The sequence below is a fragment of the Negativicutes bacterium genome (assembly GCA_021372785.1).
Taxonomy (GTDB): Bacteria; Bacillota; JAAYKD01; order JAAYKD01; family JAAYKD01; genus JAJFTT01.
Genome location: JAJFTT010000048.1, coordinates 1 through 54,822 on the forward strand (window position 1 = coordinate 1; position 54,822 = coordinate 54,822).

Consider the following 54,822-nt stretch of genomic DNA (forward strand, 5'->3'; position numbering starts at 1 on the left):
AATGCCGGGTGACAACGTGGTGATGGGAGTGGAACTGATCACTCCGATTGCCATCGAAAAAGAATTGCGTTTCGCAATTCGCGAAGGCGGCCGCACGGTTGGCGCCGGTGTCGTCACCGAAATCAAAGAAGCCTAGAAGAAGGTAAGCCGTTTCGGTGCGATAATTAGGGTTGCAACTTTATCGCACCAAAACGGGACCGATAATTTGCGATGAAGCAGAAGGTTGCCTGGTGAAATATCCTTTGGCATCAGGGGAATTTTTGCGGAGTTGTCAGTCCGCATAGATCGGACGAAGGAGGAAACAAGAGTGGCACAACAAAAAATTCGTATTCGCCTGAAAGCTTTTGACCACAATCTCTTGGATGCCTGCGCTGAAAAAATTGTGGAAACAGCAAAACGTACCGGTGCACAAGTATCGGGACCAATTCCGTTGCCGACCGAGAAAAACTTGTATACCATTCTCCGTGCTGTGCACAAATACAAAGATTCGCGGGAACAATTCGAGATGCGTACACACAAACGTTTAATCGATATCCTGGAACCGACGCAGAAAACAGTGAATGATTTAATGAAACTGGATCTACCTGCCGGCGTCGATATTGAGATTAAACTTTAACGCCATCAGGGAGGTGAAAGTGGATGAAAAAAGCAATCATTGGTAAGAAATTAGGCATGACTCAGATTTTCTTGGATAATGGTCAAGTCGTTCCTGTTACCGTTGTAGAAGCCGGCCCCTGTGTGGTTGTGCAGAAAAAAACGGTGGAGAACGACGGCTATTCCGCTATTCAAATCGGTTTTGGTGAGATCGCCGAACGGAAAGTGAACAAGCCGGAAACAGGCCATTTCAAAAAAAGTAATCTTGCTCCGAAACGTGTTTTGAAAGAACTGCGTTTGGAGAATGCACAGGATTATGAAGTGGGTCAGTCTCTCACCTGCGATCTTTTCGCAGTAAATGAGTTTATTGATGTCAGCGGGATCAGCAAAGGTCATGGTTTTACAGGCAGTATCAAGCGCTGGAATCATCATCGCGGCAAAATGACTCATGGTTCCAAATTTCACAGGGCTCCCGGTACTTTGGCAGCTCGTGCAGCGGCACGTGTGCCAAAAGGCCGTAAGATGCCCGGACATTACGGCGTTGACAATACGACGATTCTCAATTTGAGAGTTGTCCGCGTGATTGCCGATCGTAATTTGTTGTTAGTCAGAGGCTCCGTACCCGGTCAGGTAGGCAGCCTTTTGACCATCAAGAACGCTGCTAAAAAGTAGCGGGATGATGACAGGAAAGGAGGATAGGCTATGCCTCAAGTAGCTGTATACAATACCCTGGGAGAAAAAGTTGGCGAAATGAGCTTGTGTGAATCGCTTTTCGCAACTGAAGTCAGCGAGCCGAGCCTGCATCAAGCCGTTGTTGCTTATTTAGCTGCACAAAGACAGGGTACCCATTCGACGCTGCTCCGTTCGGAGGTCCGCGGCGGCGGAAAAAAACCTTGGCGTCAAAAAGGAACCGGTCATGCCAGAGCCGGCTCCAGCCGTTCGCCGATTTGGCGAAAAGGCGGTATCACTTTCGGACCGAAACCGAGAGATTACCGCATCAAAATGCACAAAAACGTAAAACGGATTGCCATGCGATCTGCTTTTACCAGTAAAGTCAATGATCAGGATCTGATCATCTTAGAGAGTCTGGATATGACTTCGCCGAAAACCAAAGAAATGGTCACCTTATTAAAAAACCTGAAGATTGATCGCAAAGCTTTGTTCATCACGGCGGGTCCCGAAAAAAATGTTTACCTCTCCGCAAGAAACCTTCCCGGTATCAGCGTAACTTTCTCCGGCAGCGTGAATGTTTATGACATTCTGCTCCATGATAAGCTGATCATCGTGAAAGATGCGGTCGGTAAATTAGAGGAGGTATTTGCGTAATGCGTGAACCTCATGAAGTTCTGGTAAAACCGATTATCACTGAAAAAACCAGTGCCATGATGGCAAACAAGAAGTATGTATTCAAGGTGCATCCGGATGCCAACAAAATCGAAATCAAATATGCGGTGGAAAAAGTTTTCGAAGTTCAGGTAGCCGATGTCAATACCCTGCATGTAAAAGGTAAAAAGAAACGGGTCGGAGCACATTACGGTTACACTTCCGATTGGAAAAAAGCGATTGTTACTTTGACCAAAGATTCCAAGACTATCGGCTTCTTCGATGGGCTATAAGGAGGAGGATGACAAATGGCTGTAAAAACATACAAACCAACCTCTCCGGCCCGCCGTGCCATGACAGGTTACTCGTTTGACGAGATCACGCGCCAAACCCCGGAGAAGTCTTTGCTGGCTCCTTTGATCAGCCGCGGCGGCCGCAATAATCATGGCCACTTAACGGTTCGTCATCAGGGCGGCGGCGCCAAACGGATGTATCGCCTGATTGACTTTAAACGTAGCAAAGACGACATCCCTGCAAAAGTATTCAGTATTGAATATGATCCCAATCGTACTGCCCGGATCGCCCTGATCTGCTATGCGGATGGTGAGAAGAGCTATATTCTGGCTCCTGTTGGTTTGAAGGTTGGCGACACCGTTATTTCCGGTGAAAGCGTTGATATCAAACCCGGCAATGCATTACCTTTAAGAAAAATCCCGGTTGGCACGTTGATTCACAATATCGAATTGAAAATCGGTAAAGGCGGTCAATTAGTGCGCTCCGCCGGTGTATCTGCTCAGTTGATGGCGAAGGAATCGGAATATGTTCACGTTCGCCTTCCCTCCAACGAAATGCGCCTTATCCATGGCAACTGCAAAGCTTCTATTGGTGAGGTAGGTAACCTGGAGCATGAAAATGTAAAAATCGGTAAAGCCGGTCGCTCACGTCATATGGGAATCCGTCCTACCGTCCGCGGCGTGGTCATGAATCCTGTGGATCATCCGCATGGTGGCGGCGAAGGTCGTTCTCCGGTTGGCCATAAGAGCCCTCTGAGCCCGTGGGGTCAGAAAACGAACGGTTTCAAGACTCGCAAGAAGAAAGCATCCGATAAGTACATTGTTACACGACGGAGCAAGTAATAGACAAGGGAGGCTAGACAATGTCCAGATCCATTAAGAAGGGTCCTTATATTGCCGACCACTTGCTCAAGAAGATCCAGGCAATGAATGCGAACCGTGAGAAAAAAGTTGTGAAAACTTGGTCTCGCGCTTCGACGATTTTCCCGGATATGGTTGGCCATACCATCGCAGTGCATGACGGAAGAAAACATGTACCTGTATATATTTCGGAAGATATGATCGGTCATAAACTTGGCGAATTCGCTCCCACCCGCACATTCCGCGGACACAGCGGCGGCGCCGAGAAGACAACCGGTACGAAAAAGGTAGGGGTGTAAGCATATGGAGAGTAAAGAGAGTAAAGCAATTGCTCGTTATATCCGGATAGCCCCCCTGAAAGTCCGTATTGTTATGAACAATATTCGTGGCAAGAATGTTGACGAAGCATTAACGATTTTGCGTTATACGCCGAAAGCCGCTTCGCCAATCATCGCGAAAGTTGTGAAATCCGCTGTCGCGAATGCGGAAAACAATTACGATATGGACAGTTCCCGTCTTTATATCGCTGCTGCATTTGTAGATCAGGGTCCAACGATGAAGCGGGCGCAGCCTCATCAGCGTGGTCGTGCGTTTCCCATTTTGAAACGCAGCAGTCACATCACGATCGTAGTAAAAGAGCGTGCATAGCGACGGAGCGCAAGTAAGCAAGGAGGGAAAATAGAGTGGGTCAAAAAATTCATCCTTACGGTCTGCGTCTTGGCATCATTAAGGACTGGGAATCTCGCTGGTTTGCAACTAAGAATTTCTCAGATCTTTTGGTCGAAGACTACAAGCTTCGTAAGTTTCTGAAAGATAAGCTCTATCAAGCCGGTCTCTCGAAAATTGAAATCGAGCGGACTGCAAACCGGGTCAGCGTGATCCTGTTTACTGCTAAACCTGGTATTGTCATCGGCAGAGGCGGTGCGGGGATTGAAGATCTGCGCAAACAACTCGAGGCGATGGTCAAGAAACCGGTCAATATCAAAGTAAACGAAATCCGTTTTGCCGAAGGGGATGCCCAATTGGTAGCGGAGAATATCGCTGCGCAATTGGAAAAAAGAATCGGATTCCGCCGCGCCATGAAACAATCCATCATGCGTGCGATGCGGTCACCCGGAGTCAAAGGCTGCAAGGTCCAATGTTCCGGCCGGTTGGGCGGCGCCGAAATTGCCCGGGATGAGAAGTTCCATGAAGGCACCATTCCGCTGCATACCCTGAGAGCAGATATCCAATATGGAATTACCGAAGCCAAGACCACTTATGGTCGCATCGGTGTAAAAGTATGGATTTACAAAGGTCAAGTATTACCGAAGCCGAAAGTGAAAACGGAAGCTAAGGAAGGGGGCAAATAAAATGTTACTCCCCAAACGTGTCAAGTACCGCAAACAACATCGCGGTAAAATGCGCGGTCTGACCAAGGGCGGTGCAGAATTAAGCGGCGGCGAATTCGGATTGCAGGCTTTAGAAGCCTCATGGATCAGCGCCCGTCAGATCGAGGCAGCCCGTGTCGCCATGACTCGTTTTATCAAACGTGGCGGTAAAGTCTGGATCAAAATATTTCCGGATAAACCGGTTACGCAAAAACCGGCTGAAACCCGTATGGGTTCCGGCAAAGGTGCTCCTGAATATTGGGTAGCGGTTGTGAAACCCGGCCGTATCATGTTTGAAATCGCCGGTGTGACGGAAGAAACTGCCCGTGAAGCTTTCCGGTTAGCTGCCCATAAGTTGCCGATCAGAACGAAATTTATTAAACGTGAAGAAGTGGGTGGTGAAATCAATGAAGGTTAAGGAATTGCGCAAGCAGATCAGCGATATGAACGCTACCGAGCTTGAGCAAAAGCTCGCGAGTTTAAAGGCTGAGCTATTTAACCTCCGTTTCCAAATGGCTATGGGGCAGTTGGATAATCCAATGCGCATCCGTGAAGTCAGAAAAGCCATTGCCCGCGTCAAAACCCGCATTCGTCAGCGGGAACTCAATATCGGTTAATGGCAGGAAACAAAAAGGAGGAGCCAAATATGATAGATCGCGCTCGTCGTAAAATGAAGACCGGTGTGGTTGTCAGTGATAAGATGGATAAAACCATTGTTGTTTCTGTAGAAAGAATGGTACAACATCCTCTGTATGGCAAACGCATTCGTCTTACTACGAAATTCAAAGCCCATGATGAAAACAACGAATGCCAGGAAGGCGATACCGTGACCATAATGGAAACAAGACCGCTTTCCAAAGACAAACGCTGGCGGTTGGTTGAAATCGTCGAACGGGCAAAATAGTCTTGAAGCCCATTGCAGACGAAAGGGGGATGAAACCACATGATTCAACAGCAGACTGTTTTGAATGTTGCTGATAATTCCGGTGCGAAAACAATTATGTGTATTCGCGTCAAAGGCGGTCATTACCGTCGCTATGGTAATGTCGGCGATACGATTGTTGCTGCCGTCAAAACCGCCACACCCGGCGGCGTTGTTAAAAAAGGCGAAGTTGTCAAGGCTGTCATCGTCAGAACCCGTAAGGGGATGGGACGGGACGACGGTTCTTACATTCGCTTCGACGATAATGCGGCCGTTATTATCAAGGAAGATAAGAGCCCGCGTGGCACTCGTATCTTTGGGCCTGTTGCTCGGGAATTACGCGAAAGAGATTATATGAAAATCATTTCGCTAGCTCCCGAAGTTCTGTAGTCAGGAGGTGTACTAGTTTGACAGCACCTAAAATGCATGTTAGAAAAGACGATACCGTCGTTATTTTACAGGGAAAAGATGCAGGCAAGCAGGGTAAGATCTTAGTAGCGATGCCAAACGACCGTAAAGTCATTGTGGAAGGCATCAATATTATTAAGCGTCATACGCGTCCTTCCAATACAAATCCCAAAGGCGGAATTGTGGAAAAGGAAGCGCCGGTTTTCGCTGCCAGAGTGCAAGTCGTCTGCAAAAGCTGCAAAAAACCGACCAGAGTCGGCCGCAAAATTGCCGAAGACGGCAGTCACGTTCGTTATTGTAAAAAATGCGGACAGTCCCTTGATAAATAGAGGAAGGGAGGTAAACTATCTTGTCCCGATTGAAAGAAAAATATCAAAATGAAGTGACACCAGCTTTGATGGAGCGCTTCAAATACAGCAGCGTGATGAGTGTTCCCCGTCTATCGAAGATTGTGATTAATATCGGCGTGGGAGATGCATTGCAAAACTCAAAATTGCTGGACGCATCGGTCAGTGATCTGACAACAATTGCCGGACAAAAACCGGTGATTACGAAAGCGAAGAAATCAATCGCAAACTTTAAACTGCGTGAAGGCGTTTCAATTGGCACCATGGTGACTTTGCGCGGCGAGCGTATGTGGTCTTTCCTGGATAAGCTAATGAATATCAACCTTCCCCGCGTTCGTGACTTTCGCGGAGTTTCTCCGAAAGCTTTTGATGGTCGTGGTAACTATTCCCTCGGCGTGAAAGAGCAATTGATCTTCCCTGAAATTGAATATGATAAGGTCGACAAAATTCGGGGTATGAATATTTCTATTGTCACCACGGCAAGAACAGACGAAGAGGCCTTCGAGTTGCTGAAAGCACTCGGTATGCCTTTCCGTTCCTAACTGAGGAGGAAGCTTTATGGCTAAGACTTCACTAAAAATCAAACAGAGCCGTCCGCAGAAATTTAAGGTACAGGAATACAACCGCTGCAAAATTTGCGGCCGTCCTCATGCCTATATGCGGAAATTTGGCATCTGCCGCATCTGCTTCCGCAATCTGGCGCATCAGGGACACATTCCCGGTGTCACGAAAGCCAGCTGGTAATATCGAAACAGGGAGGAGGTCGTTTACATGGCTATGACCGATCCGATTGCTGATATGTTAACTCGCATTCGCAATGGTAATGTGGTTTACCATGAAAAGGTAGACATTCCGGCGTCAAAGATGAAAGTGGCGCTGGCGGAGATCCTGAAAAATGAAGGATATATCCGTGATTTTCAACAAATCAGCGACAATAAACAAGGCGTTATCCGGATTTTTATGAAATACGGTGCGGAACGCGAACGCGTAATCACCGGTATCAAACGCATTTCGAAACCTGGTTTACGTGTGTATGTTCACAGAGATGAAATTCCTCGTGTCCTTGGCGGGTTGGGTGTTGCAATTATTTCCACAACATCTGGTCTAATGAGCGACAAACAAGCTCGCGCAGCAGGTCTGGGCGGCGAAGTGATTTGTTATATCTGGTAAAGGAGGTGCCGTAAGTGTCTCGTATAGGTAGAATGCCGATTGTAATTCCGCAGGGCGTTAACGTTACTGTGGAAGGTAACTTGGTAAGCGTAAAGGGACCCAAGGGCACCCTGACACGTGCTTTACATCCGGAGATGAAAATTACTTTGGAAGACGGAGCCCTGCATGTCAGCCGTCCCAGTGACGCTCCGAAGCACCGTGCGCTTCATGGCTTGACCCGCGCCTTGCTGAATAACATGGTTGTCGGTGTCACTAAGGGTTTTGAGAAAAATTTAAACATTGTTGGTGTTGGGTACCGTGCTTCAAAACAAGGCAGGACCCTGGTACTCAATATGGGATATTCCCATCCGGTCGAGATTACTCCTGAGGAAGGCGTCGAAGTTGAAGTTCCCGCTCAGGCCAGAATGATCGTTAAGGGAATCGACAAAGAAAAAGTCGGTGCTCTTGCCGCTGAAATTCGTAAGGTCCGCGAACCGGAACCCTACCTCGGTAAAGGAATCATGTATGAGGGCGAAGTCATTCGTCGTAAAGTCGGTAAGACCGGTAAATAAAGGGATTTGATCAAGAAAGGAGTGACTCCGCTTTGATCCAAAAGCCGGATGCGAATCAAGCTCGTCTGGTTCGTCATTTTCGTGTGCGTAAACAGATCAGCGGGACGGCAGAACGTCCTCGTCTCTGCGTTTACCGCAGCAACAAGCATATTGTCGCACAAGTCATTGATGATAACAGCGGTCACACCCTGGTTGCTGCTTCTTCTCTAGAAAAGGCAGTCCGGGAAGAATTAAAATACGGCGGTAATATCAGCGCCGCTAAAGTGGTTGGCAGTATCGTTGCCAAACGTGCTCTTGAAAAAGGGATCAATCAAGTAGTCTTCGATCGCGGTGGATATCTCTACCACGGCCGTATCGCCGCGCTGGCTGATGCCGCCCGTGAAGGCGGTCTGAAATTCTAGGACGATTGGGAGGGAGTTTTCAATGCAAAAGATTGATTTAACCAATCTGGAACTGACAGAAAAAGTGGTCTCCATCGGTCCTGTATCCAAGACCGTAAAGGGCGGACGTATTCGTCGGTTCAGAACTCTGGTTGTAGTCGGTGACCAAAAAGGTCACGTCGGGATCGGCGTCGGAAAGGCCAGAGAAGTACAGGAAGCCATCAAAAAAGGTACGGACGACGCCAAGAAAAATGTTGTAACGATTCCTATGGTAGGGACTACGGTCCCTCATGTTAATATCGGCCGCTATGGCTCCGCGGAAGTTTTATTGAAACCGGCGGCAGTCGGGACCGGGGTGATTGCCGGCGGTCCGGTGCGTGCGATTTTGGAAGCAGCAGGCATACACGATATTTTAACAAAATCCAATGGATCTTCTAACCCTATCAATCAGGTACAAGCAACTCTCAAGGCCTTAATGACCATGAAGACAGTTGAACAGGTAGCCAAATTGCGGGGTAAAACCGTGGAAGAAATCCTCGGTTAGGGAGGAAAAAATCATGGCAAAACAGATTAAAGTGACTCTATTCCGTGGTTTTGCCGGACGTACCGAAAAGCAGCGCAAAATTGCCCGGGCTTTGGGATTAACCAAACGCGAGCATGTTGTAGTGCATGACGATAACCCGGTAATCCGCGGTATGATCAACAAAATCCCCCACATGTTGATTGTGGAAGAAATTGAAGAATAGGAGGTGCCCTTCGTGAAACTTCATGAACTAAAACCGGCTGCCGGTTCGCATAAACCCCGTCGCCGCGTTGGACGCGGTCTGGGTTCCGGGATGGGCAAAACCTCTACCCGCGGACATAAAGGCCAATGGAGCCGGACCGGCGGCGGTGTGCGTATTGGTTTTGAAGGCGGTCAGATGCCGATTACCAGACGGATGCCGAAGGTCGGTTTCACCAATATTTTCAAAAAAGAATACGCGTTGGTTAACGTAAAATTCCTCGATTGCTTTGAAGCTGGTACCGAAGTGACGCCTGAACTGATGTATCAGGAAGGTCTGATCAATAAACTCCAGTTGCCGGTAAAAGTGCTCGGCCATGGTGATTTAACAAAAGCGCTCACCGTGAAAGCTCACAAATTCTCGGCAGCAGCCCTGGAGAAGATTGAAAAGGCCGGCGGCAAAGCAGAGGTGATTTAATGTTTAGCACCTTTGTAAACGCATGGAAAATACCGGAGCAACGGAAGAAAATCCTGAATACCGGCTTGCTGATCCTTCTGTTTCGCTTAGGTTGTCACATCCCGGTGCCATTGATTGATGCAACCGCAATCCGCAGCATCTTCAGTGAAAGTAACTTCTTTGGTTTCTTGAACGTCATGTCCGGCGGTGCGCTTAAACAAATGAGTCTCTTTGCGCTTGCCGTCAGCCCTTATATTACATCCTCCATTGTGGTGCAACTATTGAGCGTCGTCATCCCGAAATGGGAAGAGATGTCCAAAGAAGGCGAACAAGGCCGTAAGAAATTACAGGAGTATACCCGCTATATCACGCTGCTGCTTGCCTTGATACAAGGTTATGCTACTGCTAATTATATCGGCAGCTTAGGGGCAGTGAGAGATCCTGGCTTCTATTCCTATTGTGTGATCGCTCTGACCTTTACCGCCGGCACCATTCTATTGATGTGGATGGCGGAAACGATCGGTGAAAAAGGCGTTGGCAATGGTGTTTCTCTCCTGATATTTGCAGGCATCATCTCGCAAATGCCGGATTCTGTGATCTCGATGGGCAAGGGTGTTATTGCCGGTACTACCCCCTGGTGGGGAGTGATAATTCTCGTCGTGATTGTTGCCGTCAGCGTAGTTGGTATTGTTTTTGTTACGCAAGGCACCCGGAAAATTCCGGTGCAATATGCCAAACGTGTGGTTGGCCGTAAGGTCTATGGCGGACAAAACACACATATTCCTTTCAAAATTAACCAGGCCGGTGTCCTGCCTGTTATTTTCGCTTCCAGTTTGCTGATGTTTCCGGAAACCATTCTGCAATTCGTCAATGCCGGCTGGGCAGAGAAAGTCAGTTCTTTTATGGGCGCAGGTACGTGGTTCCATACGATCTTGTATGTGCTGCTTATTTTCTTTTTCTCTTTCTTCTATACCATGATCCAATTCAATCCGATTGATACCGCAAAGAATATGCAAAAGAATGGCGGATTTATTCCCGGCATTCGTCCCGGTAAATCGACTTCTGATTTTCTCAGCCGTATCATGAGCCGCCTTACGGTTGTAGGCGCTGCTTTCCTTTGTGCTTTGGTTCTATTGCCTATGTTGCTGTCTGCTGTCACGACCATGAAAACCGGTTTCGGCGGCACAACCATTTTAATTGCAATCAGTGTGGCTTTGGAAACGATTAAAGCGATTGAAGCTCAAGTAATGCAGCGTCATTACAAAGGTTTCTTGCAATAGGAGGCATGGGGTTACTATGCGGGTTGTTTTATTAGGACCCCCGGGAGCGGGGAAAGGCACTCAAGCGGAAGTGATTGTCAAAGCATATGAAATTCCTCACATTTCCACCGGAGATATGTTTCGTTCCGCTGTCAAAGAAGGAACGAAATTAGGAATCGAAGCGAAAGCTTATATGGATATCGGTGCGCTGGTACCCGATGCACTGACAATTGGCATTGTGAAAGAACGCTTGCAGAAGCCGGATTGTCAAAAAGGTTTTTTGCTGGACGGCTTTCCCAGAACATTCGCACAAGCAGATGCTTTGGATAAACTCCTGCAAGAATTAGGCGGCGGTCTGGATGCAGTCCTGAACATTGAAGTTCCTTTTGAAGATCTGATTATACGTTTAACGGGCCGGTTTATTTGCCGGCAGTGCCAGGCTCCCTACCATAAAGTTTTCAATCCTCCCAAGCAAGCAGGCGTCTGTGACCTTTGCGGCGGAGAACTTTATCAAAGAGCTGATGACAGTGAAGCCACTGTTACGGCGCGGCTTGAAGTATACAACCGTCAGACTGCACCGCTCATTGCTTATTATGCGAACTCGAACCGTCTGATCACAATCAATGGTCAGGGATCCGTTGAAGAAGTCGGCAAGCTCATACTTGCTGCTCTTGGGAGTTTGTGATGATTATTCTGAAATCTGAAAACGAAATCAATGCAATGCGGCATGCGGGCACAATCTTAGCCAGGGTTCTCAAAGCGGTGACGGAAGCTGTACGCCCCGGCATCACGACGCAGGAACTGGATGAAATTGCTGCCGAAGTCATTCGCAAAGCGGGATGCAAACCTAGTTTTCTGGGTTATAACGGATTTCCGTCAACATTATGCATTTCTGTGAATGAAGAAGTAGTACATGGCTTCCCCGGTGCAAGAAAGCTGCAGGAAGGTGATATCGTCAGCATTGATGGCGGTGTCATCTACGAAGGAATGCATTCTGATTCGGCTGTCACACTTCCGGTTGGCGAAATCAGCGCTGAGAAAGCACGATTGCTGCAAGTCACAAAAGAAAGTCTTTATTTGGGAATTGCCCAGGCCCTGGAAGGGAACCGCCTCAGCGATATTTCACATGCCGTTCAGGTTCATGCCGAAGCAGCCGGTTATTCGGTTGTGCGTGATCTGGTTGGTCATGGTGTTGGATGTGATTTGCATGAGGATCCCGAGATCCCTAATTACGGATCCCCGCATCGCGGTCCTCGTCTGAAAAGCGGTATGACTTTAGCGATCGAACCCATGATCAACATGGGAAGATACGAAGTTGAAGTGGAAGAGAACCAATGGACTATTGTGACGCAAGACCGACAGCCTTCCGCTCATTTTGAGCATTCCATCTTGATTACGCCAACAGGGCCGCTGATCTTGAGTGTGGATGATGAGGAACCGGTTGAATGATGGAAGCAGAAGATTTTAGAGGAGGATTGAGCTGTAAAACATGTCCAAAGAGGATGTAATCGAAGTAGAAGGCAAAGTTGTGGAACCATTGCCCAATGCAATGTTCCGGGTTCAGTTGGAGAACGGTCATATCGTATTAGCGCATGTGTCCGGGAAGTTGAAACTGAACTTTATCCGCATCCTCACGGGAGATAAGGTGAAGCTAGAGATTTCGCCTTACGATCTCAGTCGAGGCCGCATTACCTATCGGTTGAAGTAACCTAAAACCTAAGGAGGTAAAAATCCATGAAGGTTCGGCCGTCTGTTAAAAAGATGTGTGAAAAATGCAAGATCATTAAGCGCCATGGTCGTGTGATGGTGATCTGTGAAAATCCCAAACATAAACAAACACAAGGTTAACCAAGCACAAAGAGCAAAGGGCTTCTGTAAAACATCATGGCTCTTGACTGCTTAATGCAAGTCAGTGGAGGTGTACGACAAGTATGGCACGTATTGCCGGTGTAGATCTGCCCAGAGAGAAACGTGTGGAAATCGGATTAACGTATATCTTTGGCATTGGTCTTTCAACATCAAGAAAGGTTCTGGGACAAACCGGAATCAGCCCCGATACCCGTGTTCGCGACTTAACGGAAGGTGACGTAGCGAAATTGCGTGAGGTTCTCGACCATGATTATAAGGTCGAAGGGGATTTACGGCGTGAAGTGACCGCCAATATCAAACGCCTGGTAGACATAGGTTGCTACCGTGGCATCCGACATCGCCGCGGCCTGCCGGTTAGAGGGCAGCGCACGAAAACCAATGCGAGAACGCGCAAAGGTCCACGTCGCTCCATGTCCGGTAAAAGGAAATAAGCGGTAAAACCCCAAAGGAGGGATTAGCGATAAATGGCTAAGGCAAAAGCTGTTCGCACCAAACGTCGTGAACGTAAAAACATTGAGTTCGGCGTTGCGCACATTCAATCTACCTTCAACAATACCATTGTTACCATTACCGATCGAACCGGTAATGCAATTTCCTGGGCTACCGCCGGGGGAATGGGTTTTAAAGGTTCCAAAAAGAGTACTCCCTTTGCTGCTCAACAAGCCGCAGAGAAAGCTGCTGCAGCTGCGATGGAACATGGTATGAAAGAAGTAGAAGTATTGGTCAAAGGACCAGGTTCCGGCCGCGAGGCGGCAATTCGTCAGCTTCAAACATCCGGTTTGAACATCAGCATGATCAAAGATGTTACATCGATTCCCCATAATGGCTGCCGGCCACCCAAACGGCGCCGCGTTTAATCTGAAGGAGGAAAAGTTATATGGCTAGATATACCGGACCTGTCTGCAGATTGTGCCGCCGCGAGGGCATTAAGCTCTTTTTAAAGAGTGAACGCTGCTATACCGGCAAGTGCGCTCTGGAGCGCCGTGCCACGATTCCCGGACAACATGGACAGGGTCGTCGCGGTAAAGTATCTGACTATGGTCTGCATTTGCGCGAAAAACAAAAAGCCCGCCGTATTTATGGCATCCTGGAAAGTCAATTCCACCGTTACTTCGCCCTCGCCAAACGTAAAAAAGGCGTTGCCGGTGAAAACTTATTACAATTACTGGAATGCCGTTTAGATAACGTCGTTTATCGTCTTGGTTTTGCCGGCAATCGAATTGAAGCCCGCCAGTTGGTTCGGCACGGACACTTCAAAGTGAACGGTCGTCGGGTGGATATTCCTTCCTACATTTTGAAAGTAAACGATGTCGTTGAAATCAGATCCAAGAGTCGGGCCAGTGCGAAATTCGTTGGTCTGGTGGAAGCACTCGGAGCAAAAGCTGTGGTACCTTGGCTGCAGCTGGATGTTGAGAATTTAAAAGGTTTGGTTTTGCGTATTCCAAGCCGTGAAGAAATTGACATTCCGGTAGCCGAAAACCTGATCATCGAGTTTTATTCCCGTTAATGCATTGGGAACAAGTAGGAGGGTTGGCCTATGTTGGAGAAATTTGATCGCCCAAAAATTGAAATTGTCTCCATTACGAGTGACGATCGTTATGGGAAGTTTTGTGTGGAACCTCTCCAACGGGGTTACGGACACACTTTAGGCAATTCTCTTCGTCGTATCCTCCTTTCAAGTATCGACGGAGCCGCAGTCACCGCGGTTCGAATTCAGGGGGTTGAACACGAATTCACGACGGTTCCGGGTATGCTGGAAGATATCACAGAATTTGTGCTGAACCTCAAGGAACTTCGTCTCAGGATCTTCAGCGATGAAGTGAAAACTTTACGAATTGAAGCACAGGGAGAAGGAATCGTTCAGGCAAAGGATTTGAAGCTGGATGCTGATGTGGAAGTCTTAAATCCGGAACTTAAACTGGCAACATTGGATGCCGACGGTCGTCTCTTTGCCGAAATAACGGCGGAGAGAGGACGCGGCTATGTATCGGCCGACCGGAATAAGAAGAACGATACAACGATCGGTACTATTTGGGTTGACTCCATTTTTTCACCCATTATCCGCGTGAATTACTTTGTTGAAAATGCGCGTGTCGGTCAAGTCACTGACTTTGATAAGTTAACGCTGGAAGTTTGGACCGACGGCAGCATCAAACCGCAGGAAGCAGTCAGCAATGGGGCGCAAATCATCTGTGATTTATTGAATCCTTTTGTCGCCCTGACGGAAACTCATACGGAAGCGGAGGAAATTGTGGCTCATGAAGCCGGTGAGACGAGACAGAAGGAAGACAAATTACGCATGACGATTGAGGACCTGGACTTGTCGGTTCGCTCCTACAATTGTTTAAAGCGGGCAGGTATCAATTCGGTATCTGAATTAGTCAACCGTACTGAAGATGATATGATGAAAGTACGCAATCTGGGAAGAAAGTCTTTGGAGGAAGTTATTATCAAACTTCAAGTCCTTGGCTTATCCTTAAGGGAACAGGAAGAATAAAAGTGACGAAGGAGGGAGAACCATGGGCTATCGTAAATTAGGTCGTAATACCGGACATCGTAAAGCCCTTCTCCGTAACCTGGTGACTTCATTATTGGAAATGGAACAAATTGAAACCACGGAAACCCGTGCAAAAGAAGTCAGTTCCATTGCCGAAAAAATGATAACCCTGGGTAAAAGAGGAGATCTCCATGCTCGCCGTCAGGCTGCCGCCTATCTGACCAAAGAAAGTGTGGCAAAGAAAGTCTTTGACGACGTAGCGAAGCGTTGTGCGACCCGCCCCGGCGGCTATACACGGATTTTGAAATTAGGCCCCCGGCGCGGGGACGCTGCCCCTATGGTGCTGCTGCAATTGGTGGACGGCAAAGTAGAAGCAGCCAAAAAGGAATAAGAAGATGACAGGCCAAACTCTGCTGATAGAAACCAGGAACTTGAGCCATGCGTTTCAAGGTCCGGATGATCAGGAGATTCAAGCGCTTGATTCTGTTAATATGACAATCGCTTCCGGGGAATTTGTGGTGATTTTAGGTGCCAACGGCTCCGGTAAGTCTACCTTGGCCAAACACCTGAACGCTCTGTTGCTTCCAACGGAAGGAACTGTTTGGGTGGATGGTCTGGATACTGCCAGGGAGGAAGCGCTTTGGACGATTCGGCAAAATGTCGGGATGGTCTTTCAAAACCCAGACAATCAGATCGTGGCAACCATCGTAGAAGATGATGTCGCTTTCGGTCCGGAAAACTTAGGGCTTCCCCCTGCTCTCATCCGGGAGCGGGTTGCGGAAGCCCTTGTCATGGTTGACATGAGTGAATTCAGGCAGCATGCTCCTCATTTATTGTCCGGCGGTCAGAAACAACGTGTGGCAATTGCCGGAATTGTTGCGATGCGTCCGAAAATTGTCGTTTTGGATGAAGCGACTGCCATGCTGGATCCGCAGGGACGCAGGGAAGTAATGGCGGCGATTCAGCGGCTGCGCAGTGAAGGGATGACGGTGATTTTGATCACCCATCACATGAACGAGGCGGTCCTGGCGGATCGTATCATCCTGCTGGATCAGGGCCGGATTGTTGACCAGGGCACTCCGCATGAAATTTTCCAAAAACGAGAGCAAATGAAGGCATTGGGTTTGGATATTCCTCAGATTGCGCAATTGGCGGCTTTACTGAAGGCCGATCATCTGATCGAGCAGGATGATTTGCTTACTGTGGAAGAGATGGTGAAACAATTATGTCCATCATCTTAAAAAACGTCGGTCTGGTCTACAGTCCGGGTACTCCTTTTGCTGCCTTTGCCTTACAAGATATCAATTTGGAAATCGGCAGCGGCAAATTGGTGGCAATCATTGGGCATACCGGTTCCGGAAAATCAACCCTCGTGCAGGTCATGGCCGGTCTGGAGCAACCCAGCAACGGGGAAGTGACGCTGGACGGTATTGTTTTGTACAAAAAAAGCACAGACAGAAAACAGCTGCGCAGGAAAGTCGGGATGGTCTTCCAATATCCGGAGCATCAGTTATTTGAAGAAACCGTCGAAAAAGAACTCACTTTCGGTTTGCAGAAACAGGGCAGAGGCGAAGAGGAAATTCGCGCTCAAATGGAAAAGGCGATGCAGTTTGCCCAATTAGCACCGGATTTGCTCAGCCGGTCCCCTTTTGAATTATCCGGCGGTCAAATGCGGCGATTGGCGATTGCTTCCGTCATTGCGATGGAACCGGATTATCTGATTATGGATGAACCGACAGCCGGTCTCGATCCGGCCGGCCGCGACGAGATCTTGAGTGGTTTGGCCAAATGGCAGCGTCAAACGAAGAAGACAGTCATCTTAGTCTCCCATAGTATGGAGGATGTTGCGAAACTGGCGGAGGAAATTCTGGTGTTAAGCGATGGCCGCCTGGTGATGTCGGGTGATACGAAGAGTATTTTTGCCCGTGGGGAAGAGCTGCAGCAAGTGGGACTCGATGTTCCGCAGGTAACCGCTTTGATGATGGAGTTGAAGCGGAAAGGCTGGCAGGTCCCCACCGATGTGATCAGTGTGGAGGAAGCCTATGCCAGTATTTCCGCACAGCTCAGGAGGGGACGGCCATGAATTTATTACGGGGAGTGACCATTGGCCAGCATTATCCTCTCAATTCGCCGATCCATCATCTGGATCCGCGCTTTAAGATTTGTTTTGTGTTTATCTATATTACGGCACTGTTTACCGCGAACGGGCCGTTCGCCTACACGGTTCTGCTTCTGTTTTGCTTAATGGTCATCTATTTGTCTAAAATCCCTTTTAAGCTGATTTTGCGGGGGCTGAAGCCTGTCCTATGGATCGTTGGCTTTACCCTGCTCCTGCACAGTTTTAGCACCGCTGAGGGAGAGATCCTCTGGCAATGGTGGCGGTTCACTCTGTACAGCGGCGGTATTCTGCGCGGTGTGATGATGTCAAGCCGTCTGATTCTGCTGATCAGTCTGACCTCGCTGCTGACCTTAACGACCTCGCCCATTGCCTTAACCGACGGATTGGAAATGCTGATGAAGCCGTTGCAGCGCTTAGGCTTCCCTGCCCATGAATTGGCGATGATGATGACCATTGCCTTGCGTTTCGTGCCGACTCTGATTGAAGAAGCGGATAAAATCATCAAAGCGCAGACAGCCAGAGGTGCGGATTTCGAGCAGGGCGGTTTAATTTCCCGCGCCAAGAATCTGCTGCCTGTCTTGGTTCCTCTCTTCATCAGCGCATTTCGCCGGGCTGATGATCTCGCCATCGCAATGGAAGCACGCTGTTATCGCGGCGGCGAACACCGCACCCGCATGAAAGAATTGAAAAGCGGCGGCAATGATTGGATTGCCCTGCTGATTCTCTTGGCTTGCTTTACGCTCATTCTTCTACTCAGACTGTCCGGGCTGGATGTCTGGCAGGTTGCGGGGAATTAATATGAAAAGCATTCGTTTGAATATACAGTATGACGGCAGCCGGTATCACGGCTGGCAGCGTCAAGCAAATAGTTTGACGATTCAGCAGCTGATTGAAGAAGCTATCACACGGCTAAGCGGGGAAAGCGTTAGTCTCTGCGGGGCAGGCCGTACCGATGCCGGCGTCCATGCGCTGAATCAATGGGCCAATTTTAAAACAGAAAGTTCCATTCCGGCGGAAAAATGGTCTCTGGCGCTGAATCATATCCTGCCAAGCGATATCCGCATCATGCATTCCGAAGAGTGTCAGCCGCTCTGGCATGCCCGCTTCGTACCGCATCAAAAGACCTATCGTTATACCATTGAAACGGCTCCGGTGGCTTCTCCTTTTCGGCAGGCGTATGTCTGGCATCGCCGGGGGGATTTGCAATTCGCCAGCCTGCAGGCGGCCGCAGCGTTGGTGCTGGGAGAGCATGATTTCAGTGCTTTTTGTGCGTCACATAGCGAAGTGAAGAACAAGGTGCGTCGCGTTGCCGTCTCACAGTGGCGGCAGGAAGACACACGTTTGATCTACAGCATCACCGGAAACGGGTTTCTCTATAATATGGTTCGTCTGCTGGTTGGATTTATGGTGGAAATCGCTTCCGGTAAGCGGGAGGTGCAACAGATGCAGAGCTTTCTGAGTGATGCCTGCCATTGTAAAGCCGGCTTTACGGTACCGCCGCAGGGACTTTGTCTGTATGAGATAGTTTATGAAGAAATGCCTGTGCTACTTGACATCAGCACAAATATTGACTAAAATAGTAATGTTCTGTATTTCTGTCTTCCGGTAACCCCGATATCTGACGACAGGAAGCGAAAAACCCGTGATATAGCTACTTTGAAAAATAAACGGAGGGAATACCGTGCGTACGACCTATATGGCCAAATCTTCTGAAGTGATCGATAAATGGTGGATCATTGATGCAAGCGGTTTGGTGTTGGGACGCGTAGCAGCCGATGTGGCGGCAATTCTGCGTGGCAAACACAAACCAACCTTTACTCCTCACGTCAATTGCGGTGATCATGTTATCATTATCAACGCCGACAAAATTGTTCTGACCGGAAACAAATTGGATCAGAAATTTGACGAGCATTATTCCGGATATTGGAGCGGCTTAAAGCGCGTTCCGTATCGTATTCTTATGGATAAGCATCCTGAGCGCGCTTTGGAAAATGCCGTCAAAGGCATGTTGCCGCATACTCGTCTTGGCAAACAGATGATGAAAAAATGCCGCATCTATGCCAGCCCCGAGCATCCTCATGAAGCACAATGCCCTGAAGTCTGGGCAATCGGCAACAAATAACGAAAGGGAGAAACGACAGTGGTACAATATCGCATTAAAAATTATGCTACCGGCCGCCGCAAGAGTTCTGTGGCTCAGGTTCGTTTGATTCCCGGAACCGGTAATATCATTGTGAATAATCGTGGCATTGACGAATATTTCGGTCTTGCCACCTTAAAGCTGATTATTCGTCAACCTTTGGTTCTTACCAAAACCGAAGCGGATTATGATGTCATCTGCAAAGTGGAGGGCGGCGGCAATTCCGGTCAAGCCGGTGCGATCCGTCATGGTATCTCCCGTGCGCTCTGCTCGATTGATGCGGAAATGCGTCCGACCTTGAAAAAGGCTGGTTTTCTCACCCGCGATCAACGGATGAAAGAACGTAAAAAATACGGCTTAAAGAAAGCACGCAAAGCGCCGCAGTTCTCCAAACGTTAATTCTGCCGCAATCAAAACTTACGATCAAAACGCGAGCAGTTGTCGGATTGCTGGAATCCGGCAGCTGCTTTTGCATGTACAAAATACGGCCGTCGGTTTCTCGATGCCAGGCGTGCCTGACGATTATCACGAATTAGATTGCATAAAAAATAAAATTGATAGATAGGTATAATATTCAGAAGGAATTTTAAAAAAAACGTCAAAACTGTATGTGAAGCTTGATTAACAGAAAAACGGCAACAACAAAATATCCCAAATCGCAGCGAGGCTAAGGAGGATAAAAATGAAACCATTGATCCTGATCACGGGGGAAGACGAATTTGATCCCAAATCGCATAACCCATTTTATTTGATTAAACGCAGTTATGGCACGGCGGTAGCCGGCGCGGGAGGTACGGCAGTGATGCCGCTGGACCCGGTGTTATGGGCGAGTTACGCCGAAATGGCGGATGGCTTGCTGCTGACCGGCGGTGTGGATGTTCATCCGGCACGTTATCATGAGATCTTCATGGATTATGATCCAAACTCCGGCGGACCTGCGCCTTTCGTCATCAGCGTGAGCAGGGACTCCATGGATTTTCTGCTCTGTCAGGCATTTTTGCAGGCGGGCAAGCCAATCATGGGAATCGGACGCGGTTTGCAGGTGATCAATGTCATTTTGGGCGGCACCTTAGTGCAGGACATTGCGATTTTGCTGCAACAGGAACACCCGATTGGCCGGCATCACTGGGTTTCGACAACAAGCGGCAGCCGCTTGCGGCAATTGCTGGGAGAAAAGCTGGAAGTGAACAGCTATCATCACATGGCAGTCAAGATGTTGGGAAAGGATCTGCAGGTCAGCGCCTGGTCCGAAGATGGTCTGATTGAAGCAATCGAGCATACAAGCCTGCCGGTTTTTGCGGTGCAGTGGCATCCGGAGACCTATCGAACCGATGACGAGGAAATTCGGGCCCTGCATGCTGCCGTGACAGAACCGCTCATGACGGCGGATGGCAATGAACTCGCAAAGCAAATCACAGCGAGCGAACATAAAAAAGCCATTCCGGGTTATCGGACCGATGCGGATGTGGTATTGCCGACCGATAGCGCCTTGTTTAACTACTTTGTTGCTTTATGTAAAAAGGAGGGCAAATAAAGTGAAAAAACCGATCATAATGATCATGTGGGGAGCTTGTCTGGACAATCAATTTCTCTCTCATGGCATGATGCTGAGCAAAGCCTACAGTGCGGCAATTACCTCCGGCGGCGGGATTCCGCTCCTGCCTTTGGTGCAAAGCCAAGTGATGGAATATGCCGAACTGGCAGACGGTTTGCTGCTGCCGGGAGGGATGGGTTATGTGCCGCGCCCTCAATTGGGAAAACATCTGGCGCAGGAACGTTTTTCACGTCAATCGGATTTTGAGAGTAAACTGTATCAGGCGTTCAAGGCCGCCGGGAAACCGATCCTGGGGATTTGCGCCGGCTGTCAGAAAATCAATTGTGAAGAAGGCGGCACGCTGGAATTGGATTTCCGGCGGAAAACCGGCATAGAACATCATCTGGGCAGCAGCCACGCTGTAAAAGCGGCCGCAGGAAGTTTGTTTGCACAATTGTTTGGTGATCACTTTTGGATTAACAGCTATCATGGTTATAAAATCAACCAATTGGGTGAAAAGTTAAAAGTGACGCTGCTGTCGCCGGAAGGAATTCCCGAGGGGATCGAGCATTTGGAATACCCCATTTTTGGCACACAATGGCATCCCGAACGTATGCGCGGTGATTTCCCCAATCCACCGGAGGGACCGGATACAACGGTGCTTTTTCGTCATTTCATCCGGTTGTGCGAGGCGCGACGGGATCAAAAATAAGTTGGGGAAATTCAAACAATCCGGCAATCCGAAAAAACAACGTCAGAAAACTGCAGTCCGCAGAGTTGAAAAAGAGAAGACCGGATTATTCTGCTGCCAGGCGAAACGAGTGGCATAATTTTACAGATACCTGCGATTGATCAGAAACCGAAATTAAAAAGTAAAATGAAATTATTTAGTTCTAAATATAGCAACGCAGTGCGGATTTTTCGGATACCAAAGTATATTATAAACGTAAAATTATAAAAATACAGGCCGCCACGATCACATCAATACCATATTATGTAATTAATATAAAAAAATATTTTATAAAACAAAATCATCAGAGGCATATCGACTAATTCTACGGATAAAATGCATAACCGACCGAAAGAAATAATATTAAAAAAAAAGGAATTCGAGCTGCAGGTGCATAATGATTAAGAAGACAGATTCCTGTCAATGGTTGTTCTATTTTGCAGGGAATTGATGTGCGACCATCATAAAACGGAATGCGTTAAAGGAGGAGTGTGACGATGAAGACAGGGATTGTAGGCCCAAAGATTACTGTTGAAAGAATCATTGCAAATTTGGAAACCAAAAAGCTCTTTGTTGAATATGTTCCCATCATTTACGACAAACTGCAGGATGCTGTGGCAATGGTGCGGGCGCATATCGGAATCGTGGATAATTTTTATTTTACCGGTCCGATACCGTACCACTATGTCCGGACAAAAATGAGCTTGCCGTGTCCGGTGGAATATCTTACGGTAGATACGAATGCTTTTGCTGTGATGCTGTTTCAGGCCAATTATCATTTCCACTGTGATATCAAAAAGGTGACTGCGGATTTTTATGATAACGTAAATCTTGCCAAAGCGTATAATCTCCTGGAAATTCCTGCCGCGCAGGTCAAGATTCTGGAAGCGCAATATGATATTTTCGACGATGAATATCCGGAGAAGAACGCGGAATTTCATATTGCCAATATTGCGGAAGGGAACGCGAATTTCTGTCTGACCGGAACCGTGCGGACTTACGAAATACTGAAAGAGAAAGGATATCCCGTCATTTTAGCCATGCCTTCCCAGGAGCAGCCTGAAATGCAGATCAATCAGCTGCGGTTGCGTAATGTGATGGCTTTGCGGGATGAAAATGAATCTTCCGTCATTTCCATTGGGGTGGAATACGGAGTCGAAGAGGAGGGCGCCATTACCACCGAACTGCAGAATTATCAGATCCGCGGACAGATTATGGAGAAGATCTATTATTACGCTCAGAGACTGGATGCAGCTGTGGAGAAACAGGAGAATGGTGATCTGGTCTATCGCATCTATACCACCAAATCGATTCTGAGCGATGAAACCAGCGGTTACCGAAAGCTGCGCTTGCTGGATGAATTGCCGGGCCTTTTTGGGGTCACTAAAGTCGGGATTGGCATCGGTCTTGGTAAGACAACGGCAGAAGCAAAGAGAAATGCTGATTTTGGCCGTGAACGCGCGAGTAATTATGAAAGCGACTGCTTCTTTATTGTCTATGAGGATCAGAAAATCGCCGGACCAATCATCCAGGCCGAAGTGGTCAAAAAGAATGAAGAAATCAATGGTGAACTCTATTTGATCTCCCGGGATACGCAGGTTGGTTTGGATAAACTGATCATCATCGATGCGGTCCTCGACCAGTATGGGGTTGACGTGATCACTCCGGGAGAATTGGCTCGCCTATGCGAATTACCCCTGAACCGAGTCAACCGCCTGATCACCAAACTGGAATCAGCGGGTTACGCCAGAGTTATCGGCAAAAAACCGTTGAACGGTTCGGGCCGCCCCAGCCGTCTCGTTCAAATCAACCTGAAAAAGCGGATTTAATCCGCTTTTTCGGTTTTTTGGCAGGGAGTACCGCTGGCAAAGGAGCGGAAGAATTGAAGGAAGGGTTTGTCGAGTTCAATTTTGCGGAATTATTCGTTGATACTTTTTTTACCGCTAGCTATGTATAAAATGAAAAGAAATAATGTCAGGCAGACAACCAAACCAGGCATCGGCTGCCTGACAGAACTCAGAATGGAGGATTTGAGATGACCATAATTCCGGGGAAGATTTTTTCCTTTCTCGTTCTGATTGTGCTGAGTCTGATGACGGTTTATCTGATTAAGAAAATGCAGAAGAGCAGTGAGCCGGTGGATGTCCGGCGCTTGGCAGGTTTGGACGCGCTGCAGGAAGTGGTTGGCCGCGCTACGGAAACCGGACGTCCCATTCATTACAATCCCGGTATGGGTTCCGTAGAAAGCGCCAGTACCGGCGCGCGCGTCCTGGGTGGCATGGAGGTTTTGGGTTGGCTGAGTTACCAATGTGCCCGCTATGATACGCGCCTGATTTCGACTTACTGCGCTCCTTCCACTTATGCGATCGCGCGCGAAGTCATTCGGAACGGATATGTGCAGGCAGGGAAACCGGAAAGCATGAGCGAAGAAACCGCGCAATTTTTGTCCAGCGATCAAATGGCATTTGCCATGGGTGCGGTGGCCATTATGCAGCGGGAACGCATCGCTTCCAATGTGCTGATCGGCAGTTATGGCGCAGAATGTTTGCTGTTGGCGGAAGCCGGCAATACGCTGGGAGCGATCCAGATTTCCGGTGATACCAATGCTTACCAATTGCCTTTCCTGATTGTGACTTGCGACTATTCTCTGATTGGCGAAGAACTTTTTGCCGCCGGGGCCGTTTTGAGCAACAACCGCGATGTCTATGGTTCCCTGATCGCGCAGGATTACGGCAAATTGGCCGCCTTGGTCTTGATCATCGTCGGCAGCGTGCTGGCGACCTTCGGCAATACGGTTTTAACGAACTTATTCAGCTGGTAGGAGGTGAGCGTAAATGAAAAGAACAGTTCCGTTGATCATTGCCTTTTTAGTTGGCATGGGTTTATTGTTGGATAACTTTATTACCTTTGCTCCGTTGAACACTTCCATGGTGACTTTGCGTTCCTGGCTGGTTATCATTGCCTTGTTTTCCCTGATGGTAGCGGCGCTCAACCTGCTTATGGTGCATATCCCGCGAATCATGAGACGCAAAGGTACCTGGTCACAGAGTATCGTCCTGGTTACCTTTATGCTGCTGACCATAATCAGCGGTATTTTCATCGGCACCAAAGGAACCGTCTATCAGACCCTTTATACCGGTATTATGACGCCGGGCGGCTCTACCGTCAATGCGTTATTGGCTTTTTTTATTGCATCTGCCGCTGTGCGAACCTTCCGGGCGAGAAATCTGGAATCCACGCTTCTCCTGATTACTGCTATTATTCTGATGCTGTCCAATGTCACCATTGGTAATGCGATCAGTCAGTACATTCCTGTCGTCGGTAATTGGCTGACCAATGTACCGAATGCGACCGCACAGCGCGGCTTGATTATTACCAGTTCACTGGCCTTTGTCACCATTAATTTAAGAAACATCCTCGGCTTCAGCACGCAGTGGCTGGGCGGCAAAGATTGAGGGGGCGGGCAAATGAAAAAATTCAACCTATTCGATCCCGACAAAAAGATCACGTATCTCTTGCTCCTGATTATGATCATTTTCCCGTTGATCCATCCTCTGGGTATCGCCATCAAACCATCGGAAAATACCATTCTTGCTTATAATTATGTGGAATCTTTAAAACCGGGTTCTTCCGTCATTCTTTTTATTGACTTTGGCATGGGCAACAGTGCCGAACTGACACCGCAGGTGATCGCTTCGTTGAAACACTTTGCCAGGAAAGACCTGAAAGTTTATGCCGCCACGCAAGTGCCGGAAATGGCGACCGCTCTCGAAACCTATTTGGAGCAGACCTATGGAGTGATGGGCAAGGTTTACGGTGAAGATTATATCAATCTGGGATATTTTGCCGGGGCAGAATCCGCCATTGGCGCCATGGGTGACAGCCTGATCGCTGTCTTTAAAAAGGATATCAGAGGCAATGACCTGACCGCCATTCCAATGATGAAAGAGGTTGTGAAATTACCGGATATCAATGTGGTTTTTGCCGTGACGGCCTCCGGAACCATTCCATTCATCCGTCAGTGCAATGCCAAGTTCGGCATGCCGATTATTTTCTCGGTCAATGCGGTGATGGGCCCCGCCAATGTGCCTTATGTTCAGTCCGGACAGGCGGTATCCGTGCTGGTAGGCAGCACAGGAGCTGCGCAATATGAGACGATGATTGGTGCGCCGGGTACGGCAACCGCTGCCATGGATGCGCAGTCTCTGGCTCATGTTGTGATCATTCTTTTGATTCTTTGGGGTAATATTGGCTATTTCGTGGAAAAGCGTCAGAAAAAAGCAAAGAAATCAGCAGAGAAAAAAGCCTAAGGAGGTGCACTTATGCAAATCAGTCATAATCCTGTCGTCTGGCTGGCCGCCTTTGTGACGGTCTCGATCCTCAGTTTCGTTTTCTGGAATGACAGTCCTTTTTATAAATATGTGCAAAGCGCTTATTTAGGCGTAGCTGCTGGTATCACGGTGGTGGTTGGCTGGGGCAATTTAAAAAATCAGGTGATTACACCCTTAACAAACGGTGACTTCCGCATGATTGTGCCGATTCTTTTTGGCTGTCTCTTGTTGGTCCGCTTTATTCCCGGTTTCAACTGGGTCGCACGGTATCCGGTCGCCATCTTAGTCGCCGGCGGCGCCGGTTTGGGCTTAGCCAATACCGTACAGGCTCAGTTTGTCAGTCAGATCAAAGCCGCTTTACTGCCTCTCAACAGCGTCAATAATCTGATCATGTTTGTCGGCTTAATCGCTGTGATTGCCTTCTTTTTCCTGACCGGTCGGACCACGCACGCGATTGAAAAACTAAAACTGGGTTGGCTGACCTATCTTGGCCGTCTTGTTTTGATGGTTGCATTCGGCGCAGCCTTTGGCACCACGGTCATGGGCCGCTGTTCCATCCTGATTGGCCGCCTGCAGTTCCTTTTGACCGACTTTCTCGGTTTATAAAGAAAATTTACTATCAGCGGGCAGGCTTGCCCTTGAAAACGAACATTCTTCCTCTTTGGCGGCAGGAAGGATGTTCGTTTTTCGGCAATCGACAGAAAATGCAGGAAAGCGGCAGATCGGACACGAATTTATAAAGATCGCTCAAGTGGAGCGAAATACGAGCCGGGAGGTTCTTCATGAAGACTTTTTTGGAATATTGTTCCGCTTATTTTAAAAGAATGTCCCTCATCGATCACATGCTCTTGAAAGTGAGCATTTTTTCTCTCGCTCTGCTGATCGGGATGATACTTTCACCCAAACAGCGTGATGCAAAGATTACCGTGCTCACAGCAATAGTCAGCGCCTCCAGTTTGCTGCTGATCAAAGGATTTCTGCAATTTTTCCGGGCGCACCGTCTCGATGCCATGGAATAAGCATGTTAATCAGCAGTATCGAACAAACGATAGCGGAAAAAGGCAGTTTATTGATCATAACGCATGGTCACAGTATGTGGCCGTTGCTGCGCGGCGGCAAAGATCCGGTTTGCTTAAAAAAGCCGGCGATTTTACGCAAATATGATGTCGTACTCTTTCGGCGCGATCACGCCGGGCTCGTTCTGCATCGTATTGTTGCCGTCGGTCAAGACAGAAGATGCCTTGTCTGCGGTGATGCGGAAAGTGGCCGGGAGTGGATCCGTCCCGAGCAGGTAAAAGCGGTTATGGATGGTTTTTATCGCGGAAAAACCTATATCAGCTGCGGTCATCCGCTTTATCGGATTTATGTACAACTTGTGTGCGCCGCTTATCCGCTGCGGGTCTGGCTGCTTTGTCTGCGCGCTTTGTTTGCTAAAAAAACTGTCGCCGGCAAAAAATAAACATAAAATCGAGTGGGAGTGCGCAAGGTTGAAGTTTCAGACCAGACTTTTTGATTTTGACGGGACCTTGACCGATCCTGTGATCGGCATTACCAATTCTATTATCGAGTAAAGCCGTAAAACCCCTTGCTTTAGCTGTGGGGATATCAGGCTTTCCGCAACTTCTTAATAATATATGGAGACATGATGTAGAATACAAATATGAAATATCAATCAAATCAAAATGTCGTCTACTCGAGCAAATATGCAAATATCATGTGGTTTGGTGTCCTGAATATCGGCGAAAAGTTCTGACGGGAACAATAGAGGCTCGTTTGAAAGAGGTGCTGATTGAAACGGGCAATTCTATAAAAATCGATATCATTGAAATGGAGATCATGCCGGATCAGGTGCGGTTGCTGCTTGAAGCTGATCCTCAGTACGGCGTTCATAAGGCAATTCAACATTTGAAAGGACGAAGCTCATTTGTATTATGCAGCGAGTTTAAGGAATTGACAACGAAGCTGCCTACTCTTTGGACGAATTCATATTTTGTTTTTACTGTTGGAGGAGCATCTCCCGACGCTATCAGAAATAGATTGAAGATCAAAAAACATCGCAAAGGAAGTGAAAAGCATGGAACGGGCATACAAATTTCGGATATACCCCAACAGAGAACAAGAAATACTCATTCAAAAAACTTTTGGTTGCGCTCGTTTCGTGCCTAATCACTACTGAGCGAAGTGGATTGAATTGTATGAAAAAGACAAATCTTCGTTGTCATACCATGCTTGTTCTACCGACCTGACCGGTTTAAAAAAAGAAATCGCATGGCTTCAAGAAGTGGATTCAACCGCTTTGCAATCGTCATTGAAGGATTTAGATTCTGCCGATCAAAATTTCTTTCGCAGAGGAAAACAAGGCGAAGGCAAAGCAGGCTTTCCTAAATTCAAAAGTAAACAGAATCACCGGAAGTCCTATAAGAGCAAGATGAGCATTTCAATCCGCGACAAAACTGTGAAACTCCCGAAATTGGGCTTCGTTGCATGCCGTGTCAGCAAACAAATTGAGGGCAGAATACTCAGCGCGACAGTTTCTCAGAATCCTTCCGGCAAATACTTTGTGTCGCTCTGCTGCACCGGGGTCGAGAGTAAGCCGTTGACAAAAACAGGCTTAAGCATCGGAATCGACTTAGGTATGAAAGACTTCGTTGTTACGTCCGACACACCTCCATTTCCGAATCACAAATTTCTCGCCAAGTCCTTAGAAAAACTTCGCCTATTTCAACGCTTACTATCCCGAAAAACAAAGGGTAGCAACAACTGGAACAAGGCAAGAATCAAAGTGGCAAGACTCCATGAACAAGTTGCAAATCAGAGAAGTGATCTGCAGCTTACGCTTTCTACACAGCTCATTCAAGACTATGATCTCATTGCGATTGAAGATTTAACCGTCAAAAATATGGTCAAAAATCGGAGACTGGCGAGATCAGTCAGTGATGTGTCGTGGAGTGAATTTGTCCGACAGTTGGAGTATAAGGCTGTATGGTATGGCAAGCGGGTTGTTAGAGTGGATCAATACTTCCCTTCAAGTCAACTTTGCTCTGCATGCGGATATCAAAATCCCGAAACGAAAAATCTTGCCATTCGCAACCGGACTTGTCCTGTCTGTGGAGCAGTTCACGACAGAGATGTGAACGCAGCAATCAACATTTTGCATGAAGGGATACCGGTTAGTCACTACTTAAAAAACAGGTAATACCGTGGGATGCACGGAAATTCACGCTTGAGGAGATTGCATCAACTTCGCTGGAAGCCATGCAGCGGTCGATTAACCAAGAATCCCCTTGCTTTAGCTATGGGGATTGTCAACTCTGCTCTCCAATAGTTTCAGGTCACTGTCAATGATCGGAACGAAGGATATCGCCTGATCGGATTACCCCTGCTGCTTGCTCCCCTGCGCTTTTACGGGTTTTCCCCCGGTAGAAGCTGCCCAAACCGTTACGTTCCAGCGGGAGTATCGCAGTAAAAAAGCTGATTTGGGCATACAGCTGATCAGGGTATGGCGGAACTGACGGCTGCTTTGCAAAGCGCAGGCAAAACGCTGCCGCGCAAATCCTTTTCCACCAATCAGAGAAAGCGGGATATCAAATGAATCAAGTCGCAGCTTTGCCGCCGCAGTGGCTGAAAAAAGCCAAAGTGCTTATCTTGGATCTGGATGGCACCATCTATCTGGGCGGACGGCTTTTCCCTTTTACGCAGCGCTCTTTACAGGAAATCAGCGACAGCGGCCGGCGTTATGTCTTTTTCACCAACAATTCTTCCCGCAGTGTGACGGATTATCGGGAAAAATTGGCATCTATGGGCGTCAAAACCGCAGAGAATCAGCTCTATAACGCAACACAGGTTTTATTAGAGGTTTTGCAGCAAAGACAGACAATCCCTACTGTTTTTGTAGTCGGTACGCAAAGCTTGCAAAAAGAATTCAGCCGGGCGGGATTTCAATGCAGTACGGCTGCCGATCTTGTCGTCCTGGGTTTTGATACGGAGCTGACCTATGATAAAGTAAAGACAGCCTGCGATTTAATTCGGCAGGGAGTGCCGGTCGTCGGGATCAATCCGGACTTGAATTGCCCGGTGGAGAACGGCTTTCTGCCCGATTGCGGTTCCATTGCCGCCCTGATCACGGCTTCGACCGCTGTCAAAGTGGAGTTTTACGGCAAACCGAGCCGCTCTACCTTGGAGTTTCTCCTACGAAAAACCGGCGTCCGCGAGGAAGAGCTCATTTTTGTCGGTGACCGCCTTTATACGGATATCGCGATCACAGAGGGCAGCCGGGCGCACAGTGTTTTGGTTTATTCCGGTGAGACAAAAAAAGGCTCCGCCGAAAATTCGCAGTGCAAGCCGGATTTGGCTTGCGCAAATTTGGCAGAGCTGACTGCGCTGCTGAAAAAAGCAGACGGTTAAATGTTGATCCCTTTTAAGAAAAGCTCCGTGTTAAAATACTTGGCAGCATCGTCAATCAAAAGCGCTTCTGCCGTTAAAAATTTTATCAGCAGGCGGGCGCTGCCTTTACCGCCGCCGGCACCGGGTGCGGCAACGAGGGCGCAGGAGAACTCGCTGCCGCGCAGCGCGATGCTGTAACGTTCCTCACTGTAAAATAAGAAGGGCGAACGGAGCTTGACACAAGTCAGCGGCGTCAGCTGAACTTGTTCGATCTCGCTGACGGCGGTGCGGTTCGACTTGATCACCAGATCAAAGCAGCCGCTGAAGCCAAAATAGACGGCCAGTTGATCCGCCGCTTCCAGACCAATAATCCGGCCGGCGTGATCAGCAAACCTAGGCGGCAGACGCGCGCCGTTGTCATTGCTGAGGTCGAGCACTTCCCTTTGCTTCATTAATTGGCGTTCAAGCCGGCTGAGAACCTGAGAGACACCGTTCTGTTCTTTCTCCGCCAGAAAAGCAATATCCGCCGCCGTTAAGCTGGAAAAAAGCAGACTGGGGATCTGGTAAAACTCTCCCAGATACTGCAGATTCAAAGGCTGAGAAAAATGGATCGCCCGGTAGACGGAGGCGGGAATGAAGTCGGCATTTTGATTTTTCAAGAGGGTTGCTTCCTTTCTTACATCATTACCATTTGATTGACAATCAGGCTGAAGCGCAGTTTCAAAAATTCTGCGGCGCGGCGGCAGAGCAGCATGCGGCTGATGAAAATCTCAAAATACTCCATCGGCGGGCAGATTTGGGGGTCGATGGTGATATTCAATGTGATCAGGTTTTTTTCCGCTTCGATCAGCACATCGCAATGCTCCACCGCATAATTGACCCGGTCATGAATATCAAAAGCAGTCGTATTCCGGTTACGCACGCGGCTGCGGCGCACATCACTCTTGTCGGCGATGATCAAAGCGGCGCTGATCGGGTTGACTGCGACCGCAGTCGCTTCGTCATGCGTGCCGATGGCGGAGACGATCAAAGCAATTTCATCTGCCGGCAGCGCCAGATTTTGCAGCAGAGTGAAGGCCATAATACCACCGCTGTGCGCATGATCCACCCGGTTGACCAAATTGCCGATATCATGCATATAACCCGCAATTTGGGCTAATTCCACCATCCTCGCGCTGTAACCTAAGGCTGCGAGAATTTTAGCGGCGCGGTCGGCGCTCAGCAAAGCGTGAGGAAAGGAATGCTCGGTATAACCGAGTTCCTTCATCATCTGATCGCTTTGTTCGATGTAGGTATGCAAACTTAAGTTTTCTTTAACTTGTGCAAAAGTGACCATAGCTTTTGTGTTCTCCTTTGAGTTCCTCTGCTTCTATTATACTTGTTTTTATGTTTCTGACAAGTGGCATCCGAAAAATCAGCGCGGATCAGCCAATCCGGCGGCCGGCCGCGAAATTGTTTTTGCCTAAAAGGAACGGGAACCTAAAAACCGCTTCGACTAGGTCCAATGGCAAAGAATTTTCAGCGACACCTTGCAAAAGCAAGCAGGAGACGGTCTTTTTCTTCTCGAATGATAAGTAGCATCAACCGCAAGGAGGAAATTGACATGGAGAAAATCTATCAGGGCATCCGGGCTGCCGTCGAAGCGGACAAAGAGCGACTGTTTGAAATCAACGATGCAATTTACGCCCATCCGGAATTGGGCAATCAGGAATTCTATGCTGCCGATCGTTTGACCGCAGCGCTGCAGACGGCAGGTTTTAGCGTTGAACGTCCTTACCGCGAGATCGCCACCGGGTTTCGTGCGACCTACGATACCGGTAAGCCGGGTCCCACCCTGGCTATCATGGGTGAATATGATGCCTTGCCGGATATCGGCCACGGCTGCGGGCACAATATGATCGGGACGATCGCGCTGGGTACCGCTTGTGCCCTGGCAGAAAATGCAGCGGCTCTGCGCGGTAAAATTGTGATGCTGGGGACTCCCGCGGAAGAAACCAACGGAGCAAAAGTCGTCTATGCGGCGACCAATGTCTTTGACGATATCGATGCTGCGATGATCGTGCATCCCGGCAGCGAAAATGCGCTCGGCTCGACATCTCTCGCTTTGGAACCGCTGGAGTTTATCTTTCATGGCAAGACTTGTCATGCTTCCGGCAATCCGGAAGACGGTATCAACGCATTGGACGGCGCTATCCTGACCTTTCAGAACATCAATGCGCTGCGTCAGCATGTGACTTCGGATATTCGCATCCATGGTGTGATAACGGAAGGCGGCAAGACACCCAATGTCACGCCGGACTATGCGGTCGCCCGTTTCTATGTGCGCGGTAAAAAACGCGATTATCTGGATACCATCGTGGAAAAAGTAAAAAACTGCGCCCGCGCCGCTGCTTTGGCGACCGGCTGCAGTCTGGAAATCAGGACCTACGAATTTCCCAATGACAATATGCGCCCCAATGTGCGGATGACCGCTGTCTGGGAAAAGCATCTGCGCGCTCTTGGTATCACTGAATTCAAACCGCTCGATTTGACGGCAGCCGGAGGTTCCACCGACTGCGGCAATGTTTCACAGAAACTGCCGGCAATTCATCCCCATATCGGCATTACCGGCGGAGTCAAGGTCAGCGGGCACAGCCGCGAATTTGCCGCGGCTACGCAGACCGAAGCGGGACACGCCGCCATGCTGGTTGCCGTCAAAGGCGCTGCCTGCACGCTGGCGGATCTCTTGATGAATGACGCGCTTTTACAGGAAGTCAAAGACGAATTCAATCAGCGCTGAGATTCTGTGATCAATGCAGCAAAGAGCCAAAACCAGGCGGTCCGTCGGCCTTCTTCCGGGTGATACCCGCCGCAAAGCCCATTTCGCAGCGTACAGGATGAGGAAAGCGAAGCAAAAAGCGATTCGCTTATTACAGATCCTTTGGGATTTTTAACGCTACTTTGCGCAACGGTGTCGGGACAGAGGACCAAAAGTGCCAATGTTTTATTGCGGCGCCGCTATTTACAATCGATTGAAAGTATCACCGGTGACCGGCAGCTTGTCTTTTGATCGCCAAGGGACAGCAAACCAAAGATAGCCTGGGGAAATTCGTTTTTCCGGTGTTGAACAATCTGACGGACTTGCTCTCCGTCCTCTGACCGGAGATTATTGCAAAGGGCTGCAGCAAAAAAAATCGCTGCTGCCCCGCTGCCTTGGTACCTGAAAGCGATGTTTCGGGATACCCGGCGCAACGTGGAAGGTGGGGACGAAACCTCCTAAAAAGCACAAGCCGAGTAAACGGGCAGCGTCAACAAACTGATGTGGAAACCATTACTCGACTTCTTTATTACGGAACGGGCCGATGGGCGTGTGCGCGGAGGAATTCCGGCTCATAGCCATCGGCCTGTTTTTAGATTTTTGGATTTGCCCCAAGCATTGGCATGAAATTGAAAAGCAAAAGAAAACCCGAACGATCGATAATATCCTTCCGCTGGGAATATGGGGTGAATTGAAATATGCGTGTACTTGCTATATAATTCAAAATATGGCTGCCAAGACTGATTTCCGCATCTTATCCTCCCCAAACGCACCTTATCCAATATCGCTTGCTCCCGAAACAAAGTGCATTTATACTTGGGGTATAAATCAAATTGGAGGGTGAAATTATGGGAATACTTACATTGGCTTTATTGTTCGCGCTGGAGACATTTTTTCTTGTTTGGGCAATCAAAACAAAGAACAATCACAGGGAAGAAAAAGCAATAACCAGCATCGGCTTGCTGGCTTTTTTCGGTCTACTGCTTGTCACAGGGGTTTATGAATGGAGCTTTCGCTATGTGGCTTTTTTGCCCGTGTTGGTTATACAGGCTATTATCAGCGCGATCATACTCGTCAGAAAGAGAGAAAAGGAATACCGGCTAAAAAGAAACATCCTTCGTTTCGTAAAGAACTGTTTTATTTTTGCCTTCGCCCTATCTCTTGCCATTCTCTGTCCTCAATACGAGCAGCCGGAAACGACCGGTGCATATGAAGTGGCGACAGCAAAATACACCTGGACCGATTATAGCAGGGTGGATGAGTTTTCGGAGTCTGGTGAAAACAGGGCTTTGACTGTTGAATTCTGGTATCCGGAGACCGTGGATGAGACATATCCCCTTGTCGTTTTTTCTCACGGTGCGTTTGGATTTTCCGGAAGCAACTACTCCACGTTTGCCGAGCTTGCCTCCAACGGATATGTCGTAGCAAGCATCGGACACACCTACCAGGCTTTTTATACGATGGATACAAACGGAAAACTCACCATTGTAGACACCGATTTTATTTATAAAGCGGTTGAAATTAACGCCGTTAACGATACTCAACACGAAGAAGAGATTTACAATACCACAAAAGAGTGGATGAAGCTTCGTACCGATGATGAAAACTTCGTTATTAACATGATACTTTCTGAATGCGGCAGCAATAAGTCTGATTCGATTTTTTCTATCATCAATACAGAAAAAATCGGTCTGATGGGCCACTCCCTCGGAGGGGCGGCATCCGCGCAGATCGGCAGGATTCGTAATGATATTGATGCTGTCATCGTCCTTGACGGAACAATGCTGGGCGAAGAGACGGCATTCGAAAACAATGCTGTGGTATTAAATGCAACACCATATCCGATTCCACTTTTGAATGTGTATGCGGAAGATCATTACACAAATTCAATGGAGCTTGTCGGAGACGCCTATAATAATTTTTATGCGACACGAAACGCTCTCTGCGCATATGAGACGGTGTTTCAAGGGGCCGGACATTTGAACTTTACCGACCTGTCTCTATTTTCCCCGGCGCTTGCCGAAATGCTTGGCGTAGGCACGGTTGACGCGAGGTATTGTATTGAAACAATGAACGAAGTTGTGCTGGAATTTTTCAACGGTTATTTAAAAGAAGCGGGAGAACCGAAAATCGAAAAGGAATATTAAACTATGAAAGTACGAATCAGGCAAATTAGTGATAAGACAGACGAGTGTCTCATTATAGAATGCGTTGAGGTTACACCCGATATCGAGAGCATACGGTCGTATGCTCTCTCCAAGGGTATGATATTAACGGGAAGTATGGACGAACGTACATATCAGTTCAATCTCTCCGATGTTTTCTATTTTGAGGCGGTTGACGAGCGGGTCTTCGCCTATACAAAGGGCAGGTCGTATGAACTCAAAATCCGTTTGTATGAGCTTGAAAATGCCTATGCGGATAAACATTTTATACGATGCTCGAAATCCTTTGTTATTAACCTGATAAAGCTTGAAAGTATAAGCCCGGCTCTAAATGGGCGGTTTACGGCGCATATGAAAAATGGTGAAAAAATCATTATTTCACGACAGTATGTGCCTGAAATGAAGCGCGCTGTGTTGGGAGGGATAGGAGATGGACTTTAAAACTTTTTTTGTGAAAAAGGTTATGATGAGCTTTTTTGTGTCGGTTACCTGCATTTGTACGGCTATGGCTTTGATTGGAATAGGATTTGAACCCAATACCCGTTTTGGTTATGAAGCGTTTTTATCACCTCTTATCTTTGGCGCACTTGCATCGATTCCCACGCTTGTGACATACTCAAGGAAAGAATTGTCCTTTCAGCTAGCCGCAATGAGAAATGCGATCCATTTTCTTTTGCTTGAAGCAGTTATACTTTCGGTTCTCTATTTCGGAGGAATGCTCACAAGCGTAGCTATGGCAATATCGCTTGGAATCTCCATATTTGTAATTGATTTAACCGTTAATCTGGTTTTATGGATAAATGATAAAAGGATTGCAAAAGAATTTAACAGCGCATTGAAAAAATTGCAAAACGATTATGAAACGGCAAATAGTTAAAATCAGGATTGCAATCAATTTTTTCAGGAGGCTGTGGCAAAACGGAAAACTGCTGCAGCTTTTATGCTCCAGTATCATTATTCACAAACGGAAAGCAAGCTAATACGAACAATAAAAGAAAAAAACAAAAAGGTCAGGTAAAATCTCACCAAAAACAGGGAATATTTTGATTCTTACGATTTTTAAGTCGTAAATTTTTGAAGTGTCTATCGATTTGATTTTGTTGAATCTTGTTATGTAATTGATTGTTGTTGTTATCCATTGCCGGCAATAGGGTCTCTGCCAAAATCTTTTTATTACCGCGGAGCAGAAACTGACGAAGACCATAAGCCCGCTTGATTACGCCGGAGGCTCCTTCTGACTGAATGGAGCGATTCATCCGCAACAAGACTCCTTAGCACCGGCGATCCGCTCTGGCGACTGTTCACGCTGCTCAATGAATTTCTTTGCCCATTCTGCCTGGCTTTCTTCTCCGGCCGGATACGCTTCGGCTGTTGTGATCTTTTCTTCTGATGTTGCTTTCGTTTTGTACATGATACGAGCTCCTCATGGTGTAGTTGCGAATTTTTTGTTATTTCAGCTGTCTACTTGACAGGGAGCTGTCCATTTTGCAGCCATTTGGCTCTGCTTTTTGGGGCTGTTTTGTTGCAGCCTTTTTTTGCTTGTACGGCTCACCGGCGCGGCGTAGCCGGGAAAGAGAAATCTGCCCGGGAAAGCAGGGGAAGAATTCAACGAAAAATAAGGAAAAGAAAGCCGGAGAACTACTTGACAGTTGAGCCTCTATTCAATTATAATGCAGGTAAAGGTTGAATCATGATTCAACTGTCAAAACAGGAAGGAGGAACGTAATCGGTGAAAACGGATGTATTTTGTGATTGCGATGTGATCCATGCGGAGAGCGTCGACGCGGTCCGGCTAAAAATGCCGGATGAGAATAAGCTAACCGATTTGGCTGATTTTTTCAAGGTTCTGGGCGACAGCACGCGAGTGAGAATCCTCTGGGCGCTGGATGAAAGTGATTTGTGTGTTTGCGATCTGGCGGTCTTACTGAACATGACCAAGTCTGCAATTTCCCACCAACTCAGTGCATTGAAGCAGGAAAATCTTGTGAAATCCAGAAGAGACGGCAAAGTCATCTTCTATTCTCTTACTGATGATCATGTGAAAGAGATCTTCGAAAAGGGATGGCAGCATGTCACGGCATGCAATCAGATAGAAGCGGAGGCAGTGTAGCGTGAAAAGGAACTGTTTGCATCCTTTTCATCTCTATGTGTGCCTTGAGCACTGCGAAAGGAATGAATTTTAAAATGAAAAAAACGTATCGACTCGAAGGACTGAATTGCGCCAGCTGCGCGGCAAAAATTGAAAGAGCCGTCAATGGCTTGGATGGAGTCACGTCCGCCACCCTGAATTTCATGACTACGAAATTGGTGATTGAGGCCGATGAAGCAAAATTGAGCGAAATCGCAGCGGCGGCAGAGAAAATCGTAAAAAAAATAGAGCCTGATGTCAAATTGAAAAAATTTGATTGAGGTTCGTTATGAAGAAACGTTTTTGGCGGATCCTGAGCGGGGCATTGATCTTTCTGGCAGCCTTGTTGATCCAACCGACAAATCCCCGGCTGCAGCCGCTGATCTTTCTGATCAGCTATCTGATTTTAGCCGGTGATGTCCTTATGAAAGCCTTGCGGAATATCCTGCGGGGACAGCTTTTGGATGAAAAGTTCCTGATGGGGATCGCTTCCCTGGGAGCATTTTGCATTCGGCAATACTCCGAAGGTGTTGCCGTCATGCTTTTTTATCAAGTCGGAGAGCTGTTTCAAAGCTATGCCGTCCAGAAATCCAGAAAGTCGATTGCCGATCTGATGGACATTCGGCCGGATTATGCCAATGTTCAGCAGGGATTAGAATTGATCCGAATGGATCCGGACGATGTGAAGATCGGTGACCTGATAGTGATCAAGGCCGGGGAGAAAGTAGCGCTCGACGGGACCGTGCGGGAAGGCAGATCGATGATTGATACCTCCGCATTGACCGGCGAATCGCTGCCGCGTGAGGTGACAGTCGGTGATGATATCCTCAGCGGCTGCATCAATCTCCATGGTGTTCTGACTGTGGAAGTGAAAAAGGTATTCGGTGAATCAACCGTCAGTAAAATCCTGGATTTGGTGGAGAATGCCAGCAGTAAAAAAGCCAAATCAGAACAATTCATCACCAAATTCGCCCGTTATTATACACCAATTGTGGTGACACTGGCTGTGCTGTTAGCCGTTCTGCCACCCCTGCTGATCCCGGGAGCGAGCTTTGGCAGCTGGATCTATCGGTCGTTATCCTTTCTGGTCGTATCCTGCCCCTGTGCCCTCGTGATTTCGATCCCGCTCAGCTTTTTCGGAGGTATTGGCGGAGCCTCACGGCGAGGGATTTTAGTCAAAGGCAGTAACTACCTGGAGGCTTTGGCGCAGACTGAAATCGTTGTTTTTGATAAGACCGGCACCCTGACCAAAGGTGTCTTCAACGTACAGGAGATCCGGCCGCAGGGAATGACACGGGAAATGCTGTTGGAATTGGCCGCTTATGCGGAAAGCTATTCCAATCATCCAATTTCTTCTTCCCTCAAGCGTGCCTACGGCAAAGCCATTCAAAACGAGCGCATAAGCGGGGTGGAAGAAATTGCGGGGCAGGGAGTCGTGGCGACAGTGGATGGAAAGCAAATCATCGCCGGTAATGTTAAGCTGCTGCAAGACAAGCAGATCCCCTATTTTACGGGTGAGTTGATCGGGACAGTGGTTCATGTTGCCGTCGACGGCATCTATGCCGGCTATCTGCTCATCTCCGATGAAGTCAAAGAAGATGCGTCGCAGGCAATCCGGGCTTTGAAAAAAAATGGGATTCAAAAAATCATCATGCTGACCGGCGACAATCAAAATGTCGGAGCCAAAATCGCAGAGGAACTGGGCATCGATCAGGTCTATGCCGAACTGCTGCCTGCGGACAAAGTCAACAAGCTGGAAGAACTCTTACGGGGAAAATCCGGCAAAGGCAAGCTGGCTTTTGTCGGTGACGGAATCAATGACGCACCGGTATTGGCGCGGGCGGATATCGGCATTGCCATGGGGGCTTTGGGTTCGGATGCCGCCATTGAAGCGGCGGACGTGGTGATCATGACCGATGAACCCTCGAAGATAGCCACTGCCATCAAGATTTCCAAAAAGACTCTGGCTATTGTTTATCAGAACATTATCCTGGCAATTTCCATTAAAGTCATTGTCTTAATTCTCAGTGCTTTGGGAATTGTCTCGATGTGGGCCGCGATTTTTGCCGATGTCGGCGTCATGATCTTAGCAGTACTCAATTCCTTCCGTGCCTTGAATATGCGCAATCTCTAAAAAGCGCCAGCCAACCCGGCCTCAACCCGGCTTGATGAAGAAAAACTAATTTGCCTGAGAAACGGAAAAATCGCCGGCTGTGTCAGTATAGCCGGCGATTTTTCTGATGTGCGCCTGATGAGCGCAGGTTCTAAAGGATGAAAGTATCAAAGCCACTTGGCAGCGGTATCTTCGCACATTCGATTACAAACAAAAGACCCGCACAGGCCGGATACTTCGGTACCCTTGACCGATACGAGTCTCTCTGCACGAATGCGGTTGAACCACCGTCTACCGAACGGTCCGCACGGCGGGGTGAGAGGCCGGTCACTGAATTCAGAGGAGTGACAGATCGCCCGATTGCAGTTGTGCTTTTAGGTTTCTGACCTTTTGCTCGATGATGGCGATGGTTTTGCGCATCTCTTCGTCCGATTGACCGCTCGGATCAGCCAATCCCCAGTCTTCGCGCCGCTTGCAGGGCAGGTAAGGACAGGTGACATTGCATCCCATGGTGATTAACAGATCAATTGCAGGCAGTTCTGCCAGCGATTTGGGGTGCTGCGTACGCTCCAGATCAATTTGGTAAATTTCTTTCATCAACCGAACCGCATCGGGATTAATTTGCGCAGCGATTTCTGTACCGGCAGAATAGCTTTCGAAGACATCTCCTGCCAGATGCTTGGCCAAAGCCTCCGCTATTTGGGAACGGCAGGAATTATGCACACAGACAAAAGCGACTTTTGGTTTGCTTTGCTTCATATTAACTTGCTTGCACTCCCTTCATTGAGATCAGACTGAGGTTGCGGAAACCAGTGTTTGGTTCGATTGGCGATTCTGACCAGAATCAGCATGGTGGGAACTTCGGTCAGAACTCCAACCGTGGTCGCCAGGGCGGCGGGAGAGGTGGTTCCAAATAGTGCGATTGCTACCGCCACCGATAATTCAAAGAAGTTTGAGGCGGCGATCATGCCGGCGGGCGCCGCTATCTCATGCGGCAGTTGCAGCCAGCGGCAGGGCAGATAGGAAATAAAGAAGATGAGGAAGGTTTGAATGATCAAAGGAATTGCGATTAACAGAATGTGTAAAGGATTCTTCAGGATAATCTCACCCTGGAAGGAGAATAGCAGGATCAGGGTCAGCAGCAAACCGGCGATGGTGGCGTGATCGAACTTCGGCAAGAATTGCTTTTCGAAGTATGCCATGCCGCTGCGGCGGCTAACCAGCTGCCTGGTCAGGATACCGCCGGCCAATGGAACAACCACGAAGAGAATTACCGATAAAATCAAAGTATCCCAGGGGACGAAAACATTGCTGACACCCAACAGAAATTTGACAATGGGAACAAAAGCAACGAGGATGATCAGATCATTCGTGGCAACCTGCACGACCGTATATGCCGGATTGCCTTTGGTTAAGAGACTCCAGACAAAAACCATCGCGGTGCAGGGAGCCGCACCCAGCAGAATTGCTCCGGCGAGATATTGTTTGGCCAGATCCGGCGGAATCAGATCCCGAAAGACGACAAACAGGAAAAAAGAGGCGATTGCATACATCGTAAACGGCTTAATTAACCAATTGGCGATCCAGGTGACATATAAGCCCTTGGGATTTTTCCCCACATTTTTAATACTTTGAAAATCGACCTTCATCATCATAGGATAGATCATAATCCAGATCAGAATCGCGACCGGTATGGAAACTTTGGCATATTCAAACTTGTTCAGGAAGGCTGGGAGTCCGGGCAAGTACTTGCCGATCAGAACTCCGATTGCCATACACAGAAGCACCCAGACCGATAAATACTTTTGAAAAAACCCGATATCCTGAACTTTCTCGTTTTGCATCGTCACGCCTCACTTTTGTTTAAAGAATTTTTTTCAGTAATTTTTCCAGGTCAGCCGGTTTTAAAACTTTTCCCATGGCAACTACTTTTTCATTGATCACGACAGCCGGCATCGACATCACACCGTAAGTCATAATCGTCTGTAAATCGGTAATGTATTCCACTTTTGTCTCAAGCCCCATCGCTTTGAGGGCTTCCTCTGCGTTTTTTAATTGCTCATGACATTTGGCACAACCGGTACCCAGAATCTTAATGCTGAGGCTGCCCGGCTGGCTTTGACCGCCACCGTTAGAGACTTTTGCTGCCGCGGGCCGGCTGTCCGCGCCGCTGCCGCTTGCCGTCACCTGCGGCTGTGCGGCACAATTACAAGCGGGTGCTTTGATTTCGTTTTTCTTGATGTGAAACAATGACATGATTCTTCCTCCTCTGATTTGATGTTTTCTTTGATGATCGCACCGGCAGCCTTGTTTAGATCAGGAATGGCTGCAGTGCATTGAACAGGTATCCGACTGTGATAATACCCAGTGTACAGTATCCGACAAATAAGGTCAAGAGCTTTGGTTTTATTGCCTTGCGCAGCATAACGATCGATGGCAGGGAGAGGGTGGTGACAGCCATCATGAAGGCAAGGATGGCGCCCAGCTGTGCTCCTTTGGCCAGCAGTGCTTCCGCAACAGGAAGCGTTCCAAAAATGTCGGCATACATGGGAACGCCAACCAGCGTAGCCAGGATCACGGAAAAAGGATTATTGCTGCCAAGCACATTGCTCACCCAGGCATCGGGAATCCAGTTGTGGATGAGAGCACCGATGCCGACTCCGATCAGAACATAAAGAAACACTTTTTGCACGGTTGCGATGACTTGATCCCGGGAGAACTGCAGACGGTCCCGGACGCTCAGTACTTCGGCTTCCAGGTCGACCGATCCGGCAGTGCGGATGAACGACTCCACCTGTTCTTCCATCTGCATTTTTTCGATCAGACTGCCGCCCAGAATGGCGATCAGTAAGCCCATGCTCACATAGGCAAGCGCGACTTTAATACCAAAAATACTCATCAACAGAACGAGCGAGCCAAGATCAACCATCGGGGAGGAAATTAAAAAGGAGAAGGTAACACCCAGCGGTAAACCGGCGCTGCTGAAACCGATGAACAACGGGATCGAGGAGCAGGAGCAGAAGGGAGTGACAGTCCCGAGCAGAGCGGCAAGGATGTTAGCGCCAAGGCCATGGAAGCGGCTGAGGATTTTTTTACTGCGCTCCGGTGGAAAATAGCTTTGAATATAAGAAATCAAAAAAATCAGGATACTGAGCAGCAGCATGATTTTGACGGAATCATAGAGAAAAAATTGTACGCTTTTGCCGATTTTACTGTTCAGATCGAAACCAAAGCTTGTCAGCATCCGACCGACCAGAAGATTCAGCCATTGCATGCCCAGAACTTGATTCTGAAAAAACCCCCAGCCGGTTTGCACTGCCGTCATAACGTTTACCCCCGCTCAATTAATAAATTCAAATATTTCTATATGATGGTTTGAAAAGAAAGTCATCTTGCGATGACTCGCGGACAACTGTTCCGTTACGCCGGATCAAATAGACAAGTATCTATCTGCCATTATAGTCAAAGATAGAGACTTGTCAATGGGTTAGCGGCAAATCACAGAAAAAAGCAGAATCAGCCGGCATCCGCCTTTCAGCGAATTCTGCCTTCCAGACGGCTATTCAGAAAATTATGATTGGGATAATCAGGAAGAAACATTTTCACGGTAGCTTTGACGATATCCTTACGCACACTATCCATAAACGGATTAAAAACCACTTTCATCTCGTGCAGCACCTGAGGCGGCAGTGTGCAGAAGATATAATCAAAATTGGGGTAGTTGTATTTTCTACTGATTCCGGATTTACTCTTGCTGATCGAAACCGAGGGCTTGCCTTTGCCGACATCAATGTAGCAGCGCAGTCTCGTTTCCTGCTCATATTCCCAGATCTTCGTTTTAGCGAAACCGATGCAGGTCGAATAAACTGCGTCGCCGCTGTCCTCGCCGTCTTTGCGCGCATTGAATTCAAACTTGGATAAATCATCGTCGTATAAGACATCCAGCAATTTGACATCCCGAACTTCCCAACCTTTTTCGATTGCCAAATAGTTATTTTTATCTTCCAGGAAGTCCAGGTGATCAAACCGCAGGGACAACCCCATTTTATCATTCGCGTAAATTTTCCACATGGGAATTGTTTCTGTACTGTGGTGTGTAAAACAAAGTGTGAATACTTTATTTTTATACAGGGGCAGTGCTCGTTCTTCTTCGATGGGATCATTGAATTTTTTTAACTGGGATAATCGGATCGATCGATCAGAGACAATATGAGCGAGTGTTTCCAAGTTGGTAAAATGATAATAGCTGTCATGCGCTTTTGCTTTTTCATTTTGTTGGGTGTAAAACTCTTTTTCATTCAAACTCAAGTCTGATCCCTCGCTTTGCGTTGGCTGCTTTTGTTTTGGCTGCTCATCAGGTGCAATCGCATTATACACCATACCGCTGTAAAAAGCTAGAGAAAAGGCCGGCAAAGCAGGTTCTGTGGCGTAAAAAGGCGGAGAGATCACATTTTTTTTGCAAATTGCTTGCCGTCTTCTATGCTAAGCCATAACAAGGACGCGCGGATTTTCCGGGAATCTGCTTTGCCAATCCGCTTGGTAGTACCGTTGAGAACAAGGTCTGATTTGAATTTTTCCTGAAACAGAGTTCTTTTTTTCAGCTGCGAAAGGGAAACCTCTCTGCTTTGCAGAATAAAAATTAATATTGCTTGATCAAATCACGGTTTCGACAGTAAAAACGGCAGATATGCTGGTTTCTGTTTGCCTGATCGAACCGGTCTGGAGGGACTTTATGGAGAGAATTCTGGCGATTTTCGCTGATTTTAGTTTACTCGACGCAGTTGATGTGCTGATCGTCTCCATCGCCATATCCAGTTTGATTATGATGATTCGCAATACGCGAGCCATTCAACTGGTCAAAGGATTGCTCTATGTCTTGCTGGCTTTTGCCGTCAGCTCGTTTCTGGAATTGAAAGCGATCGGCTGGCTGATGGATAAGATTTTGACCTTAGGCATTGTCGCTATTCCTATTGTTTTTCAATCCGAGCTGCGTAAGGTTTTGGAGGAATTGGGCCGCGGTACTTTTTTTCATAAACAAACGGCGGATCAAATACAAATCAACCAGATGTTTACTGAAATTATCAAAGCGGTGGATACGATGTCAGCCGCCAAAACCGGCGCTTTGATTGTTTTAGAACGGAAAACCGGCTTAAGGGAATATATGGAAACCGGAGTCGAGCTGGACAGTCTGGTTACCAGTCAGCTGCTGCTGAATATCTTTTATAAGAATACACCGCTGCATGACGGGGCTGTGATGATTCGGAATAACCGCATTGTTGCCGCTGCCTGCTATCTGCCGCTGTCCGCCAATCCGGAAATTGCGCAGGAATTGGGCACGCGACATCGGGCGGGGATTGGCATCACCGAACAATCCGATTGTCTGACCATTATTGTATCCGAAGAAACGGGTGCCGTGTCTTTAGCCAAAGCAGGCAAATTAATTCGTTATCTGGATGGCAAAATGTTGGGCGAATTGCTGCAGCAGACTTATTTCGAAGCAGAGAATACCCTGCAGGCTGCCTTGCCGGCCTGGCTGCGCTGGGGAGGGAAAAAAGATGAATAAGATTTTTTCTTCCAATGTGGCCGTGCGTATTTTATCGGTTTTAATTGCGCTGACGATTTGGGTCGTAGCCAGCGAACAGTCAAATAAGCAAGTGGCAAGCAACGAAATGAGTAAGAACTTTTATCGTATTCCCATTGAGGTGCTGAATGTCCCCGCGAATTATGCCATTTCTTATGATTATACCGCCGTGGAAAGCATTGTACTGAAGGGTTCTTCTTCTTTGCTGACCGATATGCTCGGTCAGGAGATTACAGCCAGTATTGACCTGAAAGGTTTGAGCGAGGGAGAATATGATCTGGAGATTAATCTGCGTTATCCTGCCGGATTAAGCATCGAAGCAGTCCAACCGCACAAAGTACATGTCAGCTTGGTCAGCAGCATGAGCCGGGTGATGGATGTAGAAGTAATCATCACGGAACAGCCGGCCGATGCCGCTGTTGACCCTGTGGTGACGATTCAACCGGAAACTGTCTTGGTCGTCGGTTCCCGTTCCACCCTGGAGCAGGTAGCGCAGGCGGTTGTGCTGGTCGACTTAAGTGAACGCAGAGGGAATTTTGAACAGAGTATGGAGGTGAAGATCCTGGACAGCGCCGGCAACAGCGTGGAAGGTGTCAGCTTGCAGCCCAGTTTGGTCGCCGTAACGATTCAACTTCTGCCCGCCAAGGATATCGGTTTGGTTTTACCGGATTCATTGGCGATTCCGGAGGGATGGGTGCTGCAGAATTATACCTTTTCTCCGACAACGGTCCGGATCAATGGCGACCTTGAACAACTGGCTTTGATTGAGACATTGCCGGTGAAAATGAGTGTTCCGGATCTCACAGCCGAGGATAAAGCCAGCGAAGAGATCGTGAAATCATTGCGTACCACCATCCAATTACCGGAGGGGATTACTTTGGCGCAGGAGATGCCCAATACCGTCAGGGTAACACTGACGCTGAAACGGGTGAGCGGCGGTACAACTGGGATCTCTGCGGGGGGAACCGGCAATTGAGCGAAGCGGCAAACCCGCTCGCTTCTGATGCTATAAATTCGGGAGATGAGCGAAGCAAAAACATCGCAAGTAACTTCTGGGGGGCAGTGAGATGGCAAGATTATTTGGTACGGACGGAGTCCGCGGTATTGCAAACACGATATTAACACCGGAATTGGCATTTCAATTGGGGCGGGCGGCTGCGGCAGTGTTAACGCCGCAACAGGAAAAGCCGACGATTTTGGTAGGTAAAGACCCAAGATCTTCCGGAGAGATGTTGGAAGCAGCCTTAGCGGCGGGCATGATGTCGAACGGTGCGCAGGTGATTTCTCTTGGCATCGTCACCACGCCGGCGGTAGCCTATCTGACCAAGCAAATGGCGGTGCAGGCGGGGGCGATGATCTCCGCTTCGCATAACCAGGTGGAGGATAACGGTATTAAGTTTTTCTCGCATGACGGCTATAAATTACCGGATCGCACAGAAGATGCCATCGAAGCATACCTGTGCCGGGATCAGGACGTTAGTCTGAGGCCGACCGGCGCCGCAGTGGGCAGTTGGCAGCGAAACGATACGGCGATTCAACTTTATCTGCATCATCTGCGGCAAAGCATTGCCGGAATCAGACTGGATGGTTTGCATATCGTGCTTGATTGCGCGAATGGCGCCTCCGCTCCTCTGGCAGCTGATTTGTTCCGCAGTGTCGGTGCTAAGATAACGACGCTGCATGCCAAGCCAAACGGAGCGAACATTAATCTGGACTGCGGTTCCACGCACCCTGCCAGTTTACAAAAGGCAGTCAAGCAAATGGGAGCGGATTTCGGATTTGCTTTTGACGGGGATGCCGACCGTTGTTTGGCTGTGGATGCTGACGGTAATTTGGTCGATGGCGATCAAATTATGGCCATGCTGGCGCTGCATTTAAAACAAAAGGGCAGCCTGAAGAAAAACACATTGGTTATTACGGTAATGAGCAACCTCGGCTTAAAGAAAGCTATGGCAGAACATCAGATTGAGCTGCAGATTACAGCGGTGGGAGACCGATATGTTTTGGAAACAATGCTGGCTAAGGGATACAACCTGGGCGGAGAACAGTCCGGTCATATCATTTTAACTGATTTTTCCACAACCGGTGACGGTATGCTGACCGGATTACAAATTGCAGCCATGCTGAAAGAAAGCAAGGCGACAATGCGGGAGAAGGCTGAGGTGCTGCATAAATTCCCGCAAGTCCTGCTGAATTGTAAGGTGGAAGATAAACAGGCTGCCATGCGGAATACCGTCTTCTCTCAAGCGGTGGCAGAAGAGACAGCGGCCTTGGGCGAGCGGGGGCGCATTTTAGTACGGTCTTCCGGTACCGAGCAGCTGATTCGAATTATGGTTGAAGCGTAACAGGAAGAAGAAGCGGCAGCAATTGCCAGGCGCCTGAGCCTGTATTTAAGGAATGATGCACGGATAGTAGAATAGGAGGGATAGCGTATGTGTGGGATTATGGGTTATGTTGGACCAAAGGACGCACTGCCGATCATTCTCGACGGGTTACGTTGTTTGGAATATCGGGGGTATGATTCCGCCGGGGTAGCGATCATCGACGCAGGGAAATTGAACCAGCTGAAAAGCGCAGGGCGGTTATCGGAACTGGAAGCCATTTTGAAAGAAAAACCACTGACGGGGCATATCGGCATCGGTCATACCCGCTGGGCAACGCATGGCGAACCCAACAATGAAAATGCTCATCCTCATTTGGGCAGCCGCGGTCGGATCACGCTCATCCATAATGGTGTGATTGAAAATTACAAAGAATTACGCCAGGAACTCATAACCAAAGGAATTGCTTTGCTTTCCCAAACCGATTCGGAAGTAGTGGTTAATTTATTGGAAGAAACCGAATTGCCGCTGATGCAGGCGTTGGATGTGGTATTACCCCGTTTGCGCGGCGCTTATGCTTTGGTTATGCTGGATCTTTGGCAACCGGATCGTATTGTTGTGGCGCGCAAAGACAACCCGGTGGTCATCGGTTTGGGCAAAGGTGAAAATTATGTTGCTTCCGATATTCCGGCGCTGCTGCCCTATACGCGCGAAATGATTTTTCTGAATGACGGCGAACGCGCCGTGATAACCAAAGAAAAGGTGATCTTTTACCAGCAGGACGGCGGCGAAATTGAAAAGCAGCCGCAGGAAATTACCTGGACGGCGGAAGCGGCCGATAAAGTCGGTTTTGAACACTATATGCTGAAAGAGATACATGAACAGCCCAAAGTACTGCGCGAAACAATGAGAGAACGCATGCCGAATGCCGACGGCAGAAAGTTCTTCGCTGAAATGGATGCTTTTCCCTGGGACTGGCAGCAGGTGAACCACATTCATATCGTGGCATGCGGTACAGCGTATTACGCCGGTATGGCAGGTAAATATATGATTGAGCGCGTTGCCCGTATTCCGGTGGAAGTGGATATGGCGTCGGAATTTCGTTATCGGGAGCCCATCCTGAAGACTAGCGATGTGGTGATTATTATCAGTCAATCCGGTGAGACGGCGGATACCCTGGGCGCGTTGCGTGAAGCGCAGCGTAGAGGCGCTAAAGTCCTGGCCGTGACCAATGTCATGGGCAGCACGGTTTCCCGTGAAGCCGATTTTGTTGTCTATACCCAAGCCGGTCCGGAAATTGCCGTGGCGTCCACCAAAGCCTATATTTCCCAGTTGCTGATTATGTTAATGCTGGCCTTCAAATTAGGCAATCTGCGCGGTCAGGTAACGGATACGGAATTAGCGCTGTGGATGGAAAAACTGCGCGTCCTGCCTTATTGGGTGGAGAAAGTATTGCTGCAGGAAAAAATAATTGCCGATTGGGCCAGGCAAATCGCAGGATATCAGAACTTCTTCTTTATCGGACGCGACCTGGATTACGCTTTGGCCCTGGAAGGCGCCTTGAAATTAAAGGAAATTTCCTATATTCATGCGGAAGCCTATGCGGCCGGTGAATTGAAGCATGGTCCGCTGGCCTTGATTTCCGGCGGCACTCCGGTGGTCGCCCTGACGACCCAGAGCCGTTTGGTGGAAAAAGCGCTGAGCAATATTGAAGTGGTCAAAGCCCGCGGTGCATTGGTTTATCATATTACCAATGCGGAAATCATCAGCCGCAGCGAAGACAACGAACATATCCTCGCTTTGCCTGAATTGGATGATCTTTTAATGCCGATTCTGGCGATTGTGCCGCTGCAGCTGCTAGCCTATCACGCGGCGGTGACCAAGGGCAACAATGTGGATAAACCGCGGAATTTAGCCAAGAGCGTTACCGTGGAATAAATGTTCGGTCTGTTTTTTTTCGCAGCACGGACGAGCGGAATGCAGGGATCTGTTTTCTCAAAAAGGGAGGAGTAAAACCTTGGGAAAAGAGGTCCCTTTTTTTACTTTGCATCAGAAACAACCGCCGGCCGGAAGTACAAAAAAACAGGCAGCGCTGAGCGCCGTGAGCAGGAAAAGCTTGGTCAAAGCAAGAAAATTATACGTATTCGCAGCTTGAAATTTCGTCCGGAAGCAACAGTAAGGGGTTATTATGGAACAATACCAAAGTAATGTGAGGCATAATATCATCGGAGGTTTGCTGGGAACTTTTGTTCTGGGATCCGCCAGCTACGCAGCGACTTTTCTCAAAGCGCTGGGCGGAACGGATCTCCATTTTGCCATGCTGAATGCCTTGCCGGCGATGATTGCCGTGATAGCGCTGATTCCCGGAGCGATGTTGATTGACAGCGCCAAAAACAAATTGAAGACTGTTTTGATTGTCTGTTTGGTCTCGCGCCTGTTTTTTTTATTGTATGCGGTTGTGCCGCTTTTACCGCCTGTTCTGCGACCGCTGGCTTTGGTTTTTTTAATCGGGCTGCGCAATGCACCGGAATCGATTTGGCTGATCGGCTATCAGTCGCTGATCGGCGATGTCTTTCCTATGGATCAGCTGAATGAGATCATCGGCCAACGCAATAAATATAACAGCTTGTTGACCATCGGAGCAACTTTTTTATTGGGAATCTTTCTTTCTTTGAATGAACGGTTTGCCATCCGTAATTTAACACTGTTTGAAATCCTCTTCGTTTTTACTTTCCTGGTCGGTTTGACGGAGATTCATCAATACAGGCAATTTGCTTTTCTGCAAAAGCCGCCTGCCAGGGGAGATCATCTTGGCAAGAAGTTGCTTGGTATCATCAAGACCTTGCCGAAACAGCCGCAATATGTTCGTTATTGTTCGACGGTGATCGTCTTTTATCTGGGGTGGCAAATGGCCTGGCCGCTTTACAGTATTTATCAGCTGAATGTGCTGCAGGCCAATGCAGCCTGGATTGGCTATTTTACAATTGTCTCAACCATCACGCAGGTGATCACCATTGAACTGTGGATCAGATTGAGCAGAAAAATCGGCAGTCAGTTCGTCCTTGGTATTTGTATGTTCCTGATGGCAATTTCCCCTTGTGTCTATGCCCTCAGCGCTACGCTTCCAATGCTTCTACTGGCGCAGATCGTGGTGGGCAGCGGTACAGGCGGTGTGATTTTTCTGGTATTCAATGAATTGCTCTATGTTTGTCCGCAAGAAAATCGGACGTTATATATTTCTCTTTTCACCTGCCTGACCCAAATCACCGGCTCGGTGATGCCCTTTGTTGGTATCTACATCAAGCAGCTCTGGTCGATTTACGCAGCGCTCTATCTCAGTGCTGCGATACGGTTGATCGGCGCCGTGATTTTCCTTTGGGCCAGTAATCGAAATCAAAGAAAAACCAGAAAAATTCAGCAAGTATAACAAAAAAAGCCTGACGGATTGATTCCGGCAGACTTTTTTTTTCGGGTTTTTCAGACAATTTCTTCTGCGGCATGTTTTTTCTCATAACGCTGCAAGACTTTAAAGCTGGAAGCACCGCCGATACGCAGCAGAGCACAGATCAGGAAAGCAATTTGAAAGCCGAAAAGGTCTCTTAAGCCAACGCCGACAATGGGAGCAAATACAGCCATGATGTTGATAACCGTTTGATGATAAGCAAGAAAACTGGTGCGGTTTTTTTCCGGCGCCGCCTCAAGAGTCGCATTGAACAGAGACAGATTGACACCCGAAAAGACCATGCCGGTAATCAGATTGATGCAGGCAACAAAATACAGGCTTTTCGAAAAAGCGTAGGCCAAAGGGACGACGAAAATCCAAATGCCGGAAGAGAAGAGCGTGGCCAGATTGCCATTCTTTTGGCTGTATCTTGTCCAGAAGCCGTAGCCGAGCAAGGAACCTCCGGTATTGATTAAGCTTAATAAACTGACCCAGGTGTTATTGGCGCCCAAGATCCGCACCTGATAGAGCGAGAACAAAGACCAGGGGATCATCATGGCAAAATTGAAGCAAAGAGAAGCGGCACAGAAACGCAAAAAACGCTTCTCCTGCCAAATCTCCCGCAGGATTTTTTTCAGGCTTTGCACAGGACTTGTTTTGGCCGGAACAGTCTGCGCTCGTTGTTCAATCGCCTCATCACCCGGCAGGTCCGGTTCATCCATGCGCGAGAAGACCCAGATTTCAACCATAGCGAGTAAAAAAGAAGTGAAGAAAGCCAGCTGATAGCCAATAGGATAGGAAGCAATATCAAGGAAGCGGCCGGCCAAGAGGGTAAAACATGTGCCGACCAAATTCTGCATTTTATTCCTGGTGGCAATCGATTGCGGACGTAAAGCCGGCGGTATGACCCGCGCGATATAAGACTGCCAGGATATCGTGCTGATCGAGCCCGGCAGATTCATGAGAGCGATGGTCGCTACCAGCAAAGAGGCGCGCAGGTTGGGGCGAAAGAAGGGAATGCAGGCCAAAAACAGATAAAAGCAGCGATGAAAAAGCATGGTAAGCAGCGTGACTTTGTGCTTTTTGGCGTGTTTGTCGATATATCGTGCGCCGGGGATCATCGATAAAACACTGACCAGAGCCGGAGCGGAAGCCAGCAGGGCGACTTGATAATCGGTAGCACCGTTTTTTATGGCAAAAATGTTTAAAAACGGATTGACCAGATTGATCGCCATGATGGACAGGATTCCCTGCGCAACATTGATTTGCTGATTGCGTTGGAATTGTGCGTCCGGTCCATCGGTATTTTTGTTGCGTAAAAGTTGCCAAAAGGTCAGGGGCTTGGGAAAATTCAAACTAAGACCACCTTATGATCGATTTAGCCGCACGGGTTTTCAAATCAGAACAGGAGATGATTTGAAGCATCCTCTGCACCCGGCGTATCGTTTTTCAGCAAGTAGGATCATTTTCACCCGGACATCCTGAGCCTGGATTGACCCGAATCAAGGTCCTGCTTGCGGCTTGCCGTTTAAAAACGGCACCCGGTTCGTTTCACGCCGGGTGCCTTTCATGCTGCGTCACGCGCAACGGGTCGTTCTATTTTCAACCGCAGTCATCATCATCAGCAAGGCCTTTGTCCAGCAGTTCTTCTACTTTTTCGGCTGTGAAACGCACATATTCGGCGCATTGCTTTTTAGCATTGCTTTCCGGTTTGAGTTTCCTACAGCTTTCCGATCCGAATTTGTCTGTGAAGGCTTCATACAAGGCTTTGCTGTATTCTTTCATTTCGTCCTTGCGTGCTTCATTTAAGTTGCGGCCAAACCAGCGGCCCAGCGTCAGCATGCCGCCTGTCAAGGCGCCGCAGACAGATCCTACGCTCATCCCGCCGGAAAAGGCGCCGGCCATGTGATTTCCTGCGTCGATTTGTTCTGCGGTCAAATCATCGGCTTCTGCTAAAGCGATATAAACGGATTCTGAACAGCTGAACCCTTTTTCCAGATAAAGTTCAACCGCTCGATCGCCTGTTTTGGACATGGAAACCATCCTTTCTATCCCCCGAATCATAAGCATTGCTTATGTCATTTGAACGGAATTATAACATGAATTGTTGAGAAATGCAATTCAGATTCCGATAGAGTTCTGGTATAAAAAGGAGAAAGAAGGATTCAAGAGGCTAAGTCCAGAAAGAAATAGATTCAATCGGAAACTAAGAATAAGCCGAACAAGCCCCGGAAGCTAAGAACAAACCGCGCTTAGAAAAGAGGTGTGAAACGATGGGCACAAAAAACAAGGCGATCATTTATGATTTACGCTTCATTCAACAAGTGGAGGATTTGCTGAACGAAGCGTTGGCGCGGCAGGATTTGCAGCAAATCAAGACACAGCCCGCCCATCAGCTGATGGCAATGATGGAAGCGCGGCCGGCGGACTTTTTAGCCGCTCTGATCCTGCAGTTTCGTAAACCATATGAGCAAAAACGTCTGAATTTCTTGGTCTGGCTGCTGACGGAAGGTGAACTGCCGGGTGTGGAGGAAGCTTTATACCGGGTGATAGGCAATCCGAAAATTCCGGATATGCAGCGCATGGCGGCAGCGACAATTCTGACGGAATTGGGTGAAAACGTTGATAAGGAAGAGTTGTTGCTGTCATTAGAGGACTCAATGTCGATTTTAAGATACTATTACGATGAGTATTTACGGGCGATTTCCGATGAGGAAGAAAATCTGGATAAACTGGCAGAAGAATTCCGCGATTTGGACGAGGAATTGCAGATCGATTGTCTGACAGCCGTTTCGCAGCAAAAGACAAAACGCGCCGCCCTGTTTCTTTGGCTGCTCAGTTTACAGCGGCAAGAGTGGTATCAGGAAAAAGCCTACGATTTGCACCGTAAACTCGTTCTGCTGGGTGTGCCGTTTCTGGATCCGGTACAGCGAATGAAGGACAGCGCCCCGGTTTGCCTGAAAATCAGTCACAGCAGAGACGATTGTCTGGTTCTGATGCTGCTGGCCTGGCAATCGGATGGCTATGTGGAGTACGTTTATTTTTATCTCAACGCGTATATGCAGGAAGGACACGGCATCCAGTTTAATAGCGAGCGAGTACCAATCAAGCAGTTTTATGCTTATTTTGAACATAGCAGATTTAACGCAGGCATCAAAATGCAGGATGCGGATCTGATGACCTGCCGCTATTTACTGGCGGATGCGGTGGCAATCGCCGAAACCTGCCAGCGCAGTGTGGAGATCCCAACGAAATACCATTGGCTGATTGAGGAATTGGCGGGAAAAACAGATGCCGACTATCAGATGCTCAATCGTTCCCTCTACCGCTGTAAATTGGGGCCGAAGAATTTGCTGACGATTTTTTGCAGAGCTTGGGGCAGCCAGGACTGGGGATTGATTTGGGATTTATATGAGCCGAACAGAGCGCCGCTTACCCGAATGGAATATGTAAAGGCCATGTCGGCGCGTGCCGGCAAAGAACAATTGCTCTTCAGTTCTGCCGGTTTCCGGATGGGGGAAGGTAAAAGCAAAAGAACGGCAGTGGTCCGCCTGGAATATCAATTAAGCCACGGTCATTATGAAACCGTCTGGCATCTTTTGATCAGCAAGTTGGAAGCGGATTGGTATATCAGCGAAATTCGTGATCAGCAGGAAAAACCATGGCTGTTTCCTTTCCCGGAGAATTCGAGGCAGGATATTCTGCGTTTCCCTTTGAAACGTTGACAATTCAAAAAATGTAATGCTGTCGAATCGTTGAGAATTCTGATAGGATGATAGGATTATTACCGCCGGGGCAGAAATGATAGGTAGAGGCTTTGCTGATCAATTGTGAGGAGGAACGATTATGGACGCAGGAAGAATCATAAAACTATTCGCCGGCACGGCAAGCCGTCGTTTGGGAGAACGAATCGTCGATCATTTAAAAACAGAATTACCGGAAACAGCAGGTCACAAGCATTTGGAGAAATATCGCCTCGGTGATATTACGGTGAAAAAGTTTTCCAATGATAATAC

73 protein-coding genes and 2 pseudogenes (1 of these 75 only partly in view) are annotated in these 54,822 nt (G+C 48.2%); 64 read left to right on the forward strand and 11 right to left on the reverse strand.

The features are described from left to right. The 50 genes and pseudogenes from tuf to LLG09_06465 all read left to right on the forward strand — a co-directional run. On the forward strand, positions 1-136 hold a 136-nt coding region (gene tuf, locus LLG09_06220), incomplete at its 5' end, for an elongation factor Tu (GenBank protein ID MCE5196706.1). A 171-nt stretch (positions 137-307) separates the two neighbouring features. Beyond that, complete coding sequence (gene rpsJ / locus LLG09_06225; protein ID MCE5196707.1) at positions 308-616, forward strand: 30S ribosomal protein S10; 309 nt, start codon at positions 308-310, stop codon at positions 614-616. Between the two features lie 23 nt (positions 617-639). Next, a complete protein-coding gene (gene rplC / locus LLG09_06230; protein MCE5196708.1) occupies positions 640-1,266 on the forward strand; it encodes a 50S ribosomal protein L3 in 627 nt (208 codons plus the stop codon). A 30-nt stretch (positions 1,267-1,296) separates the two neighbouring features. Then, positions 1,297-1,920: a 50S ribosomal protein L4 gene (rplD, locus tag LLG09_06235; GenBank protein ID MCE5196709.1), complete on the forward strand. Its 624-nt coding sequence runs from the start codon at positions 1,297-1,299 to the stop codon at positions 1,918-1,920. Continuing rightward, a complete protein-coding gene (gene rplW, locus LLG09_06240) occupies positions 1,920-2,210 on the forward strand; it encodes a 50S ribosomal protein L23 (protein ID MCE5196710.1) in 291 nt (96 codons plus the stop codon). Before rplD ends, rplW begins: the two co-directional genes overlap by 1 nt. Positions 2,211-2,225: 15 nt before the next feature. Beyond that, positions 2,226-3,053, forward strand: a complete 828-nt coding sequence (gene rplB, locus LLG09_06245; protein ID MCE5196711.1) for a 50S ribosomal protein L2 — start codon at positions 2,226-2,228, stop codon at positions 3,051-3,053. 20 nt (positions 3,054-3,073) lie between these two features. Next, positions 3,074-3,370, forward strand: a complete 297-nt coding sequence (gene rpsS, locus LLG09_06250) for a 30S ribosomal protein S19 (protein ID MCE5196712.1) — start codon at positions 3,074-3,076, stop codon at positions 3,368-3,370. A 4-nt stretch (positions 3,371-3,374) separates the two neighbouring features. Next, positions 3,375-3,719 carry a 50S ribosomal protein L22 gene (gene rplV, locus LLG09_06255; GenBank protein ID MCE5196713.1) on the forward strand — a complete coding sequence of 115 codons (345 nt, stop codon included), beginning with the start codon at positions 3,375-3,377 and terminating at the stop codon, positions 3,717-3,719. A gap of 35 nt (positions 3,720-3,754) precedes the next feature. After that, the gene (gene rpsC / locus LLG09_06260) at positions 3,755-4,423 is read left to right on the forward strand and encodes a 30S ribosomal protein S3 (GenBank protein MCE5196714.1); all 669 of its coding nucleotides are present in this window, start codon (positions 3,755-3,757) and stop codon (positions 4,421-4,423) included. A 1-nt stretch (position 4,424) separates the two neighbouring features. Further along, entirely contained in the window at positions 4,425-4,859 is a 435-nt protein-coding gene (gene rplP, locus LLG09_06265) for a 50S ribosomal protein L16 (GenBank protein MCE5196715.1), read from the forward strand. After that, positions 4,849-5,058: a 50S ribosomal protein L29 gene (rpmC, locus tag LLG09_06270; GenBank protein MCE5196716.1), complete on the forward strand. Its 210-nt coding sequence runs from the start codon at positions 4,849-4,851 to the stop codon at positions 5,056-5,058. The genes rplP and rpmC overlap by 11 nt, the downstream gene beginning before the upstream one ends. Positions 5,059-5,087: 29 nt before the next feature. Further along, the gene (gene rpsQ / locus LLG09_06275) at positions 5,088-5,345 is read left to right on the forward strand and encodes a 30S ribosomal protein S17 (protein MCE5196717.1); all 258 of its coding nucleotides are present in this window, start codon (positions 5,088-5,090) and stop codon (positions 5,343-5,345) included. 39 nt (positions 5,346-5,384) lie between these two features. Beyond that, complete coding sequence (gene rplN / locus LLG09_06280; GenBank protein ID MCE5196718.1) at positions 5,385-5,753, forward strand: 50S ribosomal protein L14; 369 nt, start codon at positions 5,385-5,387, stop codon at positions 5,751-5,753. Between the two features lie 17 nt (positions 5,754-5,770). Then, positions 5,771-6,100: a 50S ribosomal protein L24 gene (gene rplX / locus LLG09_06285; protein MCE5196719.1), complete on the forward strand. Its 330-nt coding sequence runs from the start codon at positions 5,771-5,773 to the stop codon at positions 6,098-6,100. Positions 6,101-6,120: 20 nt separating this feature from the next. Beyond that, complete coding sequence (rplE, locus tag LLG09_06290) at positions 6,121-6,660, forward strand: 50S ribosomal protein L5 (GenBank protein ID MCE5196720.1); 540 nt, start codon at positions 6,121-6,123, stop codon at positions 6,658-6,660. 16 nt (positions 6,661-6,676) lie between these two features. Further along, positions 6,677-6,862 carry a type Z 30S ribosomal protein S14 gene (locus LLG09_06295; GenBank protein MCE5196721.1) on the forward strand — a complete coding sequence of 62 codons (186 nt, stop codon included), beginning with the start codon at positions 6,677-6,679 and terminating at the stop codon, positions 6,860-6,862. 27 nt (positions 6,863-6,889) lie between these two features. Further along, entirely contained in the window at positions 6,890-7,288 is a 399-nt protein-coding gene (gene rpsH / locus LLG09_06300; protein MCE5196722.1) for a 30S ribosomal protein S8, read from the forward strand. Between the two features lie 14 nt (positions 7,289-7,302). Then, entirely contained in the window at positions 7,303-7,839 is a 537-nt protein-coding gene (gene rplF / locus LLG09_06305; GenBank protein MCE5196723.1) for a 50S ribosomal protein L6, read from the forward strand. Positions 7,840-7,871: 32 nt separating this feature from the next. Then, positions 7,872-8,240, forward strand: a complete 369-nt coding sequence (gene rplR / locus LLG09_06310) for a 50S ribosomal protein L18 (protein MCE5196724.1) — start codon at positions 7,872-7,874, stop codon at positions 8,238-8,240. 22 nt (positions 8,241-8,262) lie between these two features. Next, positions 8,263-8,763, forward strand: coding sequence for a 30S ribosomal protein S5 (rpsE, locus tag LLG09_06315; GenBank protein ID MCE5196725.1), 501 nt, complete (start codon positions 8,263-8,265; stop codon positions 8,761-8,763). Positions 8,764-8,776: 13 nt separating this feature from the next. Continuing rightward, positions 8,777-8,965, forward strand: a complete 189-nt coding sequence (gene rpmD / locus LLG09_06320) for a 50S ribosomal protein L30 (protein ID MCE5196726.1) — start codon at positions 8,777-8,779, stop codon at positions 8,963-8,965. Between the two features lie 12 nt (positions 8,966-8,977). Continuing rightward, on the forward strand, positions 8,978-9,418 hold the full coding sequence (gene rplO / locus LLG09_06325) for a 50S ribosomal protein L15 (GenBank protein ID MCE5196727.1): 441 nt from the start codon (positions 8,978-8,980) through the stop codon (positions 9,416-9,418). Next, positions 9,418-10,677 carry a preprotein translocase subunit SecY gene (gene secY, locus LLG09_06330; protein MCE5196728.1) on the forward strand — a complete coding sequence of 420 codons (1,260 nt, stop codon included), beginning with the start codon at positions 9,418-9,420 and terminating at the stop codon, positions 10,675-10,677. Before rplO ends, secY begins: the two co-directional genes overlap by 1 nt. A 16-nt stretch (positions 10,678-10,693) precedes the next feature. Further along, on the forward strand, positions 10,694-11,341 hold the full coding sequence (locus tag LLG09_06335; protein MCE5196729.1) for an adenylate kinase: 648 nt from the start codon (positions 10,694-10,696) through the stop codon (positions 11,339-11,341). Next, a complete protein-coding gene (map, locus tag LLG09_06340; GenBank protein MCE5196730.1) occupies positions 11,341-12,105 on the forward strand; it encodes a type I methionyl aminopeptidase in 765 nt (254 codons plus the stop codon). The genes LLG09_06335 and map overlap by 1 nt, the downstream gene beginning before the upstream one ends. Positions 12,106-12,145: 40 nt before the next feature. Then, a complete protein-coding gene (infA, locus tag LLG09_06345) occupies positions 12,146-12,364 on the forward strand; it encodes a translation initiation factor IF-1 (protein ID MCE5196731.1) in 219 nt (72 codons plus the stop codon). Between the two features lie 26 nt (positions 12,365-12,390). Continuing rightward, positions 12,391-12,504, forward strand: a complete 114-nt coding sequence (gene rpmJ / locus LLG09_06350) for a 50S ribosomal protein L36 (protein ID MCE5196732.1) — start codon at positions 12,391-12,393, stop codon at positions 12,502-12,504. 83 nt (positions 12,505-12,587) lie between these two features. Beyond that, on the forward strand, positions 12,588-12,956 hold the full coding sequence (rpsM, locus tag LLG09_06355; protein MCE5196733.1) for a 30S ribosomal protein S13: 369 nt from the start codon (positions 12,588-12,590) through the stop codon (positions 12,954-12,956). A 33-nt stretch (positions 12,957-12,989) separates the two neighbouring features. Beyond that, entirely contained in the window at positions 12,990-13,382 is a 393-nt protein-coding gene (gene rpsK / locus LLG09_06360) for a 30S ribosomal protein S11 (GenBank protein MCE5196734.1), read from the forward strand. A 20-nt stretch (positions 13,383-13,402) separates the two neighbouring features. Beyond that, complete coding sequence (rpsD, locus tag LLG09_06365; GenBank protein ID MCE5196735.1) at positions 13,403-14,032, forward strand: 30S ribosomal protein S4; 630 nt, start codon at positions 13,403-13,405, stop codon at positions 14,030-14,032. 30 nt (positions 14,033-14,062) lie between these two features. Next, positions 14,063-15,022, forward strand: coding sequence for a DNA-directed RNA polymerase subunit alpha (locus LLG09_06370; protein MCE5196736.1), 960 nt, complete (start codon positions 14,063-14,065; stop codon positions 15,020-15,022). Between the two features lie 22 nt (positions 15,023-15,044). Further along, positions 15,045-15,413 (forward strand): 50S ribosomal protein L17, encoded by a 369-nt coding sequence (rplQ, locus tag LLG09_06375; protein ID MCE5196737.1) that lies wholly within the window; start codon positions 15,045-15,047, stop codon positions 15,411-15,413. 4 nt (positions 15,414-15,417) lie between these two features. Next, complete coding sequence (locus LLG09_06380) at positions 15,418-16,263, forward strand: energy-coupling factor transporter ATPase (GenBank protein ID MCE5196738.1); 846 nt, start codon at positions 15,418-15,420, stop codon at positions 16,261-16,263. Further along, positions 16,248-17,105 (forward strand): energy-coupling factor transporter ATPase, encoded by an 858-nt coding sequence (locus LLG09_06385; GenBank protein ID MCE5196739.1) that lies wholly within the window; start codon positions 16,248-16,250, stop codon positions 17,103-17,105. The genes LLG09_06380 and LLG09_06385 overlap by 16 nt, the downstream gene beginning before the upstream one ends. Beyond that, positions 17,102-17,938 carry an energy-coupling factor transporter transmembrane protein EcfT gene (locus LLG09_06390; protein MCE5196740.1) on the forward strand — a complete coding sequence of 279 codons (837 nt, stop codon included), beginning with the start codon at positions 17,102-17,104 and terminating at the stop codon, positions 17,936-17,938. The genes LLG09_06385 and LLG09_06390 overlap by 4 nt, the downstream gene beginning before the upstream one ends. Position 17,939: 1 nt before the next feature. Beyond that, positions 17,940-18,716: a tRNA pseudouridine(38-40) synthase TruA gene (truA, locus tag LLG09_06395; protein MCE5196741.1), complete on the forward strand. Its 777-nt coding sequence runs from the start codon at positions 17,940-17,942 to the stop codon at positions 18,714-18,716. Between the two features lie 106 nt (positions 18,717-18,822). Beyond that, positions 18,823-19,263 (forward strand): 50S ribosomal protein L13, encoded by a 441-nt coding sequence (rplM, locus tag LLG09_06400; protein ID MCE5196742.1) that lies wholly within the window; start codon positions 18,823-18,825, stop codon positions 19,261-19,263. Positions 19,264-19,281: 18 nt separating this feature from the next. Further along, positions 19,282-19,680, forward strand: coding sequence for a 30S ribosomal protein S9 (gene rpsI, locus LLG09_06405; protein MCE5196743.1), 399 nt, complete (start codon positions 19,282-19,284; stop codon positions 19,678-19,680). Positions 19,681-19,963: 283 nt separating this feature from the next. Further along, on the forward strand, positions 19,964-20,815 hold the full coding sequence (locus tag LLG09_06410) for a gamma-glutamyl-gamma-aminobutyrate hydrolase family protein (GenBank protein ID MCE5196744.1): 852 nt from the start codon (positions 19,964-19,966) through the stop codon (positions 20,813-20,815). Position 20,816: 1 nt separating this feature from the next. Beyond that, positions 20,817-21,527, forward strand: coding sequence for a gamma-glutamyl-gamma-aminobutyrate hydrolase family protein (locus LLG09_06415; GenBank protein ID MCE5196745.1), 711 nt, complete (start codon positions 20,817-20,819; stop codon positions 21,525-21,527). A gap of 515 nt (positions 21,528-22,042) precedes the next feature. Then, positions 22,043-23,374, forward strand: a complete 1,332-nt coding sequence (locus LLG09_06420; protein MCE5196746.1) for a hypothetical protein — start codon at positions 22,043-22,045, stop codon at positions 23,372-23,374. Positions 23,375-23,580: 206 nt separating this feature from the next. Then, on the forward strand, positions 23,581-24,366 hold the full coding sequence (locus LLG09_06425; GenBank protein ID MCE5196747.1) for a hypothetical protein: 786 nt from the start codon (positions 23,581-23,583) through the stop codon (positions 24,364-24,366). 13 nt (positions 24,367-24,379) lie between these two features. Further along, entirely contained in the window at positions 24,380-25,000 is a 621-nt protein-coding gene (locus LLG09_06430) for a hypothetical protein (protein ID MCE5196748.1), read from the forward strand. A gap of 12 nt (positions 25,001-25,012) precedes the next feature. Continuing rightward, positions 25,013-25,855, forward strand: coding sequence for a hypothetical protein (locus LLG09_06435; GenBank protein MCE5196749.1), 843 nt, complete (start codon positions 25,013-25,015; stop codon positions 25,853-25,855). 12 nt (positions 25,856-25,867) lie between these two features. Next, positions 25,868-26,482 (forward strand): hypothetical protein, encoded by a 615-nt coding sequence (locus tag LLG09_06440; protein MCE5196750.1) that lies wholly within the window; start codon positions 25,868-25,870, stop codon positions 26,480-26,482. A 176-nt stretch (positions 26,483-26,658) separates the two neighbouring features. After that, entirely contained in the window at positions 26,659-26,895 is a 237-nt protein-coding gene (locus tag LLG09_06445; protein MCE5196751.1) for a hypothetical protein, read from the forward strand. 2 nt (positions 26,896-26,897) lie between these two features. Next, complete coding sequence (locus LLG09_06450) at positions 26,898-27,335, forward strand: S24/S26 family peptidase (GenBank protein ID MCE5196752.1); 438 nt, start codon at positions 26,898-26,900, stop codon at positions 27,333-27,335. A gap of 201 nt (positions 27,336-27,536) precedes the next feature. After that, positions 27,537-27,945, forward strand: a pseudogene (gene tnpA, locus LLG09_06455) (IS200/IS605 family transposase). A 5-nt stretch (positions 27,946-27,950) separates the two neighbouring features. Beyond that, a pseudogene (gene tnpB, locus LLG09_06460) lies at positions 27,951-29,072 on the forward strand (IS200/IS605 family element RNA-guided endonuclease TnpB). 392 nt (positions 29,073-29,464) lie between these two features. Further along, positions 29,465-30,280: an HAD-IIA family hydrolase gene (locus tag LLG09_06465; protein ID MCE5196753.1), complete on the forward strand. Its 816-nt coding sequence runs from the start codon at positions 29,465-29,467 to the stop codon at positions 30,278-30,280. Here the strand turns inward: LLG09_06465 and LLG09_06470 are convergent. Together LLG09_06470 and LLG09_06475 are read right to left on the reverse strand one after the other, a co-directional pair. Next, on the reverse strand, positions 30,277-30,918 hold the full coding sequence (locus tag LLG09_06470; GenBank protein MCE5196754.1) for a hypothetical protein: 642 nt from the start codon (positions 30,916-30,918) through the stop codon (positions 30,277-30,279). The genes LLG09_06465 and LLG09_06470 overlap by 4 nt on opposite strands. Positions 30,919-30,935: 17 nt before the next feature. Then, positions 30,936-31,595, reverse strand: a complete 660-nt coding sequence (locus LLG09_06475; GenBank protein ID MCE5196755.1) for an HD domain-containing protein — start codon at positions 31,593-31,595, stop codon at positions 30,936-30,938. A gap of 267 nt (positions 31,596-31,862) precedes the next feature. On the opposite strand from LLG09_06475, the gene LLG09_06480 reads away from it, so the two are divergent. From LLG09_06480 to LLG09_06495, 4 genes are all read left to right on the forward strand, one after another. Continuing rightward, positions 31,863-33,038, forward strand: a complete 1,176-nt coding sequence (locus tag LLG09_06480; GenBank protein ID MCE5196756.1) for a M20 family metallopeptidase — start codon at positions 31,863-31,865, stop codon at positions 33,036-33,038. An 866-nt stretch (positions 33,039-33,904) separates the two neighbouring features. Then, positions 33,905-35,203, forward strand: coding sequence for a hypothetical protein (locus LLG09_06485; protein MCE5196757.1), 1,299 nt, complete (start codon positions 33,905-33,907; stop codon positions 35,201-35,203). Positions 35,204-35,338: 135 nt separating this feature from the next. Then, a complete protein-coding gene (locus tag LLG09_06490) occupies positions 35,339-35,662 on the forward strand; it encodes a LytTR family transcriptional regulator DNA-binding domain-containing protein (GenBank protein ID MCE5196758.1) in 324 nt (107 codons plus the stop codon). Next, complete coding sequence (locus LLG09_06495) at positions 35,652-36,098, forward strand: DUF3021 family protein (GenBank protein MCE5196759.1); 447 nt, start codon at positions 35,652-35,654, stop codon at positions 36,096-36,098. The genes LLG09_06490 and LLG09_06495 overlap by 11 nt, the downstream gene beginning before the upstream one ends. 145 nt (positions 36,099-36,243) lie before the next feature. Here the strand turns inward: LLG09_06495 and LLG09_06500 are convergent, their stop codons facing one another. Together LLG09_06500 and LLG09_06505 are read right to left on the reverse strand one after the other, a co-directional pair. Further along, positions 36,244-36,477, reverse strand: a complete 234-nt coding sequence (locus tag LLG09_06500) for a transposase (protein MCE5196760.1) — start codon at positions 36,475-36,477, stop codon at positions 36,244-36,246. Continuing rightward, positions 36,474-36,632, reverse strand: a complete 159-nt coding sequence (locus LLG09_06505; GenBank protein ID MCE5196761.1) for a hypothetical protein — start codon at positions 36,630-36,632, stop codon at positions 36,474-36,476. Before LLG09_06505 ends, LLG09_06500 begins: the two co-directional genes overlap by 4 nt. 318 nt (positions 36,633-36,950) lie before the next feature. Between LLG09_06505 and LLG09_06510 the strand changes: the two genes are divergently transcribed. The 3 genes from LLG09_06510 (at position 36,951) to cadA (ending at position 39,483) form a co-directional block, all read left to right on the forward strand. Then, positions 36,951-37,331, forward strand: coding sequence for a metalloregulator ArsR/SmtB family transcription factor (locus LLG09_06510; GenBank protein ID MCE5196762.1), 381 nt, complete (start codon positions 36,951-36,953; stop codon positions 37,329-37,331). A gap of 74 nt (positions 37,332-37,405) precedes the next feature. After that, positions 37,406-37,630, forward strand: coding sequence for a cation transporter (locus LLG09_06515; protein MCE5196763.1), 225 nt, complete (start codon positions 37,406-37,408; stop codon positions 37,628-37,630). Between the two features lie 8 nt (positions 37,631-37,638). Beyond that, positions 37,639-39,483 (forward strand): cadmium-translocating P-type ATPase, encoded by a 1,845-nt coding sequence (cadA, locus tag LLG09_06520; protein MCE5196764.1) that lies wholly within the window; start codon positions 37,639-37,641, stop codon positions 39,481-39,483. 315 nt (positions 39,484-39,798) lie between these two features. Here cadA and LLG09_06525 read toward each other — a convergent pair whose 3' ends face one another. The 5 genes from LLG09_06525 to LLG09_06545 form a co-directional block, all read right to left on the reverse strand. Next, positions 39,799-40,221, reverse strand: coding sequence for an arsenate reductase ArsC (locus tag LLG09_06525; protein ID MCE5196765.1), 423 nt, complete (start codon positions 40,219-40,221; stop codon positions 39,799-39,801). Further along, positions 40,218-41,312: an ACR3 family arsenite efflux transporter gene (arsB, locus tag LLG09_06530; protein ID MCE5196766.1), complete on the reverse strand. Its 1,095-nt coding sequence runs from the start codon at positions 41,310-41,312 to the stop codon at positions 40,218-40,220. Before arsB ends, LLG09_06525 begins: the two co-directional genes overlap by 4 nt. 13 nt (positions 41,313-41,325) lie before the next feature. Further along, positions 41,326-41,718 carry a thioredoxin family protein gene (locus LLG09_06535; protein ID MCE5196767.1) on the reverse strand — a complete coding sequence of 131 codons (393 nt, stop codon included), beginning with the start codon at positions 41,716-41,718 and terminating at the stop codon, positions 41,326-41,328. A 55-nt stretch (positions 41,719-41,773) separates the two neighbouring features. Further along, on the reverse strand, positions 41,774-42,787 hold the full coding sequence (locus tag LLG09_06540) for a permease (GenBank protein MCE5196768.1): 1,014 nt from the start codon (positions 42,785-42,787) through the stop codon (positions 41,774-41,776). Positions 42,788-42,996: 209 nt separating this feature from the next. Next, a complete protein-coding gene (locus tag LLG09_06545; protein ID MCE5196769.1) occupies positions 42,997-43,770 on the reverse strand; it encodes a DUF2971 domain-containing protein in 774 nt (257 codons plus the stop codon). A 424-nt stretch (positions 43,771-44,194) separates the two neighbouring features. On the opposite strand from LLG09_06545, the gene cdaA reads away from it, so the two are divergent. The 5 genes from cdaA (at position 44,195) to LLG09_06570 (ending at position 50,791) form a co-directional block, all read left to right on the forward strand. Then, positions 44,195-45,025, forward strand: a complete 831-nt coding sequence (gene cdaA, locus LLG09_06550; protein MCE5196770.1) for a diadenylate cyclase CdaA — start codon at positions 44,195-44,197, stop codon at positions 45,023-45,025. Continuing rightward, positions 45,018-46,019: a hypothetical protein gene (locus LLG09_06555; protein ID MCE5196771.1), complete on the forward strand. Its 1,002-nt coding sequence runs from the start codon at positions 45,018-45,020 to the stop codon at positions 46,017-46,019. Before cdaA ends, LLG09_06555 begins: the two co-directional genes overlap by 8 nt. Before the next feature lie 91 nt (positions 46,020-46,110). Then, positions 46,111-47,388, forward strand: a complete 1,278-nt coding sequence (glmM, locus tag LLG09_06560) for a phosphoglucosamine mutase (protein ID MCE5196772.1) — start codon at positions 46,111-46,113, stop codon at positions 47,386-47,388. An 87-nt stretch (positions 47,389-47,475) separates the two neighbouring features. Then, positions 47,476-49,302, forward strand: coding sequence for a glutamine--fructose-6-phosphate transaminase (isomerizing) (gene glmS / locus LLG09_06565; GenBank protein MCE5196773.1), 1,827 nt, complete (start codon positions 47,476-47,478; stop codon positions 49,300-49,302). Between the two features lie 250 nt (positions 49,303-49,552). Next, a complete protein-coding gene (locus tag LLG09_06570; protein ID MCE5196774.1) occupies positions 49,553-50,791 on the forward strand; it encodes an MFS transporter in 1,239 nt (412 codons plus the stop codon). Between the two features lie 50 nt (positions 50,792-50,841). On the opposite strand, the gene LLG09_06575 is transcribed toward LLG09_06570, so the two are convergent. Next, entirely contained in the window at positions 50,842-52,161 is a 1,320-nt protein-coding gene (locus LLG09_06575; GenBank protein MCE5196775.1) for an MFS transporter, read from the reverse strand. 247 nt (positions 52,162-52,408) lie between these two features. Continuing rightward, the gene (locus tag LLG09_06580; GenBank protein ID MCE5196776.1) at positions 52,409-52,840 is read right to left on the reverse strand and encodes a C-GCAxxG-C-C family protein; all 432 of its coding nucleotides are present in this window, start codon (positions 52,838-52,840) and stop codon (positions 52,409-52,411) included. Between the two features lie 239 nt (positions 52,841-53,079). Here LLG09_06580 and LLG09_06585 point away from each other — a divergent pair, with 239 nt between their 5' ends. Beyond that, complete coding sequence (locus tag LLG09_06585; GenBank protein ID MCE5196777.1) at positions 53,080-54,531, forward strand: hypothetical protein; 1,452 nt, start codon at positions 53,080-53,082, stop codon at positions 54,529-54,531. A 121-nt stretch (positions 54,532-54,652) separates the two neighbouring features. Continuing rightward, a protein-coding gene (locus LLG09_06590; protein MCE5196778.1) for a ribose-phosphate diphosphokinase crosses the window boundary here: on the forward strand, positions 54,653-54,822 show its beginning. Its footprint extends 946 nt past the window's final position; only the first 170 of its 1,116 coding nucleotides appear in the window; it begins with the start codon at positions 54,653-54,655; the stop codon falls past the right edge of the window.

Bases quoted from the DNA above. Each gene is read 5' to 3' on its own strand.
- rplC (MCE5196708.1), top strand. From the start codon at position 640: ATGAAAAAAGCAATCATTGGTAAGAAATTAGGCATGACTCAGATTTTC.
- rplD (MCE5196709.1), top strand. From the start codon at position 1,297: ATGCCTCAAGTAGCTGTATACAATACCCTGGGAGAAAAAGTTGGCGAA.
- rplW (MCE5196710.1), top strand. From the start codon at position 1,920: ATGCGTGAACCTCATGAAGTTCTGGTAAAACCGATTATCACTGAAAAA.
- rplB (MCE5196711.1), top strand. From the start codon at position 2,226: ATGGCTGTAAAAACATACAAACCAACCTCTCCGGCCCGCCGTGCCATG.
- rpsS (MCE5196712.1), top strand. From the start codon at position 3,074: ATGTCCAGATCCATTAAGAAGGGTCCTTATATTGCCGACCACTTGCTC.
- rplV (MCE5196713.1), top strand. From the start codon at position 3,375: ATGGAGAGTAAAGAGAGTAAAGCAATTGCTCGTTATATCCGGATAGCC.
- rplP (MCE5196715.1), top strand. From the start codon at position 4,425: ATGTTACTCCCCAAACGTGTCAAGTACCGCAAACAACATCGCGGTAAA.
- rpmC (MCE5196716.1), top strand. From the start codon at position 4,849: ATGAAGGTTAAGGAATTGCGCAAGCAGATCAGCGATATGAACGCTACC.
- rpsQ (MCE5196717.1), top strand. From the start codon at position 5,088: ATGATAGATCGCGCTCGTCGTAAAATGAAGACCGGTGTGGTTGTCAGT.
- rplN (MCE5196718.1), top strand. From the start codon at position 5,385: ATGATTCAACAGCAGACTGTTTTGAATGTTGCTGATAATTCCGGTGCG.
- LLG09_06295 (MCE5196721.1), top strand. From the start codon at position 6,677: ATGGCTAAGACTTCACTAAAAATCAAACAGAGCCGTCCGCAGAAATTT.
- rpsH (MCE5196722.1), top strand. From the start codon at position 6,890: ATGGCTATGACCGATCCGATTGCTGATATGTTAACTCGCATTCGCAAT.
- rpsE (MCE5196725.1), top strand. From the start codon at position 8,263: ATGCAAAAGATTGATTTAACCAATCTGGAACTGACAGAAAAAGTGGTC.
- rpmD (MCE5196726.1), top strand. From the start codon at position 8,777: ATGGCAAAACAGATTAAAGTGACTCTATTCCGTGGTTTTGCCGGACGT.
- secY (MCE5196728.1), top strand. From the start codon at position 9,418: ATGTTTAGCACCTTTGTAAACGCATGGAAAATACCGGAGCAACGGAAG.
- LLG09_06335 (MCE5196729.1), top strand. From the start codon at position 10,694: ATGCGGGTTGTTTTATTAGGACCCCCGGGAGCGGGGAAAGGCACTCAA.
- map (MCE5196730.1), top strand. From the start codon at position 11,341: ATGATTATTCTGAAATCTGAAAACGAAATCAATGCAATGCGGCATGCG.
- infA (MCE5196731.1), top strand. From the start codon at position 12,146: ATGTCCAAAGAGGATGTAATCGAAGTAGAAGGCAAAGTTGTGGAACCA.
- rpmJ (MCE5196732.1), top strand. From the start codon at position 12,391: ATGAAGGTTCGGCCGTCTGTTAAAAAGATGTGTGAAAAATGCAAGATC.
- rpsM (MCE5196733.1), top strand. From the start codon at position 12,588: ATGGCACGTATTGCCGGTGTAGATCTGCCCAGAGAGAAACGTGTGGAA.
- rpsK (MCE5196734.1), top strand. From the start codon at position 12,990: ATGGCTAAGGCAAAAGCTGTTCGCACCAAACGTCGTGAACGTAAAAAC.
- rpsD (MCE5196735.1), top strand. From the start codon at position 13,403: ATGGCTAGATATACCGGACCTGTCTGCAGATTGTGCCGCCGCGAGGGC.
- LLG09_06370 (MCE5196736.1), top strand. From the start codon at position 14,063: ATGTTGGAGAAATTTGATCGCCCAAAAATTGAAATTGTCTCCATTACG.
- rplQ (MCE5196737.1), top strand. From the start codon at position 15,045: ATGGGCTATCGTAAATTAGGTCGTAATACCGGACATCGTAAAGCCCTT.
- LLG09_06380 (MCE5196738.1), top strand. From the start codon at position 15,418: ATGACAGGCCAAACTCTGCTGATAGAAACCAGGAACTTGAGCCATGCG.
- LLG09_06385 (MCE5196739.1), top strand. From the start codon at position 16,248: ATGTCCATCATCTTAAAAAACGTCGGTCTGGTCTACAGTCCGGGTACT.
- LLG09_06390 (MCE5196740.1), top strand. From the start codon at position 17,102: ATGAATTTATTACGGGGAGTGACCATTGGCCAGCATTATCCTCTCAAT.
- truA (MCE5196741.1), top strand. From the start codon at position 17,940: ATGAAAAGCATTCGTTTGAATATACAGTATGACGGCAGCCGGTATCAC.
- LLG09_06410 (MCE5196744.1), top strand. From the start codon at position 19,964: ATGAAACCATTGATCCTGATCACGGGGGAAGACGAATTTGATCCCAAA.
- LLG09_06420 (MCE5196746.1), top strand. From the start codon at position 22,043: ATGAAGACAGGGATTGTAGGCCCAAAGATTACTGTTGAAAGAATCATT.
- LLG09_06425 (MCE5196747.1), top strand. From the start codon at position 23,581: ATGACCATAATTCCGGGGAAGATTTTTTCCTTTCTCGTTCTGATTGTG.
- LLG09_06430 (MCE5196748.1), top strand. From the start codon at position 24,380: ATGAAAAGAACAGTTCCGTTGATCATTGCCTTTTTAGTTGGCATGGGT.
- LLG09_06435 (MCE5196749.1), top strand. From the start codon at position 25,013: ATGAAAAAATTCAACCTATTCGATCCCGACAAAAAGATCACGTATCTC.
- LLG09_06440 (MCE5196750.1), top strand. From the start codon at position 25,868: ATGCAAATCAGTCATAATCCTGTCGTCTGGCTGGCCGCCTTTGTGACG.
- LLG09_06445 (MCE5196751.1), top strand. From the start codon at position 26,659: ATGAAGACTTTTTTGGAATATTGTTCCGCTTATTTTAAAAGAATGTCC.
- LLG09_06450 (MCE5196752.1), top strand. From the start codon at position 26,898: ATGTTAATCAGCAGTATCGAACAAACGATAGCGGAAAAAGGCAGTTTA.
- LLG09_06465 (MCE5196753.1), top strand. From the start codon at position 29,465: ATGAATCAAGTCGCAGCTTTGCCGCCGCAGTGGCTGAAAAAAGCCAAA.
- LLG09_06475 (MCE5196755.1), bottom strand. From the start codon at position 31,595: ATGGTCACTTTTGCACAAGTTAAAGAAAACTTAAGTTTGCATACCTAC.
- LLG09_06480 (MCE5196756.1), top strand. From the start codon at position 31,863: ATGGAGAAAATCTATCAGGGCATCCGGGCTGCCGTCGAAGCGGACAAA.
- LLG09_06485 (MCE5196757.1), top strand. From the start codon at position 33,905: ATGGGAATACTTACATTGGCTTTATTGTTCGCGCTGGAGACATTTTTT.
- LLG09_06490 (MCE5196758.1), top strand. From the start codon at position 35,339: ATGGACGAACGTACATATCAGTTCAATCTCTCCGATGTTTTCTATTTT.
- LLG09_06495 (MCE5196759.1), top strand. From the start codon at position 35,652: ATGGACTTTAAAACTTTTTTTGTGAAAAAGGTTATGATGAGCTTTTTT.
- LLG09_06500 (MCE5196760.1), bottom strand. From the start codon at position 36,477: ATGAATCGCTCCATTCAGTCAGAAGGAGCCTCCGGCGTAATCAAGCGG.
- LLG09_06505 (MCE5196761.1), bottom strand. From the start codon at position 36,632: ATGTACAAAACGAAAGCAACATCAGAAGAAAAGATCACAACAGCCGAA.
- LLG09_06515 (MCE5196763.1), top strand. From the start codon at position 37,406: ATGAAAAAAACGTATCGACTCGAAGGACTGAATTGCGCCAGCTGCGCG.
- cadA (MCE5196764.1), top strand. From the start codon at position 37,639: ATGAAGAAACGTTTTTGGCGGATCCTGAGCGGGGCATTGATCTTTCTG.
- LLG09_06525 (MCE5196765.1), bottom strand. From the start codon at position 40,221: ATGAAGCAAAGCAAACCAAAAGTCGCTTTTGTCTGTGTGCATAATTCC.
- LLG09_06535 (MCE5196767.1), bottom strand. From the start codon at position 41,718: ATGTCATTGTTTCACATCAAGAAAAACGAAATCAAAGCACCCGCTTGT.
- LLG09_06540 (MCE5196768.1), bottom strand. From the start codon at position 42,787: ATGACGGCAGTGCAAACCGGCTGGGGGTTTTTTCAGAATCAAGTTCTG.
- cdaA (MCE5196770.1), top strand. From the start codon at position 44,195: ATGGAGAGAATTCTGGCGATTTTCGCTGATTTTAGTTTACTCGACGCA.
- LLG09_06555 (MCE5196771.1), top strand. From the start codon at position 45,018: ATGAATAAGATTTTTTCTTCCAATGTGGCCGTGCGTATTTTATCGGTT.
- glmM (MCE5196772.1), top strand. From the start codon at position 46,111: ATGGCAAGATTATTTGGTACGGACGGAGTCCGCGGTATTGCAAACACG.
- glmS (MCE5196773.1), top strand. From the start codon at position 47,476: ATGTGTGGGATTATGGGTTATGTTGGACCAAAGGACGCACTGCCGATC.
- LLG09_06570 (MCE5196774.1), top strand. From the start codon at position 49,553: ATGGAACAATACCAAAGTAATGTGAGGCATAATATCATCGGAGGTTTG.
- LLG09_06580 (MCE5196776.1), bottom strand. From the start codon at position 52,840: ATGTCCAAAACAGGCGATCGAGCGGTTGAACTTTATCTGGAAAAAGGG.
- LLG09_06585 (MCE5196777.1), top strand. From the start codon at position 53,080: ATGGGCACAAAAAACAAGGCGATCATTTATGATTTACGCTTCATTCAA.